The sequence below is a fragment of the Streptomyces sp. NPDC002680 genome (assembly GCF_042889145.1).
Taxonomy (GTDB): Bacteria; Actinomycetota; Actinomycetes; order Streptomycetales; family Streptomycetaceae; genus Streptomyces; species Streptomyces adonidis.
Window position 1 is genome coordinate 113,238 of record NZ_JBIAQP010000018.1, and the last position, 57,253, is coordinate 170,490.

Genomic DNA, 57,253 nt, shown 5'->3' on the forward strand with positions numbered 1-57,253 from the left:
CGAGCGCGACGAACCCGCTGATCGCGATCCGCCGGTCCCCCAGCGAACGCCCGTGGCCGTAGGCCGCGCGGCCCGCGTAGTCGACGAGGCTCAGGCGTACGGGATCACCGGAGGGCAGCGGCGCGTAGGCGAGCGGCGCCTGGAGGGCCGTACCCGTGCGCAGGGCACTGTAGGAGCCCAGGGCGGGCGGGGCGACCAGGATCAGCGCGAGCAGGGGCAGGACCAGGAGCCAGGAGACGCGCGGTTCCCGGTGGACGTGAACCTCCTTGTCGTGGCCCGCCTTCGAACGTTTCCGCTCGTACCAGACCGTCGCCAGCGCGGCCACGATCAGGACCACTCCGGCGCCGACGACCAGGGGCTGAAGCCCTGTCTTGACGTAGCGCAGATAGAGGTCGGTGGTGCCGGCGTGCAGCATCGCTCCGCCGACCAGGAACAGGACGACCGCCTGTGCCTGCCGGTTCACAGGAGCACCGCCCCGACGAGCACCGACGACGCCACGGCCATGACGAAGGTGGCCGGCGCGAAGCGGAGGGCGAAACCGCGGCCGAAGGTCGCCGTCTGCATGGCGAACAGCTTGAGGTCGATCATCGGGCCGACCACCAGGAACGCCAACCGGGCCGTGAGCGAGAACTGCGTCAGCGACGCGGCGACGAACGCGTCCGCCTCCGAGCAGATCGACAGCAGCACCGCGAGGACGGCGAGCGCGAGGACCGACACCACGGGGTTGTCGGCCGCGAGGCTCAGCCAGTGCGCCGGGACGACGGCCTTCAAGGTGGCCGCGGCCATCGCGCCGACGACCAGGAAGCCGCCCGCGTGCATCAGGTCGTGCCGTACGGAACTCCAGAACGCGGCGCCCTTGCCGAGGCCCTCGTCCGAGGGATGGGCCGGCGGGCGCAGCCAGTCGGCGCGGCCGAGCCGCTGCCAGAGCCAGCCCATCGCGCACGCCACCAGCAGACTCGCCACGAACCGGGCGACGACCATCTCCGGCCGGCCGGGGAACGCGACGGCGGTCGCGGTCAGCACGATCGGGTTGATCGCCGGGGCGGAGAGCAGGAACGCCAGCGCCGCCGCCGGGGCGACACCCCGCCGCACCAGCGCCCCCGCCACCGGCACGGACGCGCACTCGCACCCGGGCAGCACCGCCCCGGCCATCCCCGCGACCGGCACCGCGAGGGCGGGCCGGCTGGGCAGGGCGCGGGCGAAGAACGACGGCGGTACGAACACCGCGAGCATCGCCGACAGCAGCACCCCGAGGACGAGGAAGGGCAGTGCCTGAACGACGACGGCGACGAACACGGTCATCCAGCTCTGCATCACCGGCGTGGACACCGCCCCGCGGATCGGCCCCTGCAGGGCGACCATCAGGATCAGCAGCATGGTCAGGACGAGCGGCGAGCTGAACTGCCAGCCCTGCTGCTCGCCGCCCGGATCCCCCTCCGGCGCCTCCGTGTCGCGGTGGTCGGCCCCGGGCGGGGCCGCTTTGGTGATGCTCACGGGCGAGGTACCTCCGGGCGTGGCCGTGCTGTGGGCGTGCGTTCCCTACCAGTTCAGTACGCCCCGACGGGCACTGTTGCTCATTTTGCGAGACAGAGGAACGAGCTTAGGTTGGCGCGTATGCAGTCCTACACCATTGGTCAGGCCGCCCGTCTGCTGGGCGTGAGCCCCGACACCGCGAGGCGGTGGGCGGACGCGGGGCGGGTGAAGACCCACCGTGACGAGGGCGGGCGGCGGATGATCGACGGACGGGATCTGGCCGCGTTCTCGACCGAGTTGGCGAGCGCGAACGCCGGTGCGGGCGGTGGCTCCGGCGAGGAGGAACCGTCGTACACCTCGGCCCGTAACGCCTTCCCCGGCATCGTCACGGCCGTGAAACTCGGCGATGTGGCGGCCCAGGTCGAGATCCAGGCGGGCCCGCACCGGCTGGTGTCGCTGCTGACCCGGGAGGCCGTGGAGGAACTCGGCCTCGAAGTCGGCGTGGAGGCCACGGCCCGCGTGAAGTCGACGAACGTACATATCGACCGCACCTGATCCGGGGCACGCGTCGCGATAATTCGGTGGCCGTGTCCACCGGGCCTGGTTACGGTCGCGGCATGGTGGAGACTTCCGGCACGTGCACCGACCAGTTCGCCTCCGTGCGCGAGGCGCTGGCCGCCTCGCTCGACGACAAGGACGTGGGCGCGTCCGTCGCCGTGTACCTCGACGGCGAGCCGGTGGTCGACCTGTGGGGCGGCCACCTCGACGAGGCCCGTACCGTCCCGTGGGAGCGCGACACGCTCACCAACACCTGGTCCACGACCAAGACGATGACGGCACTGTGCGCCCTGGTCCTCGCCGACCGGGGCGAACTCGACCTGGACGCGCCGGTCGCCCGCTACTGGCCGGAGTTCGCCGCGAACGGCAAGGACGACGTCCTGGTACGGCATCTGCTGGGCCATACGGCGGGCCTGCCCACCTGGGACGAGCCGATGACGCTCGACGACCTCTACGACTGGCCGACCGCCACCTCCCGGCTCGCCGCCCAGGCCCCCGCCTGGAAGCCCGGCGCCGAGGGCGGCTACCACGCCGTCACCTACGGCCACCTGGTCGGCGAGGTGATCCGCCGGGTCACCGGCCGCACCCCGGGTGTGTTCTTCGCCGAGGAGATCGCCGGGCCGCTGGGCGCCGACTTCCACATCGGACTGGCCGCCGAGCACGACCACCGGGTCGCGCCCGTGATCGCGCCGCCCGAGCGGGTGCTCGACCCGAACGCGGCTCTGCCCCGCGACCGCCCCGGCAACCCGCGCCTCCCGCCCGCCACCGGCAACACGGAGGCCTGGCGGCGCGCCGAGATCCCCGCCGCGAACGGCCACGGCAACGCCCGCTCGGTCGCCGCCGTCCAGTCGGTCCTGTCCTGCGGCGGCACCGCACGAGGCGTACGGCTGCTGTCGGAGGCGGGCTGCGAACGCGCCCTGGAGGAACAGTTCCGCGGCACGGACTCGACGCTGGGCGTGCCCATGCGCTGGGGCATGGGGTACGGCCTGCACAGCGGCCAACTCCCCAACCCCCGCACGTGTTTCTGGGGTGGCTGGGGCGGCTCGCTGGTCCTGGTCGACATGGACGCGCGCCTGACCGTGGCGTACGTCATGAACCGGATGCTCGACCCGGAAGGCCTCGGTGACGAACGCGCTTTCCTGATCCTGGCGGCGGCCTACGAAGGGCTGTCCGTGTAGGTGAGAGACTCGGCCGAGTGGAACGACCTCCCTCCTCCCCCACGTTCGACGAACTCCTCGGCCGGGCCCGGGCGCTGGTCAGGGACGACCGGCGTGCCGTGCTCGGTATCGCCGGGAGCCCCGGCGCGGGCAAGACGACGTTCGCCGAGCGGCTCGTCGGCGCGCTGAACGGAGACGGCACGCCCTGGGTCGCCCATGTGCCGATGGACGGATTCCATCTCGCCGACGTCGAGTTGGACCGGCTGGGACTGCGGGACCGCAAGGGCGCGCCGGACACCTTCGACTCGGCGGGGTACGCGGCGCTGCTGCAACGGCTGCGCACCGGGGGCGAGGACGGCATCGTCTACGCGCCGGGCTTCGAACGGGTCCTGGAGCAGCCGATCGCCGGAGCGATCCCGGTCCGGCCGACCGCCCGCCTGATCGTGACGGAGGGCAACTACCTACTCCTGTGGCCCCGGGTCCGCTCGCAACTGGACGAGGTGTGGTTCTGCGAGCTGGACGAGCAGGAACGCCTGCGCCGCCTCATCGCCCGACACGAGGAGTTCGGCAAGACCCACGAGGAGGCGGCGGCGTGGGTCCTGCGCTCGGACCAGCCCAACGCGGAACTGGTAACGGCAACCCTTGACCATGCGGACCTGGTCGTCCAGACGGGCGGGTAGAGGCAACCCTTCCCGAGCGGACCTGGCCGTACAGACAGACGGGACTGCACCCACCTAGGGGCGCGGGGAACTGCGCGACCAGCCCCCACCGGCCGACAGCCGAAAGTCTCCCTCAGCAGCCCGAAACCGTCAGCTCCGGCTCACCGCGGGCATCGCCCACCGCCTCACCGATCACTGCCGAGAACGCCTCCGTACGCACCCGCAGACCTTCCGGCGTGGTCTCGAAAACAGGCGCGAACTCGGCGGCCCCGTCTCCGTACCGCACCGCGAACACGCCCAGCCCCTCCGGCGCGCCGGGCGCAGGCTCGGCCTCCAGCGCCGTGGAGCTGACCAGGTGCCGCCACCCCTCGTCGGGGTTCCCGTACCCGCGCGGGTCGGCCGCGAGGGCGAACGCCGCCTGCTCCTGGGTCACCTCGGCGCGGGCGTCGAAGTGCTCCACGCCATCCGCCCCAGGGTGCGTCAGACGCAGGGTGCCCGCAGAGGCCACGGCACCGGCTTCCGCCGTACGGCGGACCCGGTCCCCGTCGTCCGTGGCGTACGGCAGTCCGGCGAGCAGATACGGCGTGCCGTCGAGGTGTTCGACGGCGACCGTGACCCACAGGGCCGTGCCGTCCGTGACGTACAGGGACCGCACATGACGCAGGACGTGGTCGCGGCCGACGACCGGCTTGGTGACCAGCTTGGCCGCGAGGCCGTCGGTGCGGACGTCCCGTACCCGGACCTCGCCCATCGGGCGGCAGAGCAGGAAGCCGTCCACGACCGGGCCGAAGCCGTGCTGGCGGTTGACCGCCGCCGGAAGATAGTACGTGCCCGCCGCCTCCACCAGGGACGGCGTCATCTTGCTGTCGAAGGCCACCGAGACGCTGCCCGCGCGGAGTTGGTGGCGCAGCGGTTCGGTGGAGGGGGTGCGATGCCAGGGGGTGGTGTCCTGGATCTGCCAGACCAGCATCCACGCGAAGTGGCCGTCGATGCCGCCGTCCGGCTTGGTCGCGTGGCGGGCCCAGCGGCTGTCGCCCCGGTAGCGGCCGAGGTCGGCGCCGATGCGGTGGCCGAAGTAGCGCAGGCCGAGGACCGATTCGAAGGCGGAGTGCTGTTCGCTGTAGCGGGGGCCGCCGTTGTCGTAGCCGCCGTTCGTCAGGCGGGCGTCGATGTAGTGGGCCAGTGCCTCACCGTCCTCCGCGAAGATCTCCTCGCCGCTGATCCGGTGGGCCTGGGCGAGGAAGGAGAGGGAGATCGGGCCGTAGTTGTTGTCGTAGGCGCCGCCGTGCTCGGGGGGCAGGGCCGCGCCCCGGTCGCTCACCCGGTGGGCGCGGATCTTGTCGACGTACAGCGAGATCGCGCGCGACCTGACCGACCGCCCTTCCTCGGAAGGGAGATGGGGAGCCAGCATCAAACCGCCCACCACACAGCCGATCGCCTGGTTGCCCGCCTCCTGCGGGTTGAAGAAGGTCGCCTCGGTCAGCCAGCGCCAGTAGCCGCGCGCCAACTCGACCAGTTCCGCGCGCTGTTCGTCGGCGACGAGTCCCTCGGCCGCGTCCAGGATGTTGACCGCCTGGAGCAGCGCCCACACCGTGCTCGGCCAGTCGCCGATGGGGTGCGCGCCGGTCTCCAGTACGTAACGGGCGTACGGGAGACCGGAGTTGCGGGTCCTCAGGTTGGGGTAGCCGGGGTTGTCCTCGGTGTAGACGCGCTCGCGGAGATGGAAGGCGAGGCTGCGGGCCACCGCCTCCGGCAGGCGCGGGTCCTTGCCGCGCTGCCAGGCCAGGGCCAGCAGCGAGGTGACGCCGAGGGAGGTGTCGCCGATGTCGTCGGTGGCGGCGGGGTGTTCGAGGTTGCCGTCGCGGGTGAGGCGAGTGAGCGCCTCACCCACGACGGCGGTCAGGACGGCGTCGTAGTCCGCCGGAGTCGCCGGCAGATCGTGCAACGCCCCTCGCTGGTGCGGGAGATGCAATGCCCTCAGCCCTTCATGCCTGGGGTGGCCATGGTCTAACCCTGCCGACCGGCGCGCAGTGCGACGGTCACAGTGTGCGGGCCGAGTCCGCCGATGTAGACACGGTTCCCGGCCGTCGCGTCGGTGCCGCCGACCACGGTGTAGTCCTGCCCCGGGTCGTAGCGCAGTACGTCGCTCCGGTCCGGCCCGGCGAGCGGTTCGCCTGCCTGGAGGTCGGCCTCGACGCGGATCTCGTCGTCGCCGACCCGGTAGGTCATCGGCCCGCCCGTCAGGCACCAGCGTCCGTCGCCGATCGGTACGGCGCCCTCCGGCTCCCCGCCCGGCCGGAAGGTCAGTTCGAGGGCCCAGGGCACCGGTGGTCCGCTGATGTCGATCCGCAGGTCGGCGCCGTCCTCCCGCAGATCCACCTCGACGCGGGTCGTGTGGGAGACCTCGTCCTGGGGCCGGCCCGGGAAGGCCATCGAGGCGGAGAAGCGTCCGTCGTCCACCAGCCGGTAGGCGCCGTCGTCCCGCCTCTCGCCCTTCGGGAGTGGCTGGTAGTAGGCGGCCGTGAGGGTCTGGGTGAGCCGGTAGCTGTTGTCGGCGGGCTGTTCCATGTCGGCGGCGCGGAACGGGCCCAGGTCGAAGAAGCCGCGCGAGAGACGGACCGCGTCGAGGACGGCGGCGCCGGCGAACAGGCGCAGGAAGGTGGGGTTGCAGGCGAGGCCCGAGCGGACGCGCCGGTGCTCGGGCACGTCGGAGCCGCCGTACACCACCGTGTGGGCGGTGGCCGAGGCGCGGGCGGCGAGGCGTGCGGTGGTGAGGTACCGGTCGCGCGGAAGTGTCTCCTCGGCCGGGTCCGGCAGGGCCTGGCACAGGTCCGGGGTGAGGAGGGTCTCGGCGAGCAGGTCGGGGTCGTCGATGCCGTCGGCGGCCGCCAGCCTGGCCACCCGGGCGAAGTCGCCCCGGCCGGTGCGGATCGCGAGCAGCCGGTAGTGCGGCAGGTAGGGCGCCAGCGGGAAGGGGTGCTTCTGGTCCTGGCGTCGCGAGTGGACGGTCTCCACCGTGCCGTCCGGCCTGATCAGGTCCAGGGTGGTGACGAGGTTGCGCTCGACGGCGTACAGCAGGTCGGCGCGGCCGAGCACCTCGGCCAGCAGGAGCAGCGACGGGTTGGAGACGTGGGCCGCGTAGTTGGCACTGCGTTCCGAGTACAGGCCGTCGGCGTCGATGTCGATGCCCTCGGAGAGCCACTCCTCGACGCGGTCGAGGAGGCGGTCGTCGGGGAACGAGCGGTGCAGCCGGGCCAGTGCCGCCGACAGCTCCCAGCGGTGGTTCGGGGTGTGCACCCCGCCGGTGAGGAGACTGCCGGTGGCGGCGTCGGCGATCTCGGCGAGCGCGGCCGTGACGTCGCGCAGTTCCGGGCCTCCGCCGGCGGCGAGAACGTGCGCGTCGCACACGTCGTTGACGGTGAAGCCGGAGTCCGGCGGCGACTGCACGTTGTCGCCGCCGGCGAAGAGACCGGTGCTCGTCTGCGTGGCCCGCAGGGCGCGGAGGTGGGTCGTCGCGGCGGCGACGGCCTGGCCGCTGTCGTGCAGTGCCGAGTCCGGGGACCGGTACGCCGCGACCAGGGTCTTCACCCGCCGCGCCAGACCACGGTGCGGCACACCGGTGGGTTCCTCGTCGGGGCGGGCCGCCAGCGGGGCGGCCAGCCGGTCGGCGGCGCGGGCCGCCGCGCGGACGAACTCGTGGTCGAGCGGGGTGGGCAAGGTCAGTCCTTCAGTCCGGCGTTGATGTCGGCGCCCATGACGTAGCGCTGGAAGACCAGGAAGACGAGGATCAGCGGGATCATGGAGATGACCGAGGCGCCGAGCAGCACCGACCAGTTGATGTTCTGCGCGCCGACGATGCTCTGGATGCCGATCTGCACGGTGAACTTGTTCGGGTCGTTGAGCATCAGCAGCGGCCAGATGTAGTCGTTCCAGCGCCACTGGAAGGACAGGATGGCGAGCGTCAGCATGATGGGCCGGGAGAGCGGCACCATGATCCGCGCGAAGATCGCCAGCTCACGGGCGCCGTCGATGCGGGCGGCTTCCACGAGTTCGTCGGGAACCGTCAGGAAGAACTGGCGGAACATGAAGCATCCGGTCGCGGTGAGCACGGCCGGGAGGATGATGCCGGCGAAGGAGTTGTAGAGGCCGAGGTTGCGGACCACCAGGAACTCGGGGGCGAGCATGACCTCGGACGGCAGCATCGTGGTGGCCAGGATGCAGATGAAGAACGCCTTGAGCCATTTGTTGTCGTACTTGGCCAGCGCGTACCCGGTGCAGCAGCTGACGCCCACCGTGAGGATCGTCGTGACCACGCACACGATGGCCGTGTTGATGAAGTACTGGGAGAAGTTGGCGCTGTCCCACGCCGCCTTGAAACCCGACAGGGTGGGGTTGTGCGGAACCAGCGTCAGCGGATAGGAGAACAGGTCGCTGGCCGGCTTGAACGAGCTGAGGACGAACCACAGCACCGGAAACCCGTACAGACACGCCAGGACCCACAGCAGTGTCGTCGGGGCGATCGCCCGCCGGAGCCCGCCGCTGGCCGACCCGCGGGACCGCTTCTTGGAGGCGGCTCGTTTGGGATCGGCGTCGACCGGACGTGGCAAGTCTGTGGTTGTCATCGGTTCTCCACCCGCCGGTTGACGATCAGCTGGATGATCGCGACGGCCATCAGGATGAGCATGAGCACGAACGACGCGGCGCTCGCGTAGCCGATCTGGCCCCGTTTGAAGCCGGTCTCGTAGATGTACTGGACGAGCAGGTTGTTCGAGGTGCCGGGTCCGCCGTTGTTGAGGGCGACGAACACCGGGTACTCCTTCATCGCGTTGATCGTGTTGAGCAGGATCACGATGAACGAGGTGGGCGCGATGCTCGGCAGCGTGATGCTGAAGAACTGGCGCCAGGGGCCGGCGCCATCGAGCGAGGCCGCCTCGTAGTAGGACACCGGTACGTTCTTGATCGCCGCGATGAACAGCAGCATCGAGAAGCCGGTCCAGGCCCAGGACGCCGCCATCACGACCACTATCAGCGAGAGGTCCGCGTTCGACTGCCACGGAACGGCGCTGCCGCCGAACTTCTCGATGACGTAGTTGACCAGTCCGAAGTTCTCACCGAACATCCACCGCCACAGGACACCCACGACGATGGGCGACAGCAGCCAGGGGATGAAGAAGATGACGCGCGCGACCGACCCGCCCTTGGCGTTCTTGCTCACCAGCAGGTTGGCGGTGAGCAGCGAGACCGCGAAGTTCAGCGGGACGAAGAGCACGGCGTACAGCAGTGTCCGGCTCAGCGCGTCGTAGAAGGTGGAGTCCCCGAACAGGTTGTTGTAGTTGTCCAGTCCGATGAACTGGAACGCCCCCACACCCGTGTAGTTCGTGAACGAGTAGACGAGCCCGATCACCGCCGGCCATACGAAGAACAGCGCGAAGAGCACCACGTTGGCCGCGATGAGGACGAGCGGCGCAAGGATGTACTTGTTGCGTCTCCTGGACGGGCTCGGCGGGCTCGCGGACACGGCCGAGGCGCGTTTTGTCATCTTCCTGACTCCGTGCTGGTGGAATGGATTCCTGGGGCTCACGCCATGAGCCCGGCCTTGGCCGGGCGGCCGGGCCGGGCGGCGGTGTCGAGACCCCGCCGCCCGGCCCTTCGGCCTACGATCAGCCGCCGACCTGCTGGTTGTAGCCGGCGACGATGTTCTCCAGGGCCTTGTCGGCCGACTGCTGGCCGTTGATCGCCTTGCCGAGTTCCGTCTTGGTCGGGTCCTCGGTGAGGCTCTTGCCCTTCAGCACCCAGTTGGTCTGCGCGCCGTTGAAGTAGCCGGAGATCGGGGCGTACAGCGGGATCGACTCGTTGTACAGCTTGAACGCCGCCTGCGCCGCCTCGGACTTGAAGGGGTACGTCGGGTTCAGACCGCTCTCGACCGGCAGGAAGCCGGACGCCTCGCACAGGGCCTTGTAGTGGGCCGGCTCGTACAGCCAGGACAGGAACTTGTTCGCGGCGGCGGACGCGTCGCTGTTGTTGTTGAAGCCCACGACCATGCCGCCGCTGTTGACGTCACTGGCCTGCACCGGCTCGGCGGGAGTCGGGACGCTCGCCCACTCGAACTTCTTGATGCTGTCCGCGAAGGCGGGCACCTGCCACACACCGGACCAGTAGGCGACGACGTCACCGCTCTGGAACATGGCGGACGGGTCGGCGCCGCTGGTCCACACCGACTTCGGCATGGTCTTGTCGTCGTTCCAGCCGACGAAGGTGTTCACGGCCTTCTTTGTGGCCTCGTCCACCGAGAACTTGCCGGAGTCGTCCGCGTGGACGTACTGGCCGCCCATCTCATAGACCATGGCGCGCAGTCGCGAGGGCGACTGGTCGAAGGTCAGGGAGTACTTGGCCTTGGTCTTCTCCCGGACCTCGTTCGCCGCCTTGATGAAGTCGGTCCAGGTCCAGGTCTTGTCGGGCGAGGTCGGGTAGGAGACACCGGCCTTCTCGAAGAGCGACTTGTTGATGAACATGCCGGACGCGGTGACGTCCGAGGGGATGGCCAGCACCTTCCCGGACGAGTCCTTCGCGATGAAGTTCGCGTTGATCTTGTTGGTCTTGTTGTCGGCGATGGCCTTGAGGTCGATCAGCTTGCTCGACCAGATCGGGTCCAGCGCCGGCACGGCCGCCACGTCGGGCAGGGAGTTCGCCTGCGCGGCGTTGTGCAGCTTCGTCGTGTAGCCGTCGTAGGGAATGTTGACGAGCTTGACGTTGACGCCGGTTTCCTTCTTGTACGCCGCCACCGACGTCTTCCAGCCCGCGTCCTGCCCCGGAACCGTGGAGATCCAGAACGTCAGCGACTTGGACGTGCCGCCCGAGTCGGAGCCCCCGCCGCAGGCGGAGAGCAGCATGGCACCTGCCGAGGCAACGGCAGCGAGGGGAACCAGGCGGCGCATACCGCCGCGGCCGAGTCGGCTGGAGCGCCGCACACCCACAGTGGTCATCTTCGATCCCTTTTTTTCGGTAGGGGACAGAGCACGGCGCCGACCTTGGCGGCACTGGTGCAGTTTGCAGGAAAGCTGCTTTCCGGAAGGCGTGGCCTCGCCCGGCCTCACCGTCCACGCGGGGCGGGATCCCCGGCCGTTCTGGCCGTCACCGCACGGGCACGCCCTCGTGTGGTTGCCGTACATCGAGTACGGGCGGGAGTCTCGCCCCAAGCCGGCGTCCCGGCCGACTTAGAAAGCGCTTGTCCGGACATTGGCAGACCGAGCCCAAAGCCGTCAATCCTTCACTCGCGCCGCGCCGGTCACGGTTTGGATTCCCCGGGCGACGGCCAGCCTGGAGGCGCCCACGACAGTGCCGCTGTCGCCGAGGGTGCTGCTCACCACCTCTGTGGGCCAGCTGAGACGTTTCAGTTCGGCGCGCACGCCGGGCAGGAGCTGGGGGTTCGCGCCGATGCCACCGCCGAGGACGAGCAGGCCGGGATCGAGGACGGCGGTGACGGCGGCGGCCAGCCGGCCGACCTCACGAGCGTGGGCGGCGACGAACGCGCGGGCGGTCCCGTTGCCGGCGGAGGCGAGGGCGAAGAGCTGCTCGGCATCACGGGGCGCGGGCCCGTCCTCGGGCGGCCAGGCGCCGCTGACGCGGGCGATGAGCGCGCGGGCACCCGCGTACTCCTCCAGCGCCTCCCGTGCCGCCTCCCGGCCCTCGGCCCAGGGGTAGGGCAGCCTGGCGATCTCGCCGGCCGCTCCGTTGGCGCCGCGCAGGACGTGGCCGTCGACCACGATGCCGAGGCCGATACCGAAGCCGACCTGCAGATACCCGAACGTGTGCCGACCAAGGGCCGCTCCCCCGTGCAGTTCGGCGAGGGCGGCGCAGTTGACGTTGTTCTCGATGTGGACGGGGATGCCGGACGGCAGGGCGAGCGCGTCGACGGCCCGGGCGATCCGCGGGGTCGCCGGGCGTGGCGCCTGCCCGCCACCGTTCGCAACGTCCGGTACGGCGACCACGACCGCCCGCACCGGCGAGGCCGCGCCGATCCGGTCGACGACGGTGCGCACGGCGTCGGCGGAGCGGGCGTCGCCGTACGACTTCTCGGTGGCCAGGACCGTGGAGTCGAGGGCGCAGCCGCGCACCTCGGTGTGGGTGGAGCCGAGGTCGACGGCGAGGACGCAGCCGGCGGCCGGGCCGAGCCGGTAGACGGCGGCGCTGCGGCCGGTGGTGCCGTGGGCGGTGCCGGAACGGGCGGCAAGCCCGGCGGCCTCCAGTTCGGCCACGGCGGTGGAGACGGTCGGCTTGGACAGGCCGGCGCCGGCGGCGAGCTGGGGACGGGTCGCGCTGCCGGCCTCCGCGAGCACGGCGAAGACCGCGCCGGCGCTCTCGGTCAGCCGCGCGGCGTCCACCATGTCCTGCTCGGTCATGCGGTCCCCCAGGGATCTTCATCCATGTCGACGGCGGGGTGCGGTCGAACGCCGCCGTGGAATTCCGGCCGCGGAGAGCCACGGTGATCGGACTTCCGGTAGTTTCCTGATTCTCTTGACGCACCCTACTTCGTTAGTTAACTTCCTAACGAACTCCACACGGCACTCGCCTGCCGTGTTTCATCCGAAGTCCGTCCCGGGGCTTCCCTACGTTCACCGTCCCCTCCATCCCGAGCACGGTTCGCCCACCGTCTGCTGCTTCGTACCGCCGCGCCGCTTCACGTCGGCGCGGCGACGAAAGACGAAAGAGGATCCGTGCAGGACTCCGCGCCCATCGCCGTCGGTATCGACGTGGGCGGTACCAAGACCCACCTCCGCGCCGACGCGGGGAGCGTCACCGTCGCCGATCATGTGCGTTCGAGCAGCGGCTGGCGGCCGCACGACCCCGTGGCCGCCGCCGACTGGCTGTGCGCCCTGGTCGGCGAGGCGCTGCCCGTCGGCGCCCTTCCCTCCTCGGTGGCCGTGGGCGGTCACGCCTGTGAGACGCCCCGGCAGTGCGAGGAGATCCGCTCCGTCCTTCAGGAACGTCTCGGCGTGCCGTGTCTCGTCGTCGGCGACGCCGAACTGCTGGTCCCGGCCGCGGGACTGGACAAGGGCGTCGGCCTGGTCGCCGGCACCGGCTCGGTGGCCGTCGGGCGGCGCTCCGACGGCACTCTCGTCCAGGTCGGCGGCTGGGGTGCCGCACTCGGCGACGAAGGCGGGGCCGCAGGTCTCGTGCGCGAGGCGGCGCGGGCCGTCTGGGCCGCCCATGACCGGGGCGAGGCGCCCGACGCACTCGCCGCGGGGCTCATATCCGCGTTCGGGGTGAGCGAAGTGCCCGCGCTGGGCGCCGCGTTGGAGAGCGCCAAGGACATCTCGGCCGAGTGGGGCCGACACGCTCCGGTGGTGTTCGAGGCCGCCGCGAGCGGTTCCCTGATCGCCGAAGAGGTGATCGCCGAGGGCGGCAGGGCGCTCGCGTCGCTCGTGGTGCGGCTCGCCGGGCGCGGGGTCGCCGTCGACGACGTGGTGGTCTCGGGCGGTACGGTGCTCGCCCAACCGGCCCTGCACGACGCACTGTTGGCGTCCCTTGCCATACTCGTCCCCGGTGCGCGGCTGCGGCCGTTGCGGGTGGCGCCGGTGACGGGTGCCGTGGCGTTGGCCCGTTCACTCGTATGACACGTTCCGGTCACTGACCACACCCCGACCGGACATGGCCCGACCGTAGATCTTCACCCGTACGACTCACCCTCATCACAGGCCACCTGTGGCCGGCACGTTTCATGTGCCCGTCTCATGTGCTCGGCGAGACGCAGTCGTTGGCACCACCTTCCCTCCTGGCCGCACGGCCGAAGAACTCCAGAGAGGCACGCGCATGCCGTCTTCAGACGGACTCCACTCCACCGCGTCGTCGGTCCGGCCCGCCCTGAACCGGCGGAGCATCCTCAAGACGTCCCTGGCCGCGTCGGCCGGTCTGGTCGTGGCCCCGACCGTGCTCACGTGGGCGAGTGTCGAGGAGGCGAGCGCCGCGACCGCCGCCTCGTCGGTCGAGGCGAGGTCCGCGACGACCGCGGCAGCGTTCGTCGACGACTACACGACCAACATCGTCGCCAACCAGACCCCCGAGACCAACGCGGTGATCCGGATCCTCGGCGGCTTCGCCAAGGTGTGGAAGACCGGCGCCGCCTGGAACACCGGCACTCCGCTGATGGCCGACGTGCTGCGCGCCAACGTGCGGTACTGCGTCCGCATCACGCACGCGCGCACCGAGGCGCAGGCGAGGGAGGCGTTCGTCTACGACCGCCAGCACCAGAGCTACGCGATGATCGCCGCCCTCGGCCCGCTGGCCGACCTGTACAAGGCGGGCGCCAAGGCCGTCACGTCGATCACGTCGGCGCCGGACACGACGCCCGCGACCACGATCAGCGACTCCGTTCCGGCGGGCGCCCCGGCCGGATCGGCGCTCGGTGCGGGCTCGTACACCTCGGACCTCGGTCAGGTGGCGAAGCTGGTCGACACCGTGCGCGGCCCGTTCGCCTCCGGCAACCCGGCCAAGTTCGCCTTCCAGTACCCGCGCCCGTGGCGTATGAACGAGGACAGCGAGGTCGTCCCCACCGGTGCGACCGACGCGCTCGGCTTCCCGGTGTACGAGTCCGACGTGGTCGTCGTCACTCAGCTGCTGCGGCAGCGCGGCACCAACCCGGCCGAGGACGGCGGCTTCCCCAGCGGCCACACCAACGCCTTCCACCTGGCGGCGCTGGCGTTCGCGTACGCGGTCCCGGAGCGCTTCCAGGAGATCGTGACGCGCGCCTTCGAGCTGAGCCACACCCGGATCATGTCGGGCATGCACTCCCCCGTCGACGTCCTGGGCGGCCGGATCATGGCCACCGCCCTGGCCGCCGCCGCCCTCGCCGACCCGGCGAACGCCGGTCTCAAGGCCGCGGCGCGCGCCCAGGCCCTCGCCTACTTCCAGGCGCAGACCGGCACGACGGCGGACACCCTGTACGCGTACGCGCACTCGGGCACCGACGCGTACGCCGACCGGGACGCCAACGCGCGCACGGTCGAGCCGAAGCTGACGTACATACTCAACCGCAGGGGCCGCGACCAGGCGCTGACCGTGCCCAAGGGCGCGGAGGTGCTCCTGGAGACGCGTCAGCCGTACCTGGACGCGGAGCAGCGGCGCGCGGTGCTGCGCACGACCGCGCTGCCCGCCGGGTACGTCCTGCTGGACGGCGCCGAGCAGTGGGGCCGGCTCAACCTGTTCGCCGCGGCGGACGGTTACGGCTCCTTCGAGTCCGACGTGACCGTATCGCTGGACGCGGCGGCGGGCGGTTTCGGCGCGGCCGACACCTGGCGCAACGACATCGACGGCCGGGGCGGACTGACCAAGACCGGCACCGGCACGCTCACGCTGACCGGGCACAACAGCTACACGGGCGGCACGGTCGTCGAGGAGGGCACGCTGGTCTCCGCCTCGGCCCACGGTCTTGGCCACGGCGACGTCCAGGTGCAGGGCGGCACGCTGCGGGTGACCGAGCCGGTCCAGCTGCACGGCACGTACTCCCAGAAGGCGGCGACGCTCGCGGTGACACTGCGCGCGGGCCGTCGCAAGGAGGTCGTGACGGTGACGCGCCGGGTGGTCCTGGAGAAGGGCAGCGTCCTGTCGCTGACCCTCGACTCCGAGAAGCCGCCGGCCGTGGGCAGCGTCGTCTCCGTGATCGAAGCCCCGGTGGTGCGGGGCCAGTTCGACCGTATCGAGGTGAACTCGGACAACGTTCGCGCTGTCCCGGTCTACACCTCGGAGGGACTGTCGGTACGACTCCTGAAGCGGTAATGCACGCTGCGGGGCGGGAGCTGATGCGACAGTAGGGCCATGGCCCGGCTCCGGATCACTCCCGCCGCCGCGCGGTCTGCGTCGCCGCGAGGCGGACGATGACGCGCGACCGGCACACGGTTCTCGCCCCGTCCGCCGTCGAAGCCCCGGTGGAGCCGCTCCCCAGCGCCTCTCCCACGCCCCCGACCGGACGCGCGCGGCTGCTCGCCCTGCTGAGACACCACCGCCGTCTGCTGGTCCCGCTCGCCGTGGCCGTCCTGCTCCTCCAGATGGCCGTCGCGATGGTCACCACGGCCGTCGAGCAGACGCCCACCATCGACGAGCCCGTGTACGTCGGCACGGCGGCCGTCTACCTCCATGAGCACAGCCTGCGCCTCAACCCCGAGCACCCGCCGCTGGGCAAACTGATCGTCGCCGCCGGAGTCGCCGCGGCCGGCCCGCACTTCGACCGGCACTTCGAGGGCAACCAGGGCCAGGTGGGCCGCCATCTCCTCTACGAGTCCGGCAACGACCCCTGGCGGCTGATGCTGTGGGCACGGCTGCCGGTGATCGTGCTGACGCTGCTCTTCGGTCTTGTGGTGTTCGCCTTCGGCAGTGAACTCGCCGGTGCGAGGGGCGGGTTGGGGGCGCTCGCCCTGTACGCGTTCTCGCCGGACGTCGTCGCGCACGGCTCGCTGGCCACGCTCGATGTCCCGGCGGCCGGTTTCGTGCTGACGTCGGTGTGGCTGCTGTGGCGGGCGCGGCGACGGCCCCGCCTGTATCTCCCGCTCGCAGGTGTCGCGCTCGGGGCGGCCATGGCCACGAAGATGAACACCCTCGCCGCGGCCCCGGTACTGCTCCTGCTGGCCGGTGTGTCGGTGTGGCACGCCCGGCGCACCACCTCGGCTCCGAGGGCACACCGGAAGCTGCTCGTGCGCGCCGTGGCTGGCGCGGTCCTGGTGGCGCTGGTCGCGGTGGCCGTCGTATGGGCGTCGTATCTCGTCGTCGATCCCCGGCTGCGCTGGGCGCCGACCGCGGGCCAGGTGCCGGTCGTGCACGGGCTGCGGGGGCAGTTGGCGGGGCTGCTGCCCTTCCCGGAGGCCTACCGCGACGGGATGCGGATGCAGTTCGGCCTGGAGAACGCGCACTGGGAGGGCTTCCTCTTCGGGCGGCACTACGAGGGTTCCCTCTGGTACTACCTGCCCGCCGCGCTCCTGGTGAAGACACCGCTGGGCATGCTGGCGCTGTGGGCCGCGGGCACGGTCGCGTTTGTGACGAGTCATCAACTCCGGCCGGTGGCACCCTATTTGCTGCTCCCGACGGCGGTACTGCTGGCCGCCGCCATGGAGGGGGAACGGAACTTCGGGGTGCGGTACGCCATCTTCGTGCCGATGTTCGGGGCGCTGGCGGCGATCGGTGTGCTCGCGCTGCGGCGGCGGTGGGTGCCGTTCGTCGCGGCGGGGCTGCTGGCGTTCGTGGCGATCAGTTCGCTGCGGACGTTCCCCTTCTATCTGCCGTACGCCAACGAGGCGTTCGGGGGTACGGCGAAGACGCACGAGCGGCTGCACGACTCCAACGTCGACTGGGGCCAGGACCTGGGGCGGCTCGCGGACCGGCTGCGGGACCGGTACGCGGGCCAGCACGTCTGGCTGGTCTACAAGGGCAGCGGTGTGCCGTCGTACTACGGGATCCACGCGTCCGATCCGCGCCGTCAGCCCGAACGGAAGGTGCGCGGACTGCTGGTGGTGTCGGACTCGTCGATCGCCAAGGCGACGGGCCGGCTGGCGGTGCTGATCCACACCAGTCACGAGGTCGACGAGGTCGGCCACTCGATCACGATCTTCCGCCGGTGAACGGTGAGCTATGTTGAGTCGCTGTGGGAGACGAACGAGGCTCATCGGTGCCATCGCCGCAGCAGGCACGTGCCCAGGCGTCCGCGATCACCTCGGGGAAGACGGCCCCTGAGGCGGAGGCGGCGCCGGCCTCCCGGCTGCGGGAGCTGTTCGACGGGCCCCGGCTCTCCCCCGGGCAGCGGCGCATCGCGCAGTATCTGATCGAGCACATCACCGAGGCCGCGTTCCTGTCGATCACGGACCTCGCGGACCGGGTGGGCGTGAGCCAGCCGTCCGTGACCCGGTTCGCGGCGGCCGTCGGCTTCAGCGGCTACCCCGCGCTGCGCGAGCGGCTCCAGGCCATCGCGCTCAGCACCCTCGCGAGCGCGCCGGGCACGGCGGAGGAGAACCGCAGCAACGAACTCCAGGCCGCCGTCGACGCCGAGATCGCCAACCTGGAGAACCTGCGGCGCGACTTCGCCGACCCCGACCGGGTGATCGAGGTCGGCCGGAGCCTGTCGCGCTCGACCCCGCTGACCGTGCTCGGGCTGCGTATCTCCGGGTCGCTGGCCGAGTACTTCGCCTACGCAGCCCGCCGTATCCACCCCGACGTACGACTGGTGACGCGGGGCGGCAGCGTCGCCTACGACGCGCTCCTCCAGTCGCGGGAGGCCGGGGGCACCTGGGTGCTGGCCTTCTCGATGCCCCGGCACGCGCAGGAGACGCTCACCGCGGTGCAGGTCGCCCGGCGGGCCGGACTGCGGGTGGCCCTGATCACCGACCTGGCGCTGGGCCCGCTGGCCGACGAGGCCGACATCACCTTCGCCACCGGCACGGGCTCACGGCTGGTGTTCGACTCGTACGCCGGGCCCGTGGTGCTGTCGGCCGCACTGCTCCAGGCCATGACGGACGCCGATCCGGAGCGGACGCAGGGGCGCCTGGAGGAGTACGAGCAGAGCGCCGACCTGCATCAGTTCTTCCTCCGGGACTGAGTCCCCCACCGCATATGCGCAGGTCAACATGTGGGCGTATGGGTGTTCATCCCGTTTTGTGCATGAATTTTTTCATACTTCTTGCAAACCGGACGGCATATATAAATACTGCTCACGGACCCGCTGCCGCCGTCTCCTACCCGCGTCGGCGCCTCGGGTGTCCGGACGGGTGTCGCCTGCGCGTACGCCCGTTGCGGCCCCGGCCATCCCCTAGGCCGGGGCCGCTGAACACCGTCGCCACCCTGTCGACGCCGCACTCCCGGAAGCGAAGACCATGCCTCTGACCTCCACGATCGCCACGCGGACCGGCCCGGACTGGCCGTGTCAGGTCAAGATCCCCGGCAGCTACGACTGGGAGCGCTCGGCGGTCAGATGGCTGCGCGAGCTGGTGCCGACGCGTTACGCGGGCTACCCGACGCTGATCCGCCACCCCGTCCTGCTGGCCCGCCACGCGCACATCCAGGTCCAGCACGAGATCCGGGTCGCCCGCACCGCCCTCCAGACGGCCCGCGCCGACCTGCCCGGCCTGGGCCTGAGCGAGTCGGTCATCGAGCACACGATCAAGATGTACGCCGCCGAGGTGCTCCAGCTCCAGCACATCGCCCGCAGCATCCGCGAGGTCACCCAGGCCCTGGTCGACACCCACGCCGCCCGCTGAGAGCATCCGCGAGGGCGCTCAGGACGCCGTACGGGCCTCCAGGTCCTTGCGGGTGTCGTCGCCGTAGACGCCGGTCTCGTCGCCGCGAATGCCGTACCAGAGCTGGAAGCGGGCCACGGCCTCGGTGAGGGCGGTGTCGTAACTGCCGGACGTGGCGCCGTCGGTGTAGACGTCCGGGATGCGCAGCAGGCGTTCCTGGAGTTCGGTCACCTCGGGGCCGCTGTCCCCCTCCCGGAGGAAGCCGGGGCCGTCCGGGTCGGCCGCGGCCGGTGCCGACACGCTGGGAGCGGTCGAGGCAGTGGCGGAGGGCGCCGGTCCGGCCTCCTCTCCCTGGGCGTTGCCCGGGAGCAGCAGGGCCGCGGCGAAGCCGACGAAGGCCGCCGCGCCGACGGCGACCACGACGGCCGCGCGGCGCAGATTCGGACCGAACCCGAAGCCTTCGGCGGCCTGTTCCCGCCGTTGGGCACGTCTGCGCGGGGCGACGGGAGGCAGTTCCTGCGTGGCGTCCTCGGCGCCGGGCGCCGGGCTGGGCAGGATCACGTCCTCGTAGCCCTCGGGCACGGCGGCCATCGCCTCGTCGTGCTCCCGCATGAGCTGCGCCAGCGCCTCGGTACGGCGTCGGCGCAGTACGCGCGTCGGCTCCAGGGTCCGGCGGCGTTCCGGCCGGCCCGGTGCGGGCGGTGTCGACACTCTGCTCCCCTTCCCTGCGTACGGACTGCGGCACGGATTTCTGTCCGTTCCGCACAAGAACCGGGAACGGCCGTGCCGTCGGCTCCGTGGAGTGATACGCGGTCGGGGGCCGCCGGGTTCAGCGCGACGGGCGGAGGTTGTGGGAAGCGCGGCGCCGGTCGCCTCCCTCGGTGCCGGCGCGCTCCACGAAGTGGCCGAGGTGGTCCGGGGTCGGGCGCAGCAGGCCGTCGCGGACCGCGAGGGCGGTGGCCTCGGCGCGGGAGGCGGCGCCGGTCTTGCGGAGCAGATGCTCGATGTGGCTGTGCACGGTCCGCGGGGACAGGAACAGCGCCTGGGCGATGGCCTGGTTGGTCTGCCCGGTGGCGGCCCGCGTGAGCACTTCCAGCTCGCGCGGGCTGAGTCCGTACGGCAGCTCGGTCGGTGTCTCGTGGACGAGCACCGCCTCCGCCGGGCCGGTCAGCCCCGGGGACGTGGTGTGCCGGTGCAGGGAGACGCGGTACCAGATGCCGTCGAGCGGCCACAGCAGCCGCAGCCGTCGGCCGCCCGTCTCGGCGAAGGCGCGCAGCAGTGGTTGGAACTCCTCGTCGGCCGCCACCCGGGCGCGCTCCCGGCCCGGCAGGTCGACGCTCCCGCCGTCGGCGACGAGGCTCGCCGCGCCCTCGGGCGGCAGTCCGTGCAGGTCGCCGGTGTGTGCGGTCGGGTCGGCGAGCGCGCCGAGGGCGGGGAGGACGGAGGCGAGGAGGCGGCGGGCCTCGGTGTCGTACGCGTCGGGGTGCCGGGTGGAGAGGGTGATGAGTCCGACGAGGCGGCCGTCGTGCCGGAGCGCTCCGGTGATGGCGTCGCGCAGGCCGGCCGGGCGGACCCGCTCGGCGTAGAACCAGCCGTGCCGGAAGCGCTGTCCGGGGTCGTCGTCGGCGTCCTCGGAGATGGAGGGCGGCATGTCCTGGCGGACGACGTTGCGGTACCAGGGGGTGCCGATGAACTCGGCGGCCATCGCCTGGGAGGTCTCGGCGGTGTAGCCGATGCCGGCGACCTGGATGTGTTCGCCGGTCAGCGGGTCGATGGACAGCAGGGTCGCCACATCGAGGGGCAGCGCGCGGCCGAGTTCGTCCAGGGCCTGGGCGCAGGCCGAGACGGTGTCGCGCTCGCGCGTGAGCATGCCGATGCGGGTGGCCGCCGCGATCTGGTGGTGGCTGAGCATGCGCGCCTCCGGGAACTGCCCGGGAGTCATCCAGGGTGAAGTCGTTTGGCCCCTAACGCTAGGGGCGGGGTCCGTGCCGGGCAAGGCGTTCACCGCGAAGTAACGGGATCGATCCCGGGCGGACCACCGGACGGGGTGCGGCTGGGACTAGTCGTGGGCGGGAGGGGGTCGGGGACGCGGCCGGGGTCGGGACGGGGGCGCGGACGGGACGCGGACGGGGTCGCGAACACGGTCGGGACGGGGTCTCGGTCGGGACGAGGTTCGGTGAGGTCGGTATTTGTACGGATGGTGCGGCGGCGCCCCGGGGTCTTTTCTGTTCGGCACGGCCGGTCCTCACCACCGGCAGCGTCGCAAGCCCCCTCGCAGCCCGCCGCCGGCGGGCACGTCCCCTGGGAGAGCACCGCCATGATCACATCCCCGTTCGCCGACTCCGCGGCCTCGCGCAGACAGTTCCTCGCCTGGTCCGGTACGGCCCTCGCCCTCGCCGCCGCCGGCTGTTCGGCGCCCGGCAGCGACACGGCGTCCTCGGGGCAGCAGGCCGCCGACAGCTCCAGCGAACCCCTGACGAAGATCGGCCTGGACTACCCGTTCACCCAACTCCCGCTCTACGCCACGCTGGTGAAGCTCTCCACGGCCGCCGCCAAGAAGCACGGGGTCTCCCTGCTGACGACCAGCGACGGCAGCAGCGCCGACACCCAGGCGACCAACCTCAACACCTGGGTGGCCCGCAGGACGCCCGCGATCGTGTCGTTCCCGATGGTGTTCGAGGCCACCGAGCAGATCGCCAAGGCCGCCCTCGACGCGGGCCTGATCTGGGTGACATACGGCGGCACCCTCGAACACCAGAGCGCCGACATCCGGTTCAGCTTCCGGGAGGGCGGCACGCTGCTGGGCGAGGCGGCGGCCAAGTGGGCACTGGAGAACCTGGGCGGCAAGGGCAAGGTCGCCTTCCTCACCGACAGCACGATCGAACTGGGCCGCGAGCGCACCAAGGGCATGGTCGACGCCTTCACCAAACTGGCGCCGGGCGTGGACGTGGTCGCCGAGGAACAGGCGATAGACCCGGACACGGGGTTGAGCAAGACCAAGGCGATCCTGGCCAAGCACCCCGACCTCAACGTTCTCCTCGGGGTGACGGACGCGGCGGCGTACGGCGGCTACAAGGCGCTGGAGCAGACGGGCCGGGCGAAGGACGACGCGAAGACGTTCGTCGGCGGGCAGGACGGAGCGGCGCCCTCGCTCCTCGCGATCAAGGCCGGGACCTTCTACCGGGCCTCCGCCGCCCTCGCCCCGCAGGACATCGCGAACGCCATCGTCGACGTACCGCTCGCGGTCGCCGCCGGCAAGGCCGACCCCGGCGTGGAGGTACCGATCGCGCTCGTCGGCCCCCGCGACACGGCGAAGATCGACGCGCTGCTCGCCCAGAACGGCTAGGGACGGCCATGACAGAGGTGAGCCTCCGGATCCGTGGACTGACCAAGTCCTTCGGCGGGGTCCGGGCACTGGACGGCGTGGACCTGACCGTGCCGATGGGACAGGTCCACGCCTTGCTCGGCCACAACGGCGCCGGCAAGTCGACGCTCATCAAGTGCCTGGGCGGGGCGTATCCGCCGGACGCGGGCACGATCGAGGTCGGCGGACGGACGTACGAGCGGCTGAGCCCGCGCGAGTCGATCACGGCGGGCGTCGCGATCATCTTCCAGACGCTGAGCGTGGTCGACGCGCTCACCGTCTCCGAGAACATCTTCCTCGGCCAGGAGTGGACCCGGTACGGCCGGATCGACCGCCGCGCCCAGGAGGAGGTCGCCGCCGGCCTCCTCGAACGGGTGGCGGCGACCTGCTCGCCCCGCGACCGGGTGGGCGAACTCCCCATGGGACAACGCCAGTTGGTGGAGATCGCCAAGGCGCTCAGCCGCAGCGCCTCGGTCCTGGTCCTCGACGAACCGACCGCCGCCCTCTCCACCACCGAGAGCGACGCCCTGGCCGAACGGGTCGAGGACCTACGCACCCAGGGCCTGGCCATCGTGTACGTCACCCACCTGCTCGCCGAGGTGGAACGCCTCGCGGACGCGGTCACGGTGCTGCGGGACGGGCGGGTCGCCCACCAGGCGGTGGGCGCGGGGCAGCGGCGGCGGGAACTGGTCGCCGCGATCGCGGGGCGACCGGCCGACGCGCCTGGCGGGGGCGGGCCTGTCGGGAGCGGGTCTGCCGAAGGCGGATCTGCCGAGGGCAGGTCTGGCAGGAGCGGGTCTGTCAAAGGCGGGCTTGCCGGGAGCGAGACTGCCGAAGGCGGGCCTGCCGGGAGCGAGACTGCCGAAGGCGGGCCCGCCGGCTCCGGTTGCGACGACGTCGCAGACACCACACCCCGCGCCACAACCTCCCCCGCCACTCCAGTGGCGCGGGGTGTGGGCTCGTCCGGCGGCGGTCTGGTCCTGGCGGCGCTGCGCGGACCCGGCTTCGGGCCCGTCACGCTCACCGTGGGCGCGGGTGAACGCGTCGCGCTGTACGGGCTCATCGGCTCCGGGCGTACGCGCATCCTGGAGACCCTGTACGGCAGGCGCCGCGCTGTCGGCGGCACCGTGCGCGTCGGTGACCGTGCCGTCGCCGCCGCCCGGCCCGGCGACGCGCTGGCCGCCGGGATCGCCCTCGTACCGGCCGACCGGCGCAGGCAGGGGCTGTTCCCGACGCTGAGCGCCCGGGACAACGCGCTGCTTCCGGCGGTGCGCCCGCTGTCCCGGTACGGCGTACGGGCACTCGGCGCCGAGCGGCGGGTGTTCGACGCGCTCGCCGGTGCGGTGGGGCTGCGTCCGGCGCGGCCCCGGCTGCCGGCGGCCTCGTTCTCCGGCGGCAACCAGCAGAAGCTGGTCCTCGGCCGGTGGATCAACGACACCCGGGACCTGCGCGTACTGCTCCTCGACGAGCCGACCCAGGGTGTCGACGTGGGCGCCCGCCAGGAGATCTACCGCGTCGTGCGCTCACTGGCCGCCGACCGGGGCACGGCCGTGCTGTTCGCGTCCAGCGACCCGGAGGAGATCGTCGCGCTCGCCGACCGCTGCCTGGTCGTCGCCGGGGGCCGGATCGTCGGGGAGCTGTCCGGAGCCGAACTCACCGAGGAGGCGCTGCTGTCGGCCGTGCACGACGCCTCCGATGCCCCACCCGTACATGAGCAGTCCGCCCCCGCCGAAGGAGCAGTATGACCACCGCCGACTCCGTCCTCGTGCGCCCGCGCGCCCTCGCCGCGGGCGGTCTCGGTACCGTGCGCCGGCATCCGCTGATCGTCGTTCTGGCCGCGATGGTGCTGGTGTTCCAGCTGTCGACGGGGAGCTTCCTCGACCCGGCCAATCTGCGCGGGATCGCCACCGACGCGGCCACTCTCGCCATCGTGGCCGTGCCGCTGGCTCTGCTGGTGATCAGCGGTTATCTGGATCTGTCCGTCGGTTCGACGCTCGCCCTGGGCGGACTGGTCGCCGGGTGGCTGGCCGGGCAGGGGCAGTCGCCGGTGGTCGCGGTGCTGGGCGGACTGACGGCCGGAGCGGCGGTCGGTGCGGTGAACGGCGTCCTGTGCTGCTACTTCGGCCTCTCGGCGTTCATCGTGACGCTGGGCATGCTGACCGCCGTACGCGGACTGGCACAGCAGCTCTTCCCGTTGCCGCTGAGTGGGTTCGGCTCCGGGTTCGCCTGGCTGGGCGGGTCCCGGATCGCCGGGATCGCGGCGCCGGTCGTCATCGCGGCGGTGGTACTGGTCCTGGGTGCGTTGTTCCTGGCGCTCACACCGGCCGGGCGGCATGTCTTCGCGATCGGTGTGAACCGGGAGGCCGCGTATCTGTCCGGGATCAGCATCCGGCGTACGCCCTTCGCGCTCTTCGTCGTCACCGGGGTGGCCGCCGCGCTCGCCGGGGCCATCAAGGCGTCGGTGCTGGACAGCGCGGTCGCGGGGACCTCGGGAGCCGGGTTCGAGCTGACCGTGCTGACCGCCGTGCTGCTGGGCGGGGTCGCGCTGACGGGCGGTTCGGGGTCTGTCTTGGGTGTGCTGCTCGGGGTGCTGTTCCTCGGCAGCCTGCAGAACGGGCTGACCCTGCTCGATGTGCCGACCTTCTGGCAGCAGATGGCGCAGGGGACGGCGCTGGTGGCGGGTGCCGCGCTGGCGCACTTCGCTCCTCGGGCGGGCCGGTGAACCCTGGTCGCGGCCTGCCGCCTGTGAACGCGGTCAACACCGCCGCTGCCGTCAGCACCCTCAACACTGTGAACCCTGCGAAAGAGGTCCTCGCGTGAGCGACAACGCTCCCACCCTGATCCTGACCGGCGGTCAGGTCCTCACCGTCGACGGTGACTTCTCCGTGGCGGAAGGGGTCGCCGTGCGTGGCCGGGACATCGTCGCCGTCGGGAGCGACGCCGAGGTGCGCGCCCTCGCCGGCCCGGGCACCCGCGTGGTCGAGTTGCGCGGCCGTACGGTCCTGCCCGGCATCAACGACTCTCATCTGCACGGTGCCGCGTACGGGATGACGAAGCCGCCCTTCGCCATCGACGTCGGTCATCCGGCGGTCGGGTCGATCGCCGACATCGTCGGTGTCGTGGAGAAGGCGGTACGCGAGGCGCGGGCCGGTGAGTGGGTGGTCGGGCTGGGCTGGGACCCCGGGTATCTGGCGGAGTGTCTGGACGATCCGCGGCGGCTTCCGCATCGCCGGGACCTGGACGCGGTCGCGCCGGACCACCCGGTCTGGCTGACCGACTTCTCCTCGCACATGGTGTGGGTCAACAGTGCGGCGCTGCGTGCGTGCGGGATCGACGCGGAGAGTGTGGCGCCCGGCGGTGGTGTCATCGACCTCGGGCCCGACGGGGAGCCCACCGGCATCCTGCGCGAGGCCGCCCAGGGGCTCGTGCAGGCCGGCCTCCCCTCCCCCACCGTCGCCGAACGGCGCCTGGCCATCCAGGGGGTGGTGCGTGAGCTGCACTCGCGCGGGATCACCAGTTACACCGAGCCCGGTCTAGGGCCTGGCGGTGCGGGGACTTTCTTCGGCGGGCTGAGCACCGACAACTGGACGGCGTACGCCGAACTGGCCGCCGAGGGTGAACTGGACGCCCGCATCAGCGTGTTGCTGTTCCCCGCGCCCATGGGCGGCTCCGCCGACGACGTACGCAAGGGGCTCGCGGAACTGCGCCGCCCCGAGTCGGCCGACCCCCGGCTCCTCAACGCCATCGGCGTCAAGATCTTCGCCGACGGAGTGCCGCCGAACCGTACCGCCTGGATGAACGACCCGTATCCCGAGGGCGGTCACGGTGCGCTGTGCGTGCACGGGGCCACGCCCGCGCTCCAGGTGGACGAGCTGCGCGAGATGATCCGGGTCGCGCACGAGGCCGGTTTCCAGCTCGGGGTGCACGTCACGGGCGACCGGGCGATCGACACCGTCGTCGATGCCTTCGTCGCCGCCGATGCCGTCGCGCCGCGCGCCGACGCCCGGCATTACGTCATCCACGGTGACTTCATCGGGCCGGAGAGCCTGGCGAAGCTGGCGGCGCACGGGTACGGGGTCAATATGAACCCCGCCATCAAGTGGACGATCTCCGACCTGATGGACCAGGTGGTGGGGCCCGTGCGGTCGGCGTACCAGTGGCCGGTGCGGTCGGCGGTCGAGGCCGGGGTGCGGGTGTGCGCCAGTTCCGACGCGCCGATCACCAGGCCGGACTGGCGTCAGGGGGTGGCCGCGATGCTGTTGCGTGAGTCGAAGGGGAGCGGGCGGGTCAGTGGGCCCGAGCAGTGTGTGACGCTTGCGGAGGCTCTGCGTGCTTATACGGCGACGCCGGCTTGGCAGGACTTCGCGGAGGGGTGGAAGGGGTCTGTCGAGGTGGGGAAGGTGGCGGATCTGTGCGTGGTGGATCGGGGGTTGCTGGGGCTTGATCCGCATGAGATCACTGAGGTTGAGGTGGACCTCACCGTGTTTGACGGGCGGGTGGTTTTCGAGCGCTGAGTGCTCCGCTCGCTGGGTGGTTCTTCGGCTGCGCGCCGGTGGGGGCTGGTCGCGCAGTTCCCCGCGCCCCTGAAGACGGCCGCTCGCCGCCTCTCCAAGGACTTGGCGCGGAGTCCCCGCGCCCCTAAAAACGGGCCCCGGCCTGCACCAGCGCGTTGAACAGGGACTGTTGGGACGGGTCCTCGTGGGCCGTGTCCTCGGGGTGCCACTGGACTGAGGTGAACCAGCCCTGGGCGTCCGGGAGTTCCAGGGCCTCGATGGTGCCGTCCGCTGCTGTGGCTGTCGGCACCAGGCCGGTGCCCGGGCGGTCGACTCGCTGGTGGTGGTAGCAGGACGCGTCCGTCTTCTCGGCGCCGACCACCCGGGCCAGCAGCGAGTCCTGACGGATCGTCACCGGATGGACGACGTGCCGGTGTTCGTGTTCCGGGCCGCCCATGTCCTGGTGCAGGGTGCCGCCCAGGGCGACGTTCACGACCTGTAGGCCGCGGCAGATCGCGAGGAGCGGGAGGCCCGACTCCAGTGCGCTGCGGGCCACTTGGAGGTCGAAGGTGTCCTGGAGGTCGTCGACGTCGTACACCGTGTCGTGGGTGTCGGGGGCGCCGTAGCGGTGCGGGGCGAGGTCGCCGCCGCCGGGGAGCAGGACGCCGTCGAAGCGGGCGAGGCGGGCGGCGACCTCGGCGTCGGTGCAGTCGGTGGGATGGATGCTCGCCGGTTCGCCGCCCGCTCGCCAGACCGCCTCGATCAGGGCGCGGGCGTTGACCTCGGCGGCGTAGCGCAGGGCGGACGTGGAGGCGGCGAAGCGCGCCGGGATCGCGATGAGCGGCCTTGCTCGCGTCGTCACAGCTGGATCCAGGTGGTCTTGAGTTCGGTGTACTTCTCCAGGGCGTGCGCGGACTTGTCGCGGCCGTTGCCGGACTGCTTCATGCCGCCGAAGGGGACGGTCAGGTCGCCCTCCTCGTAGCAGTTGACCCAGACCGTGCCGGCCTTCAGCGCCCGCGAGACCTGGTGGGCGGTGGTCAGGTTCGAGGTCCACAGGCCGGCGGCGAGGCCGTACTCGGTGGCGTTGGCCAGCCGTACCGCTTCGTCGACGTCGTCGAAGGTGAGGACGGACAGGACCGGGCCGAAGATCTCCTCACGGGCCAGGCGCGAGTCGGGGCCGACCTGATCGAAGACTGTCGGCTCCAGGTACGTGCCGCCGGTCCGTTCCAGGACTCGGGCCCCGCCGGTGCGCAGTCGGGCGCCCTCCTCCGTGCCCGTACCGATGTGGTCGAGTACGCGGGCGAGGTGAGCCTCCCCTACCAGCGCGCCCATCTCCGTGGCGGGGTCGAGCGGGTCGCCGACGCGCAGTTCGCGCGCCCGGCGGACGACGGCCTCGGTGACCTGTTCGGCGATGGAGGAGTGGACCAGGAGCCGGGAGGGGGCCGTGCACATCTCGCCCTGGTTGAAGAAGATGCCCCAGGCCGCGGTGGCGGCGACGTTGTCCAGGTCGGGGGCGTCGGGGAGGACTATGTTGGGCGACTTGCCTCCCAGCTCCAGCCAGACGCGCTTGAGGTTGGAGTCGGCGGAGTAGCGCAGGAAGTGGCGGCCGACGGCGGTGGAGCCGGTGAACGCCAGTACGTCGACGTCGGGGTGGAGTCCGAGCGCCTGTCCGGCCCCGGGTCCGTCCCCGGCGACGACGTTGAGGACGCCCGGTGGCAGCCCTGCCTCGGTGCCGAGTCGGCCGAGCGCCAGCGCGGACAGCGGGGAGTTCTCCGACGGCTTCAGGACGACCGTGCAGCCGGCGGCGAGGGCCGGGGCGACCTTCCAACTCGCCAGCGTCAGCGGGAAGTTCCAGGGGACGACCGCCCCGACGACACCGGCCGGTTCACGGGTGACGAGGGCGAGGGCGTCGGGGGCGGTGTGCGGGGACTCGTCGGTGAGTTTGTCCGCCAACTGCCCGTAGAAGCGGAAGGTGTTGATGGCGGCGCGCAGTTCGATGTCGTGCGCGTCCGTGATCGGCTTGCCCATCTCCAGGGTCACGGTGAGGGCGAGCAACTCACGTTGTTCTTCCAGGAGTTCGGCGAGCCGCAGCAGTACCCGGCCCCGTTCGGCGGGTGCCAGACGCGGCCACGGTCCGGTGTCGAAGGCGCGGCGGGCGGCGGCCACGGCCGAGTCCACCTCGGCGGGCCCGCCGTCGGCGACCTCGGTCAGTACCTGGCCGTCGCGCGGCGAGACGACGGCGAAGGTGGCGCCGCCGCCGGGTTCGTCCCGGCCGTCGATGTGGTGTGCGCCGTACACCACCGGCGCCTTGGCTCGGCGGAGCCACTCGTCGTGGGTGACAGACGACATGCGGGCCTCCAGAACAGACGGATACACGGGGAGAGGAAGGGGACGTACCTCCGGAGCGGCCGGTCGCCGCTCCGGAGGCGGGTGGACGGACGGGTCAGGCGTCGGCGGCCGGTACGCGCGGGCGGGTCAGCCGGGCGGTGACGAGCCCGGCGGCCATGACGGCCGGGACGGTCAGCTCCAGCCACAGGGCGGTGCCGCTGTCGCCGCCGATGAGGGTGGTGAAGTTGTCGAGGATCAGCCAGACGGCGCCCGCGACGGCGACCGTGGCGAGGGCGGGGGCGATCAGCGTGTTCCACAGGCGCGTGTCGAGGCGCTCGCGGCGGAAGAAGACGACCACGGACACCGAGGTCAGCAGGTACAGGAGCATCATGCCGAGGACGGCGACCCCGCTGAACCAGGAGAAGAGCGTCAGCACCGGGTCCTTGCCCGCGAGGGCGAACGGCACGACCAGGGCCACCGCGACGGTCGTCTGCACGCAGCCCGCCACCCAGGGCGAACGGCGGCTGTTGAGCGTACAGAGGCGGCCGGGCAGCAGTCCGTCGCGGCCCAGGGAGAACAGGTAGCGGTTGGCCGAGTTGTGGAAGGTGAGGAGGCCGGCGAAGAGGGAGGTGGCCAGGAGGATCGGCAGGACGTCGTTGACCCAGCTGCCGAACTCGGTGGCGATCGGGGCGAAGACGAACGCCGTCGAGTCGCCGCTCTCCAGCGCCTTGCCCGCCTCCGCGACGGCGTTCGAGGCACCGTGCGCGGAGACGAGCATCCAGGAGGTGAGGGCGAAGAAGCCGACGACCACGACGATCGCGAGGTAGGTGGCCCGCGGGACGGTCTTCTTCGGTTCGCGCGCCTCCTCGCCGTAGATCGCGGTGGCCTCGAAGCCGAACATGGAGGCGAGGGCGAACATCACGGCCACGCCCGGCGCGCCCTGGGTCACGGCGCCCAGGGAGAAGGTGTCCGAGATGCCCAGCCCCTCGGGCCCGCCGCCCTTGAAGAGGGTCACCAGGCTGAAGACCAGCAGGATGCTGAACTCGGCGAGGACGAAGACCGTCAGCAGCTTGGCGCCCATGTCGATGCCGGTGGCGCCGAGCAGCTGCACGACAGCCATGGTGGCCAGCGACCACACCCACCACGGCAGATCGAGCCCCGTGTGGGTGCTGACCAGGCCGTTGACGATGGCGCCGTACAGCCCGTACATGGCGGCCTGGATGGCGCAGTACGCGAAGAGGGCGACGCCCGCGCTGCCGGCCCCGGCGGTCCGCCCGAGGCCTTTGCCGATGTACGTGTAGAAGGCGCCCGCGTCGACGACGTGGCGGCCCATGGTGACGAAGCCGACGGCGAAGAGCAGGGTCACCACGCCGACCAGTACGTAGGCGCCGGCGGTGCCGGGGCCGTTGCCGATCGCGACGGAGATGGGGACCGACCCGGCGATGCCGGTGAGCGGCGCCTGGGCGGACAGGACGAGGAAGAGGATGCCCAGGACGCCGAGGGCGTTGGGCTTTAGCTTGCCTGCGGTGGATGCGTCCCGCGCGGTCTGTTCTGGGGAGACCGTCTGACTGTCCACTCGGATCACCTGCCAGGGGAAGAGGGGAAATCGTTTCAGGCCAAACGAGTTGCCTCATGGTGGGGTGGAACTATCCGTTTGGCAAGGGGTCCGGCGCGGTGATTCCGGCACCGACGGGTTTTCTTACGCGGCCGTAATCGACGGCCGAGACCGACGGTCGAGATCAGCGACCGCTCAGGCTTCGCCGTCGCGGTCGGCGGCCAGCAGCCGCAGGACGTTGCGCAGCTCGTCGAGCGCGTCCTCGATGATCTCGCGCTCGCCGAAGACGAGCTGGTGCAGGACGAGACCCTCAAGGGTGGCGAAGACCATGCGGGACAGGCCCTCGCTGACGGACCCGGGCAGCAGCTGGGACAGCTCGCGCCGGGTCGCCTCGAAGTACTCGTTGTCGTACAGGTCGCGCAGGTGCTGGAGCAGCTCGGGCCTGCGCCGGGACTCCAGCAGCAGTTCGTACTGGAAGGCCTGGAGGTCGGGGCCGCTCTCCACCATCTCCGTCAGCCCGACCGAGAAGTCGGCGACCCTGCCCGTACCGGTTTCGAGGTCGCTGCTGGACAGGGAGGAGCGGATGGCGTGGGTGAGGGCTTCCTCGATCAGCGCGTCGCGCGAGCCGAAGTGGTGCACGACGAGCCCGTGGGTGACCCCCGCCTCCTCGGCGACCGCCCGGTACGTGAGCTTGCGGAGCCCGCCGCGGGCCACCACGCGTACGGCGGCGTTCAGCAGGGCCTCGCGGCCGGCTCCGTAGGTCACGCGCTTGCGGGGGCGGCGCGGGGCGGCGGGCTCGGTCATGCTCGTGACCCTACCCGTGGCCATGGTCAACGCCGTGGCGCCCGGATGCCGCGGAACTCCCAGTCGCCGCCGAGCGCGGTGGACAGCACCTCCTCGGACTCGGTGGGCTGCGCGCCGACGTCACTGCGGATCGGGGTGGGCCCGGTGACGATGTGGTTCGTCAGCCGTCCGAGTCCCTCGACCTCGACCTCGACGACGTCGCCGGGCTGGACGGGCCGTGAGTTGGCGGGCGTACCGGAGAGGAGGACGTCGCCGGGGTGGAGGGTGATGGTGCGGGCGATGTCGGCGACGAGGTAGTGCATGTCCCACTCCATCTCGTCCGTCGAACCGTCCTGTACGACCTCGCCGTTGACGTACGTGCGCAGGTACTTGCCGTGGAAGTCCCAGTCGGTGACCAGGCCGGGGCCGAGCGGGCACAGCGTGTCGGAGCCCTTCACCCGGAGCATCGAGCCGGCGTCGGTGTCGCGGAAGTCGTGCAGGCCGTAGTCGTTGGCGACGGTGTAACCGGCGATGTACTCCCCCGCCTCGGCCTGCGAGATGTTCCGCGCGGTCTTCCCGATGACGATGGCGACCTCGCCCTCGTAGTTGAGCCACTTGCAGCCCTCGGGGCGGACGATCGCGCCCTGGTGGGAGTTGAGGGATGAGGTCGGCTTGTGGAAGTAGGTGGGTGTCGGGGTCAGTTGGATCCGGAACTCGTCCACGCGGCTGCGGTGGTTGAGGTGCACGGCGACGACCTTGGAGGGCACGACGGGAGGCAGGTGCTGCGCCTCCTCGATCTTGACGCGGCGGCCGTCCCCGGCGACGAGTTCGTCACCCTCGACAATGACCTGGACGGTGGCGCCGTCCAGAAGAATGCGGCGGTATTCGGGCATGTCAGGGCTCCTGTACGGGGGTTCGGGGGGCGGTCCAGCCGGCGGCGGGCCGGTCGAACCAGAGGTGGACCTGGCCGGTGCCGACGGAGTTCTCGTACTCGCCGTACTGACGGGCGGGTGCGGTGCAGGCCTGTTCGCCGAGGGCGCCGGCCATCATCAGGTAGTGGAAGAACTTCGCCTCGGGCTTGTGCTTCCAGAACTCCGGCATGGTGTCGAGGACTTGGTCGTGGCGCCCTTCCTTGAACCAGCCGATGCGCTCCTCGTCGGCCGCCCGGGCCTCCGGCGTGAAGATGTGGACCGGGTCGCTGGCCTCGTGGTCGCGGATCTGGCGCAGCGGCCAGAAGGTGTGCGAGAGGGCGCCGGAGGCGATGACGACGACACGGCGCCCCGGGGTGGCGGCGATGCCGTCGGCGAGGGCCCGCCCCAGCCGCAGATGGTCCTCCATGTCACCGGTCTGGCAGACCCCGATGGTCACCCACCGCTTGTCGGGCAGGCCCTCGCCGAGGAACTTCCACAGGTTGATCGTGGCGTAGTAGACCGGCAGGTAGTCGTCGCCGATCGGGGTGATCCAGGTGCCGTGCTTGTCGGCGAACTGGGCGATGTTCTGGGCGAGTTCGGGGTCGCCGGGATAGTCGTACGGCATCCGGCACATCCCGCGCGGCAGCTCCTCGGAGGTGAAGAGACCGGCCCGGCGCTGCTGTCCGGAGACGACGAACTCGACGGTGGTCGCCCAGTGCGAGTCGAGGACGACGACGGTGTCGTAGTCGTCGCGCTCGAAGACGTCCTTCCGGAGCTGGTGGAGCCCGGTGACGAGGGTGATCTCCTTTCCCTCGTTCAGCTCCAGCCGGTCGGCCTCGGGCAGCACGATGGTGGGCACGTGCGCGAGCAGACCCGCCCCGACGATCTCACCCATGGTTGTTCCATCCGTTCGGCGCGGTGACGGTGTTCTTCAGGTCGCAGTAGAAGTCGAAGCTCCAGGTACCGCCCTCACGGCCGACCCCGGAGAGGCGGGAGCCGCCGAAGGGCGCCTGGAGGTCGCGTACGAAGAAGCAGTTGACCCAGACCGTGCCCGCGACCAGCTGTGCGGTGACGCGTTCGGCACACTCGGGGTCGCCGGTGACGAGGGTGGCGGCGAGGCCGAACCGGGTGTCGTTGGCCAGCCGCACCGCTTCGTCCTCGTCGGCGAAGGTCTGGAGGGTGAGGACGGGCCCGAAGACCTCTTCCTGGACGATCTCCGAGTCCTGGGCGACATCGGTGAGGAGGGTGGGGGCGTAGTACTGCCCGTCCTCGTCCGTGCGGTGCCCGCCGATGACGGCCCGTGCCCCGGCGGCGAGGGCCCGCTGCACGAAGCCGTCGATCTTCTCCAGCTGGCGGGGATGGATGTTGGGGCCGAGGTCGGTGGCTTCGTCGCGTGGGTCGCCCTGCGTCAACCGCGTTGCTTTGTCGACGAATCGCTGAGTGAACTCCTCGATGACCGACTCCTCGACGAGGATGCGGGTCGCTGCCAGACAGACCTGCCCTGCGTTGTCGTACTGCTCCACGGCGAGGTCGACGGCCAGTTCCAGATCGGCGTCCGCGAACACCAACAGCGGTGATTTTCCGCCGAGTTCGAGACTGAGCGGGGTGAGGTTCGCGGCGGCGGAGGCGGCGATGTGCTTGGCGGTCGGCACGGACCCGGTGAAGCTGATCCGGCGTACGTCCGGGTGCGAGGTGAGCGCGTCGCCGATCTCGGAACCGTACCCCTGGACGACGTTGAGGACACCGGCGGGCAGCCCCGCCTCGGCGGCGATGTCGGCCAGCAGGGACGCGGTGAGCGGGGACCACTCGGCGGGCTTGAGGATCACGGCGTTGCCTGCGGCGAGCGCCGGGGCGACCTTCCAGGTGGCCAGCATCAGGGGCGCGTTCCAGGGCGTGATCAGCACGCTCGGGCCCGCCGGATCCCACGAGACGTGGTTGTTGTGTCCCCTGGTCTCGAAGTCCTCGTGGTCCAGCGTCAGCAACCAGTCCGCGAAGAAACGGAAGTTGTGCGCGACCCGCGGCATCACGCCCCGGCGATGCGAGCGGAGGAGGGCGCCGTTGTCGTTGGTCTCGACGATCGCCAGCTCTTCGATCCACTTCTCCACGCCATCGGCGATGGCGTGGAGAAGACGGGCACGTTCGGTGCGGGAGGTAGCCGCCCAGCCGGGAAAGGCTCCCTTGGCGGCGGCAACGGCAGCGTCGGCTTCGTCGGGCCCGCCGCGCGCGATCTCACCAAGGGCACGGCCGTCGATGGGTGAGTTGTCGGTGAAGGTGGCGGCGGACGCGAGGCGTTTCCCGCCGATCCAGTGCCGGGTGTCGACGGAAACACCGGCGACGACGATTTTGTCAGCCATGAGAGAGGGCTCCAATTGAACAGGGGGACAGGCCACTTACCTAGGGGCGCGGGGCTGTGCCATTTGCGGCTCCGCCGCGTGGGCGCGACCAGCCACGCACAACGCGCACGAACCCACCGACATCAAGAGGCACCCACCCCAGAGGTCCCCGACTCCAACAGCCGCCCGCCATCCCAGACCACGCCAACTTGGCGGTAATACGCGGCAATTGGCTCCCGAATCTCCAGCCGAGCCAATTCCTCCGTAGGCGCCGAGAACAACTCCAACTCCGCGTCCCCGACCCACGCCTGCCCACCCTCGAACGAAGCGGCCCCGCTCTCGATCAACTCATCGAGAGCCAACCCCTTGCCGCTCTCGATGGACGGCAGCCAGCGATGATGAGCCATGGGATGCCCGTTCACGAACCCGTTCGTGGAAGAAGGCTCCCGCAGAGTCACCACCGCCTGGGCCAACCGCCGGTCCGCGGCGGCCAAGGTCGCCCCGAACCGCGCCCCCGCCTCGATCCGAGGAGCCGGCCCATAAGGATGCGGCCGAGTCTGATGAATGGAGCCGAACTTCTTCGGATACCCCTGATGCAGCCCGCGAGCGATCGCGAAGTCCTTGTCGACCCAGATGTAGACGCACCGCGAGTACGTCTCACCCCGGTACTTGCACCGGACGACCGCGAACGCCTCCTTGTACTGTCCCCGCACGGGATCCAACAGCTCGTCCCCGGCCGACGAGCACGACTGCCAGTCGGCCCAGATCAAGGCAACCGCGCCCGGATCCTCGTCGGCCAACTCCAGCGGCTCGGGCAGCAGTTCACGCACCCGCGAGGGATCCGTGCGGTACTCGACGGTCAACAGGTCGCCCGAGTAACGCCAGGGCGGCGAGGGGATCAGCGACGAGGCACCGCTCGCCGTCTTGGGGTGGAAGAACCCACGGGGACTGGTCACTTGAAGGCTCCTTGGACAGTGAGGGCGGGCTGTTCGAGCAGTTCGGCGCGACAACGGGCGGCCTTCGAGGCAACGGCATGCCCGCCCAGGGCGACGACCCCGACGAGCCGGTCGTCGACGTGATAGCCGACGAGGACATCGCCCTCCGGGTCGCCGTCGAGAACCCGCACGTCGTCGAGCCCGAGGACAGGCGCCCCGAAGGACTGCAGCCGGAAGTCGTGCTGATCGCTCCAGAAGGTGGGCAACGGCGCGAAGGGCTCCAACTCCCCCTCCTCGCCCGCGAGATGGGCAACGAGAGACTTGGCAGCGTGCTTCGCCGTGTCCGTCGGGATCGACCAGTGCTCGACACGACGAGGTACGCCGTCGTAGCGGGCGTTGGGAAACCGGGCCACGTCGCCGACCGCGACGACCTCAGGGCGCCCACCCACCCTGAGCCATGCGTCGGTGAGCACACCGTCGCCGAGATCGACCCCGTTGCCGTCCAGCCACTCGACGTTGGCGACGGAACCGACCGACTCCACGACGGCGTCGGCGGGCAGGACCGTGCCGTCGCCGAGGACGACGCCGGTGACCCGGTCGGCGCCCTCGAATCCGGCGACCCCCGTGCCGAGCGCGAAGCGCACCCCGCGTTCCTCGTGCCGCCTCAGCAGCGCGCCGGCAAGGAGTTCGCCGAGGGGGCCGACCATCGGCAGGGGCAGCGGATCGACGACGGTGACCTCGGTGACGCCGAGTCCGACGGCCGTGGCGGCGACCTCGCAGCCGATGAATCCGGCGCCCACCACGACGACCCTGACGCCGGGCCGGGTCAGTTCGTCGCGCAGTCCCTGGGCGTCGGCGAGGGTGCGTACGGTGTGGCGGCCGGTCCGCGGGCCGGGGCAGCGCAGTCGCCGGGGGCGCATTCCGGTGGCGACGACCAGACCGTCGTACGAGAGGGTCGTGCCGTCGTCGAGGTCGACGACACGCTCCGCGAGACGGGCCGCGACGGCCTTCGTGCCGAGGCGCCACTCGACGTCCGCCGTCGATGCCTTCGGGGTGAAGGCGAGGGACTCGAACGGCGCCTTGCCGGCCAGTACCTCCTTGGACAGCGGAGGGCGGTTGTAGGGCATGTGCGGCTCGTCGCCGACGACCGTGACGGCCCCGGTCCAGCCGGCCGCGCGCAGCTGCTCGGCGGCGCGCAGCCCGGCCATGGAGGCGCCCACGACGACCACTCGGCGCGCTGGAGACACCCGCATGTCAGTCCTCGATCCGGATGGCCTGGAGCGGGCAGACGTCCGCGGCCTCCTCGACCTCGTCACGCAGTGCGTCGTCGGGGTCGGAGACGTACAGCAGATGACCGCCGTCGTCCATCGAGAAGACGTCGGGCGCCGCGAAGACGCACTGGCCGTGGTCCTGGCACTTGTTCATGTCGACGACGACCTTCATGGCCGGTCCTCCTGAACGGGAAATGAGGAAGAGGGGCCCGACCTGTGTCGGACCGGGCCCCGGCCAAAGGGGGCGGGGACCCTGCCGGGACCCACCCCCTGACTCGTTTGGCTTCAAACAAGATAGGAAGCGACCGGAGCCTGGTCAATAGCTATCCGGATGGATAAATTCTTTCCCTCGCCCTCTTGCGGGAAGGGTCGCCCCTTCATACCGTTTGGCCTCAAACAACCAACCCGGGATGTCCGCCCGAGGAGACAACGGTGAGCAAAATCGACCTTCCAGAAGTCAGTCGGCACATCGAGCGGCTCGCCGCCGAGGGGATCGACGTGGTCCGGGTGGTCTATCCCGACCTCATCGGCACCGACCGCGCCCGTGACGTCCTGCTCGACGAGCTGCCGCGTGCCTGCGAGCACGGGCTCGCCTTCTGCCGGGCCGTCTACCACACCAGTCCGCAGGGCGATGTGGTCCCGGTCAGCGGCGGCCTCGACGCGGGGCTGCCCGACATCTGTGTACGGCCGGACCTGTCGACCCTGGTCGCCCTGCCCTGGGAGCCCGGCGTCGCGGTCTGTCTCGGGGACGTCCTCGACCCGGCGACCGGCTCACCCGCGCCGGAGTCGCCCCGCGATCTGCTGCGCGCCGTCCTCGACCGGTGCGCCGAGCACGGGCTGCGACCCGTCGTCGGGCCCGAACTGGAGTACTACCTGTGCGATCCCGCGCCCGGGGACGCGAGTGGCTGGCAGCGGTACAACCGGGATCCGGGTGTCGTCTACACGGCCGGTCTGCGCGCCGACCCGGACAACCATCTGCTGCGCACCCTGCGCCACGTACGCGATCTGAACATCGGCGTGCTCAGCGGCAACCACGAGTTCGACGGCGGGCAGTTCGAGATCAACCTGCTGCACTCGGAGGCGATGTCGGCGGCCGACCGGGCCTTCCGTTTCAAGGCCGCGATCAAGGAACTGGCGCGCAAGGAAGGCCGGCTCGCCACCTTCATGGCGAAGCCCTTCAACGACGCCGGCGGCTCCGGCTTCCATCTCCATCTCTCCTGCGACTCCGATCCCGAGGGGGACGGCGGCGCGCGCAACCTCTTCGACGACCCCTCGGAGCCGTACGGGCTCTCCGCCACGGCACGGCACGCGGCTGCGGGTCTGCTCGACCACGCGCCCGCCCTCGCCGCGCTGCTCAACCCGACCGTGAACTCGTACAAACGCTTCGGGCCCGACACCCTCGCGCCCTGGCTGATCGACTGGGGGCTCGACAACCGCAGCGCCATGGTCCGGGTGCCGCCGGAGCGCGGTTCCGGGGCCCGGCTCGAACTGCGGCTCGGGGACGCCAGCGCCAATCCGTATCTCGCGATCGCCGGTGCCGTGGCCGCCGCGCTGCTCGGTGTGCTGGCCGGGGAGGAGCCGGCGGCGCCGCTGGAGGGCTACGGCTACGACACCGACAGGTCGGACGTGCTGCCGATGAGTCTGCCGGCCGCCCTGGACGCCCTGGAGGCGGACACCGCGCTGACCGAGGTGCTCGGCAAGGACTTCGTCGCCTCCTTCCTCGCCTACAAGCGCAACGAGGTCGACCGCTTCCAACGGCACGTCACCGACTGGGAGTTCACCGAGTACGCGTACCACCTCTGAGCGCCGATCCAGCTGCCGCTTCTGTACGACCCCCTGGAGCCTTCGATGACCGAGACCCTCCCCTCCGCCGCCGCCCACGAGCCCCTCCCCCTCGACGCCGTCGACCTCTCCGATCTCGACAACTTCACCGACGGGGTGACGCCCTGGCGGATGTTCCACACCCTGCGCCACGAGGACCCGGTGCACTGGCAGCCCGAGGAGGCGCCCAACTCCGGTTTCTGGGCGGTGACCCGGCACGCCGACATCGCGCGCGTCGACCGTGACGCGGAGACGTTCACCTCCACGAGGTTCGTCAACCTCGAAGAGGTCGACGAGGACCAGATCAGGAAACGGGCCTCCATCCTGGAGCTGGACGGAGTGCGCCATCGCGCTCTGCGCAGTGTGATCCAGCGGCAGTTCGGCGCGGGCGTCATCAACAGCTACACCGACTTCCTGCGCGGGCTGACCGCCCAGACCCTGGACGCGGCGCTGGCGAAGGGGAGTTTCGACTTCGTCGCCGATGTCTCCGCCGACTTTCCCATCAACGTCCTGGCCCGGCTGCTGGACGTACCGCCGGAGGACAACCAGCAGCTCATCGACTGGGGCAACCGGATCATCGGCAACACCGACCCCGACTACGCCGACGTACTGCTGCACAGCGCGGAGAGCGAGAAGTACCGCGATCTGCCCTTCCGCTCCCCCGCCTCGCTCGAAGTCTTCGAGTACGGGCGGGAGTTGGCCCGGCAGCGGCGCGGCGGCGACGGGACGGACCTGGTCTCCAAGCTCGTCAACACCACCCCGCGCGACGGAGTGCCACTGTCGGCGCAGGACTTCGACAACTACTTCCTGCTGCTGGTGGTCGCCGGCAACGAGACCACCCGGCACACCATCACCCACTCCATGCTGGCCCTCCTCCAGCACCCCGAGCAGCTCGCCCGGCTGAAGGCCGACCCGTCCCTGATCCCGGGCGCGGTCGAGGAGTTCCTGCGCTGGGCGTCCCCCGTCTACCACTTCCGGCGCACCGCGACCCGCGATGTGGAGCTGGGCGGCAAGCAGATCAGGGAGGGCGACAAGGTCGTCATGTGGTACGCCTCCGGCAACCGTGACGAGGCGGTCTTCGGCAATCCGTACGACTTCGACGTCGCCCGCACGGACAACGACCACGTCACCTTCGGGAAGGGCAGTCCGCATCTGTGCCTGGGCAATCTGCTGGCCCGCACCGAGATCCGGATCATGTTCGAGGAGCTGATCCCGCGCCTCGCGGACATCCGGCTGGTCGGGGACGTTCCCCGGGTGCGCTCGAACTTCGTCAACGGGATCAAGAAGCTGCCGGTGGAGGTCACCCTCGTATGAGGCGCGGGAGTGATCTCCGGGGCACTCAGTTCCCCGTACGCAGCGCACTGAGTGCCATCGGCCTCGCTCTGATGCTAGTTTCCCGTCCATGACCAAACCGCCGATGCGGGACGCCCTGGTCGCGGCGGCCTTCCAGCTGTTCCTGGAGCGGGGCTACGAGCAGACCACCGTGGACGAGATCGTGGCGCTCGCCGGGGTCGGCCGCCGGTCGTTCTTCCGCTACTTCCCCTCCAAGGAGGACGTGGTCTTCCCCGACCACGAGCGGTGCCTGGCCGACATGACGGCGTACCTCGCCGAGAGCCCCGAGGACGCCGAACCGGTCGGGCGGGTGTGCGCCGCCGCCCGCATGGTGCTGCTCATGTACGCCGAGAACCCGGCCTTCTCCGTCCAGCGCTACCGCCTCACGAAGAAGGTCCCCGGGCTGCGCGCGTCCGAGCTGTCGGTGGTCTGGCGGTACGAGCGTGCCCTGGCCGCGTATCTGCGCGAGCGGTTCGCCGGCCGGACCGACGGGATGCTCCGGGCCGATGTGATCGCGGCGGCCGTCGTCGCGGCCCACAACAACGCGCTGCGCTCCTGGCTGCGCTCGGACGGACAGGGCGACGCGACCACGGCCGTCGACCACGCCCTGGACTATGTGAGGGCGGCCTTCGGCACCCCGCCCCCGGGCTCCGGCGGGAACGAACCCGGACCCGAGAGCGAGGACGTGGTGGTCCTCGTCTCTCGGCGCGGGGCACCCATGTGGCGGGTCATCCAGGAGATCGAGTCCGCGCTCACCGAACAGCCCGAGAATTGAGGGTACGCAGTGCCTTTACGCGTGACACTGAGTGCCATACCCTGAGGTCGTGCACGGTGGCACGGCGAACCGCGCACTTCGGATTCAGGCCGAGCGCAGGGAGATGACACCGTGTACCACTCACTAGGCGCCACTCGTCCGATGGCCGCAGGTTCCGCCACGGGCCTGCTCGATGCCCCGGCCGACACGAACACCCTCGTCTTCCAGCGCTGCGGCTGGTGCGCCACCGCGATGTACCACCGGCTGCTGTGCCCGGTCTGCGCGGGCAGCGACCTGCGTACGGAGCGCAGCGAGGGCTCGGGCACGGTCCGGCACGCCACGGTGGTCCACCGGAACACGCCGGCCGCGCGCAATGTGTCGCTGGTCGAGATGGCCGAGGGCTTCGTCGTGCGCGGCCGGGTGATGGGTCCGGCCGCCGGAATCCACAGCGGGGACCGGGTCCGGCTGGCCACCGCGAAGGACCCGGTGCGCGGCGAGCCGGTGTTCCAGCTCCTTGACGAGCCGTACCGGGCCTGGATCTGACGTTCCGGCCGGCGGTCTGACACTCCGTCAACTCCCTTTCCTCCTTCTCCACTTCCCCACAGGCAACCCACAGGTCTCCGATCCCGTCCTCCGGGGCGAGAGGGGCCGACGGGGAACCGGGGCCCCTGAGCAAGGGCCAGGAGGAGGAGACCATTGCTACGTGCCCGGCGAATATGGGTCACCGCTGCGGCGGTACTCGCGGTGGTGGGGGGATCGCCAGGATGGGCGCAGGCGGAGCCGTCGCCCCGGTCGGAGGTTGCGGCCCAACAGCTGCCCTCTGGCTGGACGTTCACCGGTGAGGGTGCGGAGCGGCAGCTCGTCTGGCGCTCCGGCAGACCGGTGCCGATGGGTGACGCGCGCGTCGAGTTCTACGCGGGCGACCAGTTGCTCGGCCGGCCCACGGCCGCGAAGGACGGCCGGACGTTCCGGCTCCCGCTCGAAGACGCCCTGAGCGCCAGGGGACTTCAGGGGACCAAGGGGCTTGCGGACCTCCAAGTGCGCGCCGGCGGACGCCGGTTGGACGCGAACGGGCCGGCGGCGGCCCCTGACGAGCGGCGCGCGGCGATCGCCCCGCCCGCCCTGGCCCCGGCCAACCCCGTCGACCCCGGCAAGCCGGGTTCGTACCGTACGGTCTCGGGCGAGTACACGCTCGACTCGGTGAAACTGCCCGGGTTCCCCGTGCCGGTGGAGATGAAGGCCGTGGTGGTCGCGCCGACCGGCGCCACCGGCCGCAGGCCGCTCGCCCTGTTCCTGCACGGGCGCCACTCCACCTGCTACAAGCCCGGCACCGACGAGATCAGCGGCGCGTGGCCCTGTCCGGCCGGCGAGAAGCAGATCCCGAGCTACCGGGGTTATCTGCGCGACCAGAAACTCCTGGCGTCGCAGGGCTATGTGACGGTGTCGATCTCCGCCAACGGCATCAACGCCCAGGACGCGGACGCCGAGGACGCCGGGGCACAGGCCCGCTCCTCCCTCGTCCGGCAGCATCTCGCCCGCTGGGCCGACTGGGCGGCGAACCGGCCCTCGGCACCGGCGGTCGTACGGAACGCTCCGGTCGCCGACCTCTCGCGCGTACTGCTGGTGGGTCACTCGCGCGGCGGTGAGGGCGTGAACCGGGCCGCGATGGACAGCCTGTACCGTCCGCCGGCCGACCAGGACGGGTACGGCGGCCCGGTGCGCTGGAACATCCGGGGCACGGTCCTCATCGGCCCGACGATCTTCGGACAGAACCCCGTCGCCGACGTCCCGTCGGTGACGATTCTGCCGGGCTGCGACGGCGATGTGTCCGATCTCCAGGGCGAGTTGGCCGTGGACGGCACCCGTGGGATCAGCCGGGGCGCCGCCCTGCACAGCGCGGTGTACGTGATCGGCGCCAACCACAACTACTTCAACACCGAGTGGACGCCGGGGCAGGCGCAGGCACCGGCGGACGACGACTTCTGGTCCGACCCGGACGCCAAGGACCCGGTGTGCGACGTGGGCGCCCGGACCCGGCTGACCGCCGACCAGCAGCACAAGGCGGGCGCGAGCTATATCGCGGCGGCGGCCCGGCTGTTCGTCGCGGGCGACGACCGGGTACGTCCGCTGCTCGACGGCTCCGGCCGACGGGCCCCGTCCGCCGACCCGGCGCGCGTCCTCACGCACGCCGTGGGCGGGAACCGCTCCGCCGGCATCCTGCCGGACGGCGCGGTGACCGTGCAGGGCGGCGGCGGACGGCTGTGCTCGGCGGTCGACGACCGTCCCTCGGTCCGGTGTCTGGCCGCGGACAGCGGCGGTGAGTCCCCGCACTTCGCGGGCTGGATGACCCAGCGGGAGGTGGGCCGCCGCGCGGTCACCTTCAAGTGGTCGCAGCCGGGTACCGCCGTACGGGTGAGTCCCGAACGGCCGGTGTCCCTCGGCGGCGCCAAGGGCCTCGCCCTTCGTGTCGTCGTGCCGCCCAACACCACCGGGACACAGCTGGACGTGTCCGTCACCGACAGCGCGGGCAAGCGCGCCACCCTCGGCCGGGTCCGCGTGGGCGGGCTCCCCGGGAGCAATCGGACGGCCTCGTACTGGGCGCGGGAGGTCCGCGTACCGCTGTCGGCCGCCGCCTCCGCCGGGGTCGACCTGCACAAGGTGCGGAGCGTGGAGCTGACTCCGCGCAGCCGCTCGGGGCAGGCCTGGCTGATCGACGCCTGGGGCTGGCGCCCGGGCACGCCCGCGGTACGGCCGGGCGCACTGCCGCGTGTCGACATCGGACGGCTCACCGTCAAGGAGGGCGACTCCGGCTCCCGTACCTACCGGGTGCCGGTCCGGATCGCCGGGCAGGGCGGCGGCAGCGGCACGGTCCGGGTGTACGTCCAGAATCCCGGGTCGGAGACGGTGACGAACCGGCTGGTGACGGTGCGTCCCGGCGAGCAGAGCATCGATGTGCCGGTGACGGTGAAGGGTGACACCCGGTACGACTACGACGCCTGGCAGTTCGTGTTCGTGAAGGCGGTGCGCGGGGCGGTCATCGGCTCGTACACCGGCGGGGTGACCGCCCTCAACGACGATCCCCGGCCCACGGTGACCGTCGCTCCGGTCGCGGACCGGGTCACCGAGGGACAGCGGCTGACCTGGCGCGCGTCGCTTTCGGCGCCGTCCGGCACCGACATGAGCGCGATCCTGGAGGTGGTGCCGGTTGGCGGCGGGGCCGAGCTGTCCACGACCGATGTTGATCCGGCGTGGCTGGACGAGGTCTCCGGGGAGTCGCCGCTGCCGGAGCGGGCGTTGTCCTCGATCGAGGGGCTGTATCTGTGGGTGTCGATCCCTCCGGGCGAGCTGAGCGCGGAGCTGAGTATTCCTACGGTTGTGGACTCGGTGGTTGAGGGGGACGAGTCGGTGCGGGTTCGGGTTACGGACTTCGATGAGGAGACGGGCGAGCCGGTGCCTGGGGCTGAGTTTGTGGGGACGGTGTTGGACGGGTCGTAGGGGGTTGTTTGTCGGGTGCGGGTGCGCTGTGGCTTGTCGCGCAGTTCCCCGCCCCCCTATCCCTTACGACACCGTTAGTGTCAATGCTCCCGTGTATGTCTTGCCCTGCTCCAGGGGGGTTTCTGTGCCGTCTACCGTCAAGGTGAGGGTCTTGCCCGCTGAGGACTTGACCGTTGCGGTTGTTGCCAGGGTGAGGGCGCTCAGGTGGGACGTGCCCGTTACCGTCCAGGTCGAGCCCGCGTCCAGGGTTACCAGGACGCCGTTGTTGACCACCTCGCTCGGGGTGTTGGTTACCTCGCTGATCTCGCGGTACTGGGCCGAGGTGATGGTGGTGACGTTGTGGCGGGTCGTCGAGGCGGAGATGGTGCCCTCGATCGTGGATGCGGTGAAGGTGAGGGTCAGGTTCTGGCCCTGGAGGTTGGCGTTGCCGCCGCCTCGTACCGCGTTGTAGAAGTCGCCCTGCAGAGCGATCTCCGTGAACGTCGCCTTCGCGTCGGTCGACTGGGGTGAAGTCGTCACCCAGGTCGATGACTTCACCGGGTCTGCGGTGGGTTCCGTGTAGGTGCCGATCGTCTCCGTGCGCCAGGGCTTGCCCGTCACCGAGACGCTGCTCGGGCGGTCGGTGTCCATCAGCTGGAAGATGATGCCGTTGCCCGGGTTGATCGTGGCGCCCTGGGAGCCGTCCACGGTGACGGTGCCCGCGACCGCCTTGCACATGAACGCCGTTTCTCCGGTACGGACTTGGGTGCCGCCGTCGATGGTGACGGAACCGGCGTTGTACCAGAGGACCATGAAACGGCCCGCGTCGATGGTCGTCGGCCGGACCGGGAGTTTCCTCAACTCCACATCTGTCAAGCCCAGTTCGAGGGACTCGTTGAGCGCCGCGACCGCTTCCTTCGTGCTGTCGCCGTAGTGGGCCCGTGCTCCCCAGTGGATGAGGGCGTAGTCGCCGACGTCGAAGGTGCAGCCCAGGAAGTGCTCGGTGACGTTGCCGATGGCGTACGAACCGTAGCCCTGGCCACCGGTGTTGGCGATCGTGCTGTTGATGGCGGTGAGCGTGCAGTAGCTGCCGCCGTCGACCGACAGGGCACCCCATTTCTCCGAGGAGACCGTCGAGTTGACGAAGGTCGCCCTGGTGCTCGCGCCGAGCAGGTTGGTGGTGCGGACGTTGCCCGACAGGCCCAGCATCCAGGGGACATCCATCATGTAGCGGGTGTCGCCGGTGGGGACGTACTCGGCGGGCAGGGTGCCGTCGGAGCAGTGCAGGTGCGAGTTCTTGACGACGACGTTGGCACTGGCGTCGGCGATGAGCGCCGTACGGACCACGCCCTCGTTCCTGATCGTGGCGCCGTCCACGACGAGGGTGGTGCCCACGCCGGTGCCGACGACGGAGGCTCCGTAGCCGATGAAGTCGCAGCGGCCGTTGCCCGCGAAGGCGATCCTCGGTCTGGTGAGGGTGTAGGTGGCCCCGCCGGTGACGTACACGCCGTTGAAGGCCTCGCCGTTCGAGAGGAGGGCGATGTCGCAGGCCCTGGTGTCGGTGACGGTGCCGCCACGGACGTTCGAGGGCACGGACTTCGCCTCGTTCACGCCGTCGGCGTCGACGTACAGGGCCTGGCGGAAGGGGAAGGTGAGGTCGCTGTAGGCGAGGTCGGTGGCCTCGGCGACCGTCAGGACGACGGTGCCCCGGTAGGTTCCGGCCGCGATGGCGACGGCTCCGCCGCCGTAGCCGTCGGTGAGTTCGGCGAGGTCGCTGCCGGTCTCCACGCCGTTGACGGTGAGGGTGAGCCGGTAGCCGTCCGGGACGGTGATGACACCGCCCTCCGCGATGCTGAGGACGCTCACCCTGGTCGTCGCCGTCAGTTCCAGGGTCTCGCCGGAGCCGACGGTGATTCTCGTTCCGGGCGCGGCCTGCGCGGTTGTCGCGGTCGTCGCCGTGACCGCCGGTGCGGCCAGGGCGACGACCGCCACCAGGAGCGCTCGCGGGCGGGACCTGAAGGTGACTTCGCGGTCGGTGAGTTCGGCGAGTTTGTTCTGGGTCACCATCGACTCCCTTGTCTGTTTTCGGGCATGGGCGGCCCACGCTCGGCATCGGCCGGTCAGAGGTGTGGTGTGGTGCGGTCCGGCGGAGGGAGACGGATCCGTCTCGGCTCAGGTCCTCGGCCGGTCGATCAGTTCGATGAGGTTTCCGTACGGGTCGGCGACGAACGCCATCCGGGCGCCCGGGCGCGGCGCGGGACGCGGTGTCATCCGTTCCAGCGCGCCCTTCGCCACCAACCGGGCGTAGGCGAGGTCGAGTTCGTCGGGTGTGTCCACGCTCAGACAGAGATGGCCGAGGCCGAGGGTGTGCGCGGCCTCCAACGGGCTGTCGGCCGCGAGGCCGGGCGCCGCACCCGGGCGGTGGAGCAACTCGACGCGATAGCCGCTGGCATGACGGAGCATCACTCCTCGCAGGTCGGTGCCCGGGATCGCGAAGGCATGCTCCTCGGTGAGGTCCAGGGCCTCGCGATACCAGGCGCTCGCGGCCTCCAACTCCGGTACGGAGATGCCGACATGGTCGAAGCGCGAGGTCATTTCCGGGTCACCTCGGGGCGCGCCTCGGGCTGACTGCCGGCGTCCGCCGGCGCGCGTTCGCCTCTGATGCGGGACAGCACGCGTGTACGCAGTTCGGTGAACCGGGGATCCGCGCGGGTGGTCAGCTGGTCGCGATCCGCACCCAGGGGAATCGTCAGCGTCTCCAGGACCGCCGTGGGCTTCCCGCCCAGCACCACGACCCGGTCACCGAGATACACCGCCTCGTCGATGTCGTGCGTCACCACGACCACCGTGATACCCAGTCGACGGCGCAGCTCCAGAGTCAGATCCTCCAGGTCGAAACGCGACTGGGCGTCCACCGACCCGAACGGCTCGTCCATCAGCAGCACCGGCGCGTCGTACGCCAGCCCGCGCGCGATCGCGACCCGCTGCTGCATCCCGCCGGACAGCTGCCAGGGGTACTTCTCCCCCACGTCCGCCAGCCCGACCGCCTCCAGGCACTCCAGGGCGCGCCGCCGACGCACGGCCTTCCTCACCCCCCGCCCCTGAAGCGGGAAAGCCACGTTGTCCCACACCCGCATCCACGGCAGCAACGACCCCCGGTAGTCCTGCGACACCACCGCGATGTCCGCGTGCGGAGCCGTCAACGGCAACTCCCCATAGCGCACCGCCCCTTGGGTCGGCGGAGTCAGCCCGGCCAGACACCGCAGCAGCGTCGTCTTGCCCGCACCCGACGGACCGACAATGCACACCACCTCCCCCGGATCCACCCGCAACGACAGCCCGCCCAGCACCCGATGCTCCTGCGCGCCCCGGCCGAAACTCATCCCCACGTCCTCGACGTGCAGGCTGGATCCGCGTGTCATACGACGACTCCGTTGAATCCGGCGGCGGCGTACGCAGTGGTCGATTCGCGAGGGGTCATGTACGTGTGGAACAGGCCGTCGGGGTCGTAGGCGGCCCTGATCGTCTCCAGGCGTGCGGAGTTGGCCGGGCTGAGTCCGTGGTCGGGGCGGTCGGCGAGGTTGTTGTCGGAGAACTGGAGGCCCTTCGACAGGTGCTGGATCGCGGCCAGTTGGCCGTGCGCCCATTGCTCGTGGGCGAGATCCTCTACGGGGTCGGTCCAGCCCGCGTTGGGTGAGAGATAGACCTTGGCCTGGCTGGACCAGCAGGCGTCGGCCCGTTCCGGGAAGCCGCCCCAGAGCATCCACAGGACATGGCTGGTGGTGTCCGGGATCGAGTCGAACAGGGGGCGGGAGGCGCCGAGGATGCGCTCGACGGGGCCGTCGGCCCAGATGCCGTCGAGGGCCCAGCGCATGCCGGGCGGGGTGAGCCGGTCGGCGGCGTCGTACAGCTCGGGCATGGTCGTGTCGGCGGCCACGACCGACCGTATGGCCCGGTCCCGGAAGGGCGCGTCCTCCAGCGGGGCGAGCAGCTCGTCGTCCTTGCCGCAGAACGCGGTCGCCGTGAGGGAGACGGTCTTGCGGTCGAGGCCCGGGGTGCTGTGCTTTTCTGGGGGCAAGCCCCCAGACCCCCACCCGACTTTCGCCGAGAACTCGACGGCGGGGTCGAGGTCGTCCAGTTTGTCGTACGCCCAGGACAGCACCTCGTCGCGCAGGGCGAGCGGATAGCTGTGCACCGTACGGCGGATGCGGCGCGGGCTGTCGTGCAGGGCGAGGTGGAAGCGGGTGACGACGCCGAAGAAGCCGGGGCCGCTCCCCCGCGCCGCCCACAGCAGGTCGGGGTGCGTGGCGTCGGTGGCGCGGTGGACGAGCGTACCGTCGGCGAGGACGACGTCGACGGCCTCGATGCTGAGGCAGGCGGGGCCGAGTCTGCGGGAGTCCCAGCCGTAGCCGCCGCCGAGGATGAATCCGCCGATGCCGACGGTCGGCGCGTGTCCCGTGGGGAAGAACAGGCCGTGTGGTTCGAGGAGTTGGAGCAGTTCCGGTCCCTTGACGGCGGGCTGCACGGTGGCCGTGCGCTGCTCCGGGTCGACGGTGATGTCCCGCAGCCGGGACAGGTCGAGCAGCATGCCGCCGTCCCGCACACCGTTGCCGACCCAGCTGTGTCCACCGGAGCGGATCCCGACCGTCATTCCCTCGCGGCGGGCGACCCGTACGGCGGCGACCACGTCCCGCTCGTCCTCGGCGAGGACGATGACGTCGGGGTGGCGCGCGGGTTTGCGTTCGTTCCAGACGGCGTCGAGGCGGGCCTGTTCGTACCGTTCCTCGCCGCTCCGGACGACTCGGGCCGGGGACAGCTCATACATGCCGATCTCCTCACGCGGGGTTCGAGTCGGACACTACTGTCGACACTTTCCGCCTTCAAGAGATCGGACAGCGAAATAGTTGCCATCTCTGCCGACACTAGTTCGCCGCAGGGAGCAAAAAAGAGACTCCGCCCGTGCGACATGCGCACAGGCGGAGCCTCCGCCGACCGTTGTCCGGGACCGCTAGGTGAGAGTGATGCGGATCCCGACCGTGCCCGTCTTCCCGCGCCGCAGCCGGCTGCCCAACATGGTGATGCGGCCGAACACTCCGTACTTGCGGGCGAGGAGCTTGCGGTAGGCGTCGGTCGCGGACTGGTCGAGGATCTCGGCGGTGGCGGGGACCGACTCGCCGGTCGGGTTTCCGCGGACGTCGCAGGGACCGACCAGGACGTCGGCCCGGTTGCGGATCCGCTTCACCTTCCAGGAGTCCGCCACCGACCAGACACCGAGCGCGTCACCGTCCCGCACCACCCAGACCGGGGTGGCGACGGACGTGCCGTTCTTGCGGTAGCTGGTGATCAGCAGGTATTTGCCCGCAGCGAGCCGGTCGAGGGGGCTGGTTTCGTCCATGGCCGGGATTCTAGGCGCCAGAGCCCCATCCGGCCCCCGGCGCCCTCCCCCACTTGCCCGCCGTCACCAGCGCGGCAGCCGCCGCTCGTACTCAGGCTGGATCCGCCGCATGTACCCGGTGTCGTCGCGGTTCCGGATCCCGGAGTCGAGGTAGCGGCGGTGGGCCCGAGCAAGGGCGTCGGGGTCCAGCTCGACGCCCAGGCCGGGGCCCGTCGGTACCTTCACCGCGCCGTCGCGGACCTCGATGGCGCCGGGGACGATGACGTCGTCGGCCGAGTTCCACGGGTAGTGCGAGTCGCAGGAGTGCGCGAGGTTGGGAATCGCGGCGCCGACATGGGTCATCGCGGCGAGGCTGATGCCCAGGTGCGAGTTGGAGTGCATGGACAACTCGATGCCGAACGCCTCGCAGACGGCGGCCAGTTCACGGGTCCGGCGCAGTCCGCCCCAGTAGTGGTGGTCGGTGAGGAGGACCTGGATCGCGTTCTGTTCGACGGCGGGCCGCAGATGTTCCCAGGCGATCACGCACATGTTGGTGGCCAGCGGCATCGCCGCTCCCTCGGCAACCTCCGCCATGCCGGGGATCGTGGCGGTCGGGTCCTCCAAGTACTCGATGACGCCGTCGAGTTCACGGGCGACGTACTTCGAGGTCTCCACCGTCCAGGCCGTGTTGGGGTCAAGGCGCAGCGGCCGGCCGGGGAAGGCCTCGGCGAGGGCCTTCATCGCGGCGATCTCCTCGTCGGGCGGGAAGACACCGCCCTTGAGCTTGAACGAGGTGAATCCGTACCGCTGTTGCATCAGCCGGGCCTGGGCGACGATCCCTGCCGGGTCGAGGGCCTCGCCCCATTCGTCGCCGATGGCTTCGCGGCCGTCGAGGGCGGGGTGTTCGGCCCACTTGTAGAAGAGGTACGCGGCGAAGGGCACCGCGTCCCGGACCTTGCCCCCGAGCAGATCGCTGACCGGGCGCCCGAGCAGCTTGCCCTGGGCGTCGAGACAGGCGACCTCCACGGCCGAGGTGGCCCAGCCGCGTTCGTGGGAGCTGGGCACGGTCGGCGACAGGACGGCGTCGATCGCCGCCGCGACGGCCGTCGTGTCGAAGACGTCCATGCCGACGACGGCCTTCGCGGCCTCGTGGAGCCGTTCGAGGCGGGCGGTGCCGCCGGGCGACTCACCGAGGCCCACCGTGCCGTCCTCCAGGACGAGTTGGAGGACGCAGCGCAGGGCGAGCGGCTCGTGCACACCGTCGGCGTTGAGCAGTGGCGGGTCGCCGAACGCGATGGGTGTGACGAGCAGGTCGCGGATACGGGTGCCGGTGTCCGTACCGGTGCCATTCACGTTCGTACCCCCGGCATCGAGTCGAGTGATTCATATCCATGGACATGCTTCATGAATCTAAATGATCGCTGTAAGCTACGAACGGTTTCATCCGTATGTCAATACAAGGTTCGGAGTTTTCACGGACGATAACCAGATGCCCTGACGGACCCCCGGGGGATGCTGGCCGGTGTGACCGAGATCGCCTGCGACGAGTCGGGGTCCGACGGCGAGAACCTGACCGGCGGGAACACCGACGTCTTCGCGCACGGCAGCGTGGATGTGCCCATGGCGGACGCGGCGGCAGCGATCCGGGAGATCCGTGACCGCATCCGGTCGCCCGCCGAGGAGTACAAGGCGAACCATCTGCTCCGGGAGAAGCACCGGGCGGTCCTGGAGTGGACGCTCGGCCCCTCGGGGCCACTGCACGGGCGGGCGTACGTCCATCTCACGGAGAAGACCTTCTTCATGGTCGAGCGGGTCGTCGACCTGCTCCTGGGTGACCCGGCCGGCGCCGCTCCCCTCTTCCGCGCGGGCGCGCACACCTTCGGGGACGAGCGCTGGAAGGCGTTCCTGGCGGCGGCCAACGCCCTCCTGCGGGTACGCGGTGACGCCGACGCCTGTCCGGGGGTGCCCGTCGACGCGTTCTTCCGCGCGGTGGAGGCCCTGGCCGAGCGGGCGCCGGAGCTCGGGGACGAAGAGGTGACCGACGTCCTCAAGCTGCTCGGCAGCGCCCGCTCCCGGGCCGAGGAGCAGCGCGCCCGGCTGCTCGCCGCCCCCGCCCTGATCCCCGTACTGAACCCCCTGCTGCCCGCGATCGTGCGGACGGCCGCGTACTGGAGTGCGGGCGGGCGGGCCGTCACGCTGGTGCACGACAGGCAGAACATGCTGACCGAGGGGCGCATCGAGTGGCTCAGGGAGACGGCCCGGATCGAGGGGCTGCGGCTGGTCGTCGCACGGGACGACACACGGGTCCAGCTGGCCGACTTCCTCGCCGGGATCGCCCGTAGCATCGCCTCCCACGAGCTGAACGGACGCGGTGACGCGACCCTGACAGGGCTGCTGCGGCCGTATGTGGACAGCGGTTCCGCATGGGGTTCCGTCTGGGGCGACGAGCGCAGCAAGGGGCGGCTTTTCGGAGCTGTTCACAGCTGATCCGTCAGTTCCCTCGCCAACATCAACAACCTTGTCTAGATTGCCGGTTGACACTCCCTCGCAGGTGCCCCAGGAGCTGCTTCCGTGCCCGAGAACTCGCCGGCCGCGTCGCTGCAAGCGCGGATCAACTCGCGACAGCCGCACACCGCCCGGATCTGGAACTACTGGCTCGGCGGCCGGGACCACTACGAGGTCGACCGCGCGGCCGGTGACCGCATACGTGAACTGCACCCGGGCATCGGCGAGTACGCCCGCGCGGACCGGCTCTTCCTGGGGCGGGCCGTACGTCATCTGGTCACCGCGTGCGGGATCCGGCAGTTCCTCGACATCGGGACCGGGTTACCGACCGCCGACAACACCCACGAGGTCGCCCAGCGGATCGCGCCGGACGCCCGGGTCGTGTACGTGGACAACGATCCGCTCGTCATGGTCCACGCCCGCGCCCTTCTCACCAGCACACCCGAGGGGCGCACCGACCATCTCGACGAGGACCTGCGCAACGTCGACGCGATCCTCGAACAGGCCGCGCGCACCCTGGACTTCACCCGGCCCGTCGCCGTGATGCTGCTCGGCGTGGTGATCTTCCTCGGCGACGACGAGGACCCGTACGGCGTCGTACGACGGCTGCTGGACGCGCTTCCCCCGGGCAGCCATCTCGCGCTGTCGCACACCATCACCGGCCCCGCGCTGGCCGAGGTGGACGCGGCGGTCCGCTACTGGAACGCGCACGGCACGCCCCGGCTGGTCCAGCGCACGCCCGAGGCGGTGGCCCGGTTCTTCGACGGCCTCGAACTCCTGGAACCCGGGGTCGTGTCCTGCTCGCGCTGGCGGCCGGAGAGACCCTGCCCCGGGGACGCCGAACCGGCCGAGGTCGCCATGTACTGCGGGGTGGCCCGCAAACCCTGACGGGATCTTGGACCGGGTGAACACGAACACCCCCCGCCACGTATGGAAGTGAGGGCCACTCAACGACCGGAGGGCCCCGCGGTGTCCACACCGCGAGTTCGGGGTTCGGGAGCCATTGATGAGGCACGCACGACGACGGATCGTCCGGCGAGCGACACGGCTGGCGGCCGTCGGCGGGGTCATCCTCGGCGGACTGATGGTCACCCAGGCCGTGGCGACCGAGCCGCCACAGGCCACCAACCTGCCCCTCAGTTCCGCCCAGGCGGCCGGCACCACCGGTACGGGCCTCGTCAGCGAACTCGGCAGCGACCGTACGGCGGGCAGCTGGATCGCGGACGACGGGAAACCGGTCGTCGCGGTGACCGACGAGGAGGCGGCGGCGGAGGTCAAGAAGGCGGGCGCCCGGCCCAAGGTCGTCGACTACAGCATGGACACCCTCAAGTCCGCGACGGAGACGCTGCGTTCGGCTCCGCGCGTGGCGGGCACGGCGTGGTCGGTCGACTACACCAAGAACGAGGTGGTGGTCCAGGCCGACACCACGGTGTCGAAGGCCGACTGGGCCAAGCTGTCCGCGGTCGCCGAGGAGATCGGCGGCTCGGTACGCATGGAGCGCACCCGGGGCACCTTCACCACCCGCATCAACGCTGCCCAGCCGATCCTGTCGACCGGCGGGCGCTGCTCGGCGGGCTTCAACGTGACCAACGGGACGGCCGACTTCATCCTCACGGCCGGGCACTGCGGGCCCAACGGCTCGGTCTGGTTCGCGGACTCCGGGGGCGCGCAGGAGATCGGCAAGACGATCAGCAGCAGCTTCCCGATCAACGACTTCTCGCTCGTCCAGTACGACGGTGGCTCGGCCGGTGAGGGCGCCGATGTCGTCGCCATCGGTGACGGCCGGGGCGTGCGTATCACGGGCGCGGCCGATCCGACCGTGGGCCAGAAGGTGTTCCGCAGCGGCAGCACCACCGGGCTGCGCAACGGTGAGGTGACCGGGCTCAACGCGACGGTCAACTACCCGGAGGGCACGGTGTCGGGCCTGATCGAGACCACCGTGTGCGCCGAATCCGGCGACAGCGGCGGCCCGTTGTTCTCCGAGGGCATCGCGCTGGGGATCACCTCGGGCGGCAACGGGGACTGCACGGCCGGCGGTACGACGTTCTTCCAGCCGGTGACGAAGGCGTTGAGCGCGCTCAACGTTCGGTTGATCGGGCAGGCGGGGCAGGCCGCTGCGCCGGCTCCGTCGGCCACGGCTACGCAGAGTGCGATTGCCCCTGGGGATGCGCAGCCGGGGTCTGTGGCGCCGGTTACTGGTGGGTCTGCCGGGGAGGCGTTGTTGGAGCGGCTGTCGGACCCCAAGAACGTGGGGCCGGGGCTGTTGATCGTGGGGGGAAGTCTGATCGCGCTGGTCGCTACTCGGTGGTTCCGGGTGGAGCAGGATCGGCGGGACTATCGGCGGTCTTACTCGGCTACCTGGAGTTGAGGGCTCGGCTGGTTGGGTGGTTCGTTCGCCACCCGGCCGGTGGGGGCTGGTCGCGCAGTTCCCCGCGCCCCTTTGGGTGGGCCTTCGGCCCCCAAAGGCGGCGGACACACTGAAGGCCGGGGCTTCGCGGCCACGGCCCTGCTGCTGAGATGTTGAACGAAAGTTACGCGTCGTGCCCGGGGTGCGGAGAGACCGCGGCCCATTCGGCTACGAGCTGCTGATAGGTCAGCCGCTGCTCGGTGCTGAGGATCCCGCCCGACCGGAGCCAGAGGGCCCGGATCTCTTCGTTGACGTCGGCTGCCGATCGATCAGGGGCGGATTGAAGAGTGGTGGACATGCTGTGAAGCATATGACGCCACCCGTGAAAGCCGAATTGGTTAAAACCGGCTTTTCCGGCATTACGGACCGTGTTGCTGATCACGTCCATCGGCCGCCCCGAGCACCAGTACCTGGATGGCGAGTACGGCGGCGCCGCGCGCCCAGTCGTGGAAGTCGGAGACCTTGGTCTCCAGGTTGACCGGGTCCGCGAGCGGATGTCGGTTGGCGAGGATGCTCTCCTCGACCGCTCCCCCGGCCGCCGCCACGAGCCCGACGCCCTCTCCGGCCAGCAGGATCTTCTCGGGCATCGCGAAGTTGGCGATCTGCGCGACCAGTGTGCCCAGGCCGCGCGCCGCCTCGTCGATGACACGGGCAGCCATGGGATCGCCCGCGACAGCCCGGGCGAGGATCTCGTCGTAGGTCAGGTCGTGGCCGGTGGCGGCGTGGATCTGGTAGCGGATGCTGGGGATGGTCAGCAGGGAGATGGCGCTGCCGCGCTCCCCGTCGGGGGTGAGCGGACCGTTCGGGTTGACGATCCAGCGGCGCCCTATGCCCATGCCGTCCTCGGAGGACGGGATCCGCCGGCCGCCGCTGACCAGGCCGTAGCCGAGGCCCGCCCCTATCGTGAGGACCGCGAAGCGGTCCAGGCCCCGGCCCGCGCCGAACCAGCTCTCGGCCTCGACGAGGGCGTTCACGTCGTTCTCGACGACCACCCGCAGCCCGGTCCGCTCCTCGACGAGGGCGGCGAGCGGAACGTCGTACCAGTCGAGGAAGACGGAGTCCGCGACCACCGCGCGGTTCTCGACGCGTCCGCCGACACCGATCCCGATACCGGCCACGGCGGGGTGGGCGGCGGTCAGTTCGGCGGCCAACTCGGCGACCACGTCGGCCACTTGGGCCGGGTCATGGGTGGTGAGGGGCCGGTCGAGGCGGGCGACGACGTCACTGCGGAGGGTGGTGACGACGCCGTAGACCATGTCCGCGGTGATCTTGAAGCCCAGGAAGGCACGGGACTCGGCGACGACGTCGAGGGGCTGCGAGGGGCGCCCCTGACGCACCTCGGCCTGGGAACCGGCGTCGGGCACCTCGACGAGCAGGCCCGATTCGAGCAGCGGTTTGGTCAGCCGGGTGAGGCTGCCGGCCGAGAGGTCCAGCCGCCGGGCCAGTTCGGCGCGGGACAGCGGGCCGTGGACGAGCACCTCGATCGCCACCGAGCGCTCCCCGGTGCTCAGCGGCGGCCAGCCGTCTGCCAGTGCGGTCATGACGATCAGACCCCTCACCTTTTCTTTCGCCCTGGAACTAACAAGGCGATCATACGTCTCGATACGTCGCGATCACTGTCCCGAAAAAGATATCCGCCCACACCTTGACGGGTGGATTCTTTCGCGACGAAAGTAAGTGCCCTGAGGACGAGCCGCCGACGAGCAGACGAGGGAGTCGCTCCATGACCGTCGCCTCCACCAGCCCACCCCTGCGTCGACCACGCGGCGACGGCGCGCTCGCGGCGCTGTTCGTCGCCCCGGCGATGCTGGGCTTCCTGGTGTTCCTGCTCTGGCCGACGCTGCGGGGCGTCTACCTGAGCTTCACCCGCTTCAACCTGCTGACCCCCGCCGAGTGGGTGGGGCTCGACAACTACGTCCGGATGGTCAACGACCCTATCTTCTGGGACTCGATGACGGTGACCGTCGAGTACGTCGCCATCAACATCGGGGTCCAGACGGTGTCGGCGCTCGCCATCGCCGTACTGCTCCAGCGGCTGACCCAGTCGGCGGTGCTGCGCGGGATCGTGCTCACCCCGTATCTGATGTCGAACGTCGTCGCGGGCATCGTCTGGCTCTGGATCCTCGACACCCAGCTCGGCATCGGCAACGAGATCGTCGCGGGCCTCGGCTTCGACCGGATCCCGTTCCTCGCGGACGAGACCTGGGCGATCCCGACGATCGCGCTGATCAACGTCTGGCGGCACGTCGGCTACACCGCGCTGCTGCTCTTCGCCGGTCTCCAGGCCATCCCGAACGACATGTACGAGGCGGCCAAGGTGGACGGGGCCAGCGAGTGGCGGATGTTCTGGCGCATCACGATGCCCCTGCTGCGGCCCATCCTCGCGGTGGTGCTGATCATGACGGTGATCGGTTCGTTCCAGGTGTTCGACACCGTCGCGGTGACGACGGCGGGCGGTCCGGCGAACGCCACCAACGTCCTCCAGTTCTACATCTACGGCTCCGCCTTCGGCCGCTTCCAGTTCGGCTACGCCTCCGCGATGTCGGTGGCCCTG

49 protein-coding genes (2 of these 49 only partly in view) are annotated in these 57,253 nt (G+C 70.7%); 21 read left to right on the top strand and 28 right to left on the bottom strand.

Annotated elements, in window-relative coordinates; translation table 11 throughout:
• Nucleotides 1–463: the 5' portion of a TIGR03943 family putative permease subunit gene (locus ACFYXF_RS38180; protein WP_389356567.1), read on the bottom strand. The gene continues 257 nt to the left of window position 1, outside the view; only the first 463 of its 720 coding nucleotides appear in the window; the start codon lies at nt 461–463; the stop codon falls past the left edge of the window.
• The gene (locus tag ACFYXF_RS38185; protein WP_389356568.1) at nt 460–1,494 is read right to left on the bottom strand and encodes a permease; all 1,035 of its coding nucleotides are present in this window, start codon (nt 1,492–1,494) and stop codon (nt 460–462) included. The genes ACFYXF_RS38180 and ACFYXF_RS38185 overlap by 4 nt, the downstream gene beginning before the upstream one ends.
• Nucleotides 1,495–1,614: 120 nt before the next feature.
• Between ACFYXF_RS38185 and ACFYXF_RS38190 the strand changes: the two genes are divergently transcribed.
• The 3 genes from ACFYXF_RS38190 to ACFYXF_RS38200 all read left to right on the top strand — a co-directional run bounded on the left by ACFYXF_RS38190 (nt 1,615) and on the right by ACFYXF_RS38200 (nt 3,868).
• Nucleotides 1,615–2,028 (top strand): molybdopterin-binding protein, encoded by a 414-nt coding sequence (locus ACFYXF_RS38190; RefSeq protein WP_389356569.1) that lies wholly within the window; start codon nt 1,615–1,617, stop codon nt 2,026–2,028.
• A 62-nt stretch (nt 2,029–2,090) separates the two neighbouring features.
• A complete protein-coding gene (locus tag ACFYXF_RS38195) occupies nt 2,091–3,209 on the top strand; it encodes a serine hydrolase domain-containing protein (RefSeq protein WP_389356570.1) in 1,119 nt (372 codons plus the stop codon).
• A 17-nt stretch (nt 3,210–3,226) separates the two neighbouring features.
• Nucleotides 3,227–3,868: a nucleoside/nucleotide kinase family protein gene (locus ACFYXF_RS38200; RefSeq protein WP_389356571.1), complete on the top strand. Its 642-nt coding sequence runs from the start codon at nt 3,227–3,229 to the stop codon at nt 3,866–3,868.
• 112 nt (nt 3,869–3,980) lie between these two features.
• Here the strand turns inward: ACFYXF_RS38200 and ACFYXF_RS38205 are convergent, their stop codons facing one another.
• The 6 genes from ACFYXF_RS38205 to ACFYXF_RS38230 form a co-directional block, all read right to left on the bottom strand.
• On the bottom strand, nt 3,981–5,819 hold the full coding sequence (locus ACFYXF_RS38205) for a hypothetical protein (RefSeq protein WP_389356572.1): 1,839 nt from the start codon (nt 5,817–5,819) through the stop codon (nt 3,981–3,983).
• A gap of 35 nt (nt 5,820–5,854) precedes the next feature.
• The gene (locus ACFYXF_RS38210; RefSeq protein WP_389356573.1) at nt 5,855–7,564 is read right to left on the bottom strand and encodes a hypothetical protein; all 1,710 of its coding nucleotides are present in this window, start codon (nt 7,562–7,564) and stop codon (nt 5,855–5,857) included.
• A 2-nt stretch (nt 7,565–7,566) separates the two neighbouring features.
• On the bottom strand, nt 7,567–8,469 hold the full coding sequence (locus tag ACFYXF_RS38215; protein ID WP_389356574.1) for a carbohydrate ABC transporter permease: 903 nt from the start codon (nt 8,467–8,469) through the stop codon (nt 7,567–7,569).
• A complete protein-coding gene (locus ACFYXF_RS38220) occupies nt 8,466–9,386 on the bottom strand; it encodes a carbohydrate ABC transporter permease (protein ID WP_389356575.1) in 921 nt (306 codons plus the stop codon). Before ACFYXF_RS38220 ends, ACFYXF_RS38215 begins: the two co-directional genes overlap by 4 nt.
• 121 nt (nt 9,387–9,507) lie before the next feature.
• Nucleotides 9,508–10,830 carry an extracellular solute-binding protein gene (locus ACFYXF_RS38225; protein ID WP_389356576.1) on the bottom strand — a complete coding sequence of 441 codons (1,323 nt, stop codon included), beginning with the start codon at nt 10,828–10,830 and terminating at the stop codon, nt 9,508–9,510.
• A gap of 276 nt (nt 10,831–11,106) precedes the next feature.
• Nucleotides 11,107–12,246, bottom strand: coding sequence for an ROK family protein (locus ACFYXF_RS38230; protein WP_389356577.1), 1,140 nt, complete (start codon nt 12,244–12,246; stop codon nt 11,107–11,109).
• Between the two features lie 315 nt (nt 12,247–12,561).
• On the opposite strand from ACFYXF_RS38230, the gene ACFYXF_RS38235 reads away from it, so the two are divergent.
• From ACFYXF_RS38235 to ACFYXF_RS38255, 5 genes are all read left to right on the top strand, one after another.
• Complete coding sequence (locus ACFYXF_RS38235) at nt 12,562–13,461, top strand: N-acetylglucosamine kinase (protein ID WP_389356578.1); 900 nt, start codon at nt 12,562–12,564, stop codon at nt 13,459–13,461.
• A 196-nt stretch (nt 13,462–13,657) separates the two neighbouring features.
• On the top strand, nt 13,658–15,619 hold the full coding sequence (locus ACFYXF_RS38240; protein ID WP_389356579.1) for a phosphatase PAP2 family protein: 1,962 nt from the start codon (nt 13,658–13,660) through the stop codon (nt 15,617–15,619).
• A 98-nt stretch (nt 15,620–15,717) separates the two neighbouring features.
• On the top strand, nt 15,718–17,451 hold the full coding sequence (locus ACFYXF_RS38245) for an ArnT family glycosyltransferase (protein WP_389356580.1): 1,734 nt from the start codon (nt 15,718–15,720) through the stop codon (nt 17,449–17,451).
• A 47-nt stretch (nt 17,452–17,498) separates the two neighbouring features.
• Complete coding sequence (locus ACFYXF_RS38250; protein ID WP_389356581.1) at nt 17,499–18,422, top strand: MurR/RpiR family transcriptional regulator; 924 nt, start codon at nt 17,499–17,501, stop codon at nt 18,420–18,422.
• A 274-nt stretch (nt 18,423–18,696) separates the two neighbouring features.
• A complete protein-coding gene (locus ACFYXF_RS38255; RefSeq protein ID WP_389356582.1) occupies nt 18,697–19,080 on the top strand; it encodes a hypothetical protein in 384 nt (127 codons plus the stop codon).
• Nucleotides 19,081–19,098: 18 nt separating this feature from the next.
• Here ACFYXF_RS38255 and ACFYXF_RS38260 read toward each other — a convergent pair whose 3' ends face one another.
• Both ACFYXF_RS38260 and ACFYXF_RS38265 read right to left on the bottom strand, forming a co-directional pair.
• Nucleotides 19,099–19,770 (bottom strand): peptidoglycan-binding protein, encoded by a 672-nt coding sequence (locus ACFYXF_RS38260; RefSeq protein ID WP_389356583.1) that lies wholly within the window; start codon nt 19,768–19,770, stop codon nt 19,099–19,101.
• 118 nt (nt 19,771–19,888) lie between these two features.
• Nucleotides 19,889–20,971, bottom strand: coding sequence for a LuxR C-terminal-related transcriptional regulator (locus ACFYXF_RS38265; protein WP_389356584.1), 1,083 nt, complete (start codon nt 20,969–20,971; stop codon nt 19,889–19,891).
• A 405-nt stretch (nt 20,972–21,376) separates the two neighbouring features.
• Here ACFYXF_RS38265 and ACFYXF_RS38270 point away from each other — a divergent pair, with 405 nt between their 5' ends.
• From ACFYXF_RS38270 to ACFYXF_RS38285, 4 genes are all read left to right on the top strand, one after another.
• Nucleotides 21,377–22,405 (top strand): sugar ABC transporter substrate-binding protein, encoded by a 1,029-nt coding sequence (locus tag ACFYXF_RS38270; RefSeq protein ID WP_389356585.1) that lies wholly within the window; start codon nt 21,377–21,379, stop codon nt 22,403–22,405.
• Between the two features lie 8 nt (nt 22,406–22,413).
• Nucleotides 22,414–24,168 carry a sugar ABC transporter ATP-binding protein gene (locus ACFYXF_RS38275; RefSeq protein ID WP_389356586.1) on the top strand — a complete coding sequence of 585 codons (1,755 nt, stop codon included), beginning with the start codon at nt 22,414–22,416 and terminating at the stop codon, nt 24,166–24,168.
• The gene (locus ACFYXF_RS38280) at nt 24,165–25,145 is read left to right on the top strand and encodes an ABC transporter permease (protein WP_389356587.1); all 981 of its coding nucleotides are present in this window, start codon (nt 24,165–24,167) and stop codon (nt 25,143–25,145) included. The genes ACFYXF_RS38275 and ACFYXF_RS38280 overlap by 4 nt, the downstream gene beginning before the upstream one ends.
• Before the next feature lie 94 nt (nt 25,146–25,239).
• Nucleotides 25,240–26,937, top strand: a complete 1,698-nt coding sequence (locus tag ACFYXF_RS38285) for an amidohydrolase (protein ID WP_389356588.1) — start codon at nt 25,240–25,242, stop codon at nt 26,935–26,937.
• 124 nt (nt 26,938–27,061) lie between these two features.
• Here ACFYXF_RS38285 and ACFYXF_RS38290 read toward each other — a convergent pair whose 3' ends face one another.
• The 10 genes from ACFYXF_RS38290 to ACFYXF_RS38335 all read right to left on the bottom strand — a co-directional run bounded on the left by ACFYXF_RS38290 (nt 27,062) and on the right by ACFYXF_RS38335 (nt 37,204).
• The gene (locus ACFYXF_RS38290; protein WP_389356589.1) at nt 27,062–27,778 is read right to left on the bottom strand and encodes a gamma-glutamyl-gamma-aminobutyrate hydrolase family protein; all 717 of its coding nucleotides are present in this window, start codon (nt 27,776–27,778) and stop codon (nt 27,062–27,064) included.
• Nucleotides 27,775–29,265, bottom strand: coding sequence for an aldehyde dehydrogenase (locus ACFYXF_RS38295; protein WP_389356590.1), 1,491 nt, complete (start codon nt 29,263–29,265; stop codon nt 27,775–27,777). The genes ACFYXF_RS38290 and ACFYXF_RS38295 overlap by 4 nt, the downstream gene beginning before the upstream one ends.
• 94 nt (nt 29,266–29,359) lie before the next feature.
• Nucleotides 29,360–30,820: an APC family permease gene (locus ACFYXF_RS38300; RefSeq protein WP_389356591.1), complete on the bottom strand. Its 1,461-nt coding sequence runs from the start codon at nt 30,818–30,820 to the stop codon at nt 29,360–29,362.
• 174 nt (nt 30,821–30,994) lie between these two features.
• A complete protein-coding gene (locus ACFYXF_RS38305) occupies nt 30,995–31,603 on the bottom strand; it encodes a TetR/AcrR family transcriptional regulator (RefSeq protein WP_389356592.1) in 609 nt (202 codons plus the stop codon).
• Between the two features lie 26 nt (nt 31,604–31,629).
• Nucleotides 31,630–32,475: a fumarylacetoacetate hydrolase family protein gene (locus tag ACFYXF_RS38310; protein WP_389356593.1), complete on the bottom strand. Its 846-nt coding sequence runs from the start codon at nt 32,473–32,475 to the stop codon at nt 31,630–31,632.
• Between the two features lies 1 nt (nt 32,476).
• Nucleotides 32,477–33,388, bottom strand: coding sequence for a 3,4-dihydroxyphenylacetate 2,3-dioxygenase (locus ACFYXF_RS38315; protein WP_389356594.1), 912 nt, complete (start codon nt 33,386–33,388; stop codon nt 32,477–32,479).
• Complete coding sequence (locus ACFYXF_RS38320; RefSeq protein ID WP_389356595.1) at nt 33,381–34,847, bottom strand: aldehyde dehydrogenase; 1,467 nt, start codon at nt 34,845–34,847, stop codon at nt 33,381–33,383. Before ACFYXF_RS38320 ends, ACFYXF_RS38315 begins: the two co-directional genes overlap by 8 nt.
• A gap of 122 nt (nt 34,848–34,969) precedes the next feature.
• A complete protein-coding gene (locus ACFYXF_RS38325; protein ID WP_389356596.1) occupies nt 34,970–35,782 on the bottom strand; it encodes an acetoacetate decarboxylase family protein in 813 nt (270 codons plus the stop codon).
• Entirely contained in the window at nt 35,779–37,014 is a 1,236-nt protein-coding gene (locus ACFYXF_RS38330) for an NAD(P)/FAD-dependent oxidoreductase (protein WP_389356597.1), read from the bottom strand. Before ACFYXF_RS38330 ends, ACFYXF_RS38325 begins: the two co-directional genes overlap by 4 nt.
• A 1-nt stretch (nt 37,015) precedes the next feature.
• Nucleotides 37,016–37,204, bottom strand: coding sequence for a ferredoxin (locus tag ACFYXF_RS38335; RefSeq protein ID WP_055535835.1), 189 nt, complete (start codon nt 37,202–37,204; stop codon nt 37,016–37,018).
• Between the two features lie 260 nt (nt 37,205–37,464).
• On the opposite strand from ACFYXF_RS38335, the gene ACFYXF_RS38340 reads away from it, so the two are divergent.
• From ACFYXF_RS38340 to ACFYXF_RS38360, 5 genes are all read left to right on the top strand, one after another.
• On the top strand, nt 37,465–38,835 hold the full coding sequence (locus ACFYXF_RS38340; protein ID WP_389356598.1) for a glutamine synthetase family protein: 1,371 nt from the start codon (nt 37,465–37,467) through the stop codon (nt 38,833–38,835).
• A gap of 45 nt (nt 38,836–38,880) precedes the next feature.
• The gene (locus ACFYXF_RS38345) at nt 38,881–40,167 is read left to right on the top strand and encodes a cytochrome P450 (protein ID WP_389356599.1); all 1,287 of its coding nucleotides are present in this window, start codon (nt 38,881–38,883) and stop codon (nt 40,165–40,167) included.
• Nucleotides 40,168–40,270: 103 nt separating this feature from the next.
• Nucleotides 40,271–40,960, top strand: a complete 690-nt coding sequence (locus ACFYXF_RS38350; protein WP_389356703.1) for a TetR family transcriptional regulator — start codon at nt 40,271–40,273, stop codon at nt 40,958–40,960.
• Nucleotides 40,961–41,101: 141 nt separating this feature from the next.
• A complete protein-coding gene (locus tag ACFYXF_RS38355) occupies nt 41,102–41,482 on the top strand; it encodes a Zn-ribbon domain-containing OB-fold protein (RefSeq protein WP_389356600.1) in 381 nt (126 codons plus the stop codon).
• A gap of 153 nt (nt 41,483–41,635) precedes the next feature.
• A complete protein-coding gene (locus ACFYXF_RS38360; protein WP_389356601.1) occupies nt 41,636–44,434 on the top strand; it encodes a hypothetical protein in 2,799 nt (932 codons plus the stop codon).
• 63 nt (nt 44,435–44,497) lie between these two features.
• Here the strand turns inward: ACFYXF_RS38360 and ACFYXF_RS38365 are convergent, their stop codons facing one another.
• The 6 genes from ACFYXF_RS38365 to ACFYXF_RS38390 form a co-directional block, all read right to left on the bottom strand.
• Nucleotides 44,498–46,477 (bottom strand): hypothetical protein, encoded by a 1,980-nt coding sequence (locus ACFYXF_RS38365; protein WP_389356602.1) that lies wholly within the window; start codon nt 46,475–46,477, stop codon nt 44,498–44,500.
• A gap of 108 nt (nt 46,478–46,585) precedes the next feature.
• Entirely contained in the window at nt 46,586–47,008 is a 423-nt protein-coding gene (locus tag ACFYXF_RS38370; RefSeq protein WP_389356603.1) for a VOC family protein, read from the bottom strand.
• Nucleotides 47,005–47,835, bottom strand: coding sequence for an ABC transporter ATP-binding protein (locus ACFYXF_RS38375; RefSeq protein WP_389356604.1), 831 nt, complete (start codon nt 47,833–47,835; stop codon nt 47,005–47,007). Before ACFYXF_RS38375 ends, ACFYXF_RS38370 begins: the two co-directional genes overlap by 4 nt.
• Nucleotides 47,832–49,238 carry an FAD-binding oxidoreductase gene (locus ACFYXF_RS38380; protein WP_389356605.1) on the bottom strand — a complete coding sequence of 469 codons (1,407 nt, stop codon included), beginning with the start codon at nt 49,236–49,238 and terminating at the stop codon, nt 47,832–47,834. Before ACFYXF_RS38380 ends, ACFYXF_RS38375 begins: the two co-directional genes overlap by 4 nt.
• A 183-nt stretch (nt 49,239–49,421) precedes the next feature.
• Nucleotides 49,422–49,808, bottom strand: a complete 387-nt coding sequence (locus ACFYXF_RS38385) for a PPOX class F420-dependent oxidoreductase (protein WP_389356606.1) — start codon at nt 49,806–49,808, stop codon at nt 49,422–49,424.
• Between the two features lie 63 nt (nt 49,809–49,871).
• Nucleotides 49,872–51,140, bottom strand: coding sequence for a glucarate dehydratase family protein (locus ACFYXF_RS38390; protein WP_389356607.1), 1,269 nt, complete (start codon nt 51,138–51,140; stop codon nt 49,872–49,874).
• A gap of 159 nt (nt 51,141–51,299) precedes the next feature.
• Here ACFYXF_RS38390 and ACFYXF_RS38395 point away from each other — a divergent pair, with 159 nt between their 5' ends.
• The 3 genes from ACFYXF_RS38395 (at nt 51,300) to ACFYXF_RS38405 (ending at nt 54,660) form a co-directional block, all read left to right on the top strand.
• On the top strand, nt 51,300–52,274 hold the full coding sequence (locus tag ACFYXF_RS38395; protein ID WP_389356608.1) for a hypothetical protein: 975 nt from the start codon (nt 51,300–51,302) through the stop codon (nt 52,272–52,274).
• A gap of 84 nt (nt 52,275–52,358) precedes the next feature.
• Nucleotides 52,359–53,180, top strand: a complete 822-nt coding sequence (locus tag ACFYXF_RS38400; protein WP_389356609.1) for an SAM-dependent methyltransferase — start codon at nt 52,359–52,361, stop codon at nt 53,178–53,180.
• Nucleotides 53,181–53,298: 118 nt separating this feature from the next.
• Nucleotides 53,299–54,660 carry a S1 family peptidase gene (locus tag ACFYXF_RS38405; protein WP_389356610.1) on the top strand — a complete coding sequence of 454 codons (1,362 nt, stop codon included), beginning with the start codon at nt 53,299–53,301 and terminating at the stop codon, nt 54,658–54,660.
• A 163-nt stretch (nt 54,661–54,823) separates the two neighbouring features.
• Here ACFYXF_RS38405 and ACFYXF_RS38410 read toward each other — a convergent pair whose 3' ends face one another.
• Together ACFYXF_RS38410 and ACFYXF_RS38415 are read right to left on the bottom strand one after the other, a co-directional pair.
• The gene (locus tag ACFYXF_RS38410; protein ID WP_235472719.1) at nt 54,824–55,009 is read right to left on the bottom strand and encodes a hypothetical protein; all 186 of its coding nucleotides are present in this window, start codon (nt 55,007–55,009) and stop codon (nt 54,824–54,826) included.
• A 49-nt stretch (nt 55,010–55,058) separates the two neighbouring features.
• Nucleotides 55,059–56,240, bottom strand: coding sequence for an ROK family protein (locus ACFYXF_RS38415; RefSeq protein ID WP_389356611.1), 1,182 nt, complete (start codon nt 56,238–56,240; stop codon nt 55,059–55,061).
• A gap of 182 nt (nt 56,241–56,422) precedes the next feature.
• Between ACFYXF_RS38415 and ACFYXF_RS38420 the strand changes: the two genes are divergently transcribed.
• Nucleotides 56,423–57,253, top strand: the 5' portion of a protein-coding gene (locus ACFYXF_RS38420; RefSeq protein WP_389356612.1) for a carbohydrate ABC transporter permease. The gene runs 72 nt beyond the window's last position; the window shows 831 of its 903 coding nt (coding positions 1–831); its start codon is at nt 56,423–56,425; its stop codon lies off the right edge, out of view.

What these genes read in the sequence shown, in the direction of transcription:
- ACFYXF_RS38190 (WP_389356569.1), top strand. Translation starts at nt 1,615, where the DNA reads ATGCAGTCCTACACCATTGGTCAGGCCGCCCGTCTGCTGGGCGTGAGC.
- ACFYXF_RS38195 (WP_389356570.1), top strand. Translation starts at nt 2,091, where the DNA reads ATGGTGGAGACTTCCGGCACGTGCACCGACCAGTTCGCCTCCGTGCGC.
- ACFYXF_RS38215 (WP_389356574.1), bottom strand. Translation starts at nt 8,469, where the DNA reads ATGACAACCACAGACTTGCCACGTCCGGTCGACGCCGATCCCAAACGA.
- ACFYXF_RS38220 (WP_389356575.1), bottom strand. Translation starts at nt 9,386, where the DNA reads ATGACAAAACGCGCCTCGGCCGTGTCCGCGAGCCCGCCGAGCCCGTCC.
- ACFYXF_RS38225 (WP_389356576.1), bottom strand. Translation starts at nt 10,830, where the DNA reads ATGACCACTGTGGGTGTGCGGCGCTCCAGCCGACTCGGCCGCGGCGGT.
- ACFYXF_RS38230 (WP_389356577.1), bottom strand. Translation starts at nt 12,246, where the DNA reads ATGACCGAGCAGGACATGGTGGACGCCGCGCGGCTGACCGAGAGCGCC.
- ACFYXF_RS38240 (WP_389356579.1), top strand. Translation starts at nt 13,658, where the DNA reads ATGCCGTCTTCAGACGGACTCCACTCCACCGCGTCGTCGGTCCGGCCC.
- ACFYXF_RS38245 (WP_389356580.1), top strand. Translation starts at nt 15,718, where the DNA reads ATGACGCGCGACCGGCACACGGTTCTCGCCCCGTCCGCCGTCGAAGCC.
- ACFYXF_RS38255 (WP_389356582.1), top strand. Translation starts at nt 18,697, where the DNA reads ATGCCTCTGACCTCCACGATCGCCACGCGGACCGGCCCGGACTGGCCG.
- ACFYXF_RS38265 (WP_389356584.1), bottom strand. Translation starts at nt 20,971, where the DNA reads ATGCTCAGCCACCACCAGATCGCGGCGGCCACCCGCATCGGCATGCTC.
- ACFYXF_RS38270 (WP_389356585.1), top strand. Translation starts at nt 21,377, where the DNA reads ATGATCACATCCCCGTTCGCCGACTCCGCGGCCTCGCGCAGACAGTTC.
- ACFYXF_RS38275 (WP_389356586.1), top strand. Translation starts at nt 22,414, where the DNA reads ATGACAGAGGTGAGCCTCCGGATCCGTGGACTGACCAAGTCCTTCGGC.
- ACFYXF_RS38280 (WP_389356587.1), top strand. Translation starts at nt 24,165, where the DNA reads ATGACCACCGCCGACTCCGTCCTCGTGCGCCCGCGCGCCCTCGCCGCG.
- ACFYXF_RS38295 (WP_389356590.1), bottom strand. Translation starts at nt 29,265, where the DNA reads ATGTCGTCTGTCACCCACGACGAGTGGCTCCGCCGAGCCAAGGCGCCG.
- ACFYXF_RS38305 (WP_389356592.1), bottom strand. Translation starts at nt 31,603, where the DNA reads ATGACCGAGCCCGCCGCCCCGCGCCGCCCCCGCAAGCGCGTGACCTAC.
- ACFYXF_RS38310 (WP_389356593.1), bottom strand. Translation starts at nt 32,475, where the DNA reads ATGCCCGAATACCGCCGCATTCTTCTGGACGGCGCCACCGTCCAGGTC.
- ACFYXF_RS38315 (WP_389356594.1), bottom strand. Translation starts at nt 33,388, where the DNA reads ATGGGTGAGATCGTCGGGGCGGGTCTGCTCGCGCACGTGCCCACCATC.
- ACFYXF_RS38320 (WP_389356595.1), bottom strand. Translation starts at nt 34,847, where the DNA reads ATGGCTGACAAAATCGTCGTCGCCGGTGTTTCCGTCGACACCCGGCAC.
- ACFYXF_RS38330 (WP_389356597.1), bottom strand. Translation starts at nt 37,014, where the DNA reads ATGCGGGTGTCTCCAGCGCGCCGAGTGGTCGTCGTGGGCGCCTCCATG.
- ACFYXF_RS38335 (WP_055535835.1), bottom strand. Translation starts at nt 37,204, where the DNA reads ATGAAGGTCGTCGTCGACATGAACAAGTGCCAGGACCACGGCCAGTGC.
- ACFYXF_RS38345 (WP_389356599.1), top strand. Translation starts at nt 38,881, where the DNA reads ATGACCGAGACCCTCCCCTCCGCCGCCGCCCACGAGCCCCTCCCCCTC.
- ACFYXF_RS38350 (WP_389356703.1), top strand. Translation starts at nt 40,271, where the DNA reads ATGCGGGACGCCCTGGTCGCGGCGGCCTTCCAGCTGTTCCTGGAGCGG.
- ACFYXF_RS38355 (WP_389356600.1), top strand. Translation starts at nt 41,102, where the DNA reads ATGGCCGCAGGTTCCGCCACGGGCCTGCTCGATGCCCCGGCCGACACG.
- ACFYXF_RS38370 (WP_389356603.1), bottom strand. Translation starts at nt 47,008, where the DNA reads ATGACCTCGCGCTTCGACCATGTCGGCATCTCCGTACCGGAGTTGGAG.
- ACFYXF_RS38375 (WP_389356604.1), bottom strand. Translation starts at nt 47,835, where the DNA reads ATGACACGCGGATCCAGCCTGCACGTCGAGGACGTGGGGATGAGTTTC.
- ACFYXF_RS38380 (WP_389356605.1), bottom strand. Translation starts at nt 49,238, where the DNA reads ATGTATGAGCTGTCCCCGGCCCGAGTCGTCCGGAGCGGCGAGGAACGG.
- ACFYXF_RS38385 (WP_389356606.1), bottom strand. Translation starts at nt 49,808, where the DNA reads ATGGACGAAACCAGCCCCCTCGACCGGCTCGCTGCGGGCAAATACCTG.
- ACFYXF_RS38395 (WP_389356608.1), top strand. Translation starts at nt 51,300, where the DNA reads ATGCTGGCCGGTGTGACCGAGATCGCCTGCGACGAGTCGGGGTCCGAC.
- ACFYXF_RS38405 (WP_389356610.1), top strand. Translation starts at nt 53,299, where the DNA reads ATGAGGCACGCACGACGACGGATCGTCCGGCGAGCGACACGGCTGGCG.
- ACFYXF_RS38410 (WP_235472719.1), bottom strand. Translation starts at nt 55,009, where the DNA reads ATGCTTCACAGCATGTCCACCACTCTTCAATCCGCCCCTGATCGATCG.
- ACFYXF_RS38415 (WP_389356611.1), bottom strand. Translation starts at nt 56,240, where the DNA reads ATGACCGCACTGGCAGACGGCTGGCCGCCGCTGAGCACCGGGGAGCGC.